General features: G+C 58.4%; 53 protein-coding genes, 3 tRNA genes and 2 pseudogenes (1 of these 58 only partly in view). 38 read left to right on the top strand and 20 right to left on the bottom strand.

The window, feature by feature from the left end:
* The 6 genes and pseudogenes from nifV to ACVW0C_RS04380 all read left to right on the top strand — a co-directional run.
* Nucleotides 1-674 carry the 3' portion of a homocitrate synthase gene (gene nifV, locus ACVW0C_RS04405; protein WP_457384457.1) on the top strand. It extends 514 nt beyond the left edge of the window, so only the last 674 of its 1188 coding nucleotides appear in the window; its start codon lies beyond the left edge, outside the window; its stop codon occupies nt 672-674.
* Nucleotides 664-813 (top strand): hypothetical protein, encoded by a 150-nt coding sequence (locus ACVW0C_RS04400; protein ID WP_011432085.1) that lies wholly within the window; start codon nt 664-666, stop codon nt 811-813. Before nifV ends, ACVW0C_RS04400 begins: the two co-directional genes overlap by 11 nt.
* Nucleotides 810-1073 carry a nitrogen fixation protein NifZ gene (locus tag ACVW0C_RS04395; RefSeq protein ID WP_011430646.1) on the top strand — a complete coding sequence of 88 codons (264 nt, stop codon included), beginning with the start codon at nt 810-812 and terminating at the stop codon, nt 1071-1073. The genes ACVW0C_RS04400 and ACVW0C_RS04395 overlap by 4 nt, the downstream gene beginning before the upstream one ends.
* On the top strand, nt 1070-1270 hold the full coding sequence (gene nifT / locus ACVW0C_RS04390) for a putative nitrogen fixation protein NifT (RefSeq protein WP_011430645.1): 201 nt from the start codon (nt 1070-1072) through the stop codon (nt 1268-1270). The genes ACVW0C_RS04395 and nifT overlap by 4 nt, the downstream gene beginning before the upstream one ends.
* Before the next feature lie 341 nt (nt 1271-1611).
* Nucleotides 1612-1887 (top strand): annotated as a pseudogene (locus tag ACVW0C_RS04385) (L-lactate MFS transporter); the annotation flags it as partial.
* Between the two features lie 111 nt (nt 1888-1998).
* Nucleotides 1999-2082, top strand: a tRNA-Leu gene (locus ACVW0C_RS04380).
* On the opposite strand, the gene ACVW0C_RS04375 is transcribed toward ACVW0C_RS04380, so the two are convergent.
* Entirely contained in the window at nt 2083-4266 is a 2184-nt protein-coding gene (locus tag ACVW0C_RS04375; protein ID WP_457384456.1) for a glycosyltransferase 61 family protein, read from the bottom strand. It abuts the tRNA gene before it with no gap.
* Nucleotides 4267-4459: 193 nt separating this feature from the next.
* On the opposite strand from ACVW0C_RS04375, the gene ACVW0C_RS04370 reads away from it, so the two are divergent.
* Nucleotides 4460-7153 carry a phycobilisome rod-core linker polypeptide gene (locus ACVW0C_RS04370; protein ID WP_457384455.1) on the top strand — a complete coding sequence of 898 codons (2694 nt, stop codon included), beginning with the start codon at nt 4460-4462 and terminating at the stop codon, nt 7151-7153.
* A gap of 52 nt (nt 7154-7205) precedes the next feature.
* On the opposite strand, the gene ruvB is transcribed toward ACVW0C_RS04370, so the two are convergent.
* Together ruvB and psbA are read right to left on the bottom strand one after the other, a co-directional pair.
* Nucleotides 7206-8342: a Holliday junction branch migration DNA helicase RuvB gene (gene ruvB / locus ACVW0C_RS04365; protein WP_011430641.1), complete on the bottom strand. Its 1137-nt coding sequence runs from the start codon at nt 8340-8342 to the stop codon at nt 7206-7208.
* 140 nt (nt 8343-8482) lie between these two features.
* A complete protein-coding gene (gene psbA / locus ACVW0C_RS04360; protein WP_457384454.1) occupies nt 8483-9547 on the bottom strand; it encodes a photosystem II q(b) protein in 1065 nt (354 codons plus the stop codon).
* Between the two features lie 98 nt (nt 9548-9645).
* Between psbA and tsaB the strand changes: the two genes are divergently transcribed.
* The 7 genes from tsaB (at nt 9646) to ACVW0C_RS04325 (ending at nt 14133) form a co-directional block, all read left to right on the top strand.
* Nucleotides 9646-10353, top strand: a complete 708-nt coding sequence (tsaB, locus tag ACVW0C_RS04355) for a tRNA (adenosine(37)-N6)-threonylcarbamoyltransferase complex dimerization subunit type 1 TsaB (protein WP_414383701.1) — start codon at nt 9646-9648, stop codon at nt 10351-10353.
* 36 nt (nt 10354-10389) lie between these two features.
* Nucleotides 10390-10947 (top strand): elongation factor P, encoded by a 558-nt coding sequence (efp, locus tag ACVW0C_RS04350; protein ID WP_457384453.1) that lies wholly within the window; start codon nt 10390-10392, stop codon nt 10945-10947.
* Between the two features lie 70 nt (nt 10948-11017).
* Nucleotides 11018-11491, top strand: a complete 474-nt coding sequence (gene accB, locus ACVW0C_RS04345) for an acetyl-CoA carboxylase biotin carboxyl carrier protein (RefSeq protein ID WP_457384487.1) — start codon at nt 11018-11020, stop codon at nt 11489-11491.
* Between the two features lie 385 nt (nt 11492-11876).
* Complete coding sequence (locus tag ACVW0C_RS04340) at nt 11877-12806, top strand: metallophosphoesterase family protein (RefSeq protein WP_011432093.1); 930 nt, start codon at nt 11877-11879, stop codon at nt 12804-12806.
* Between the two features lie 74 nt (nt 12807-12880).
* The gene (locus ACVW0C_RS04335) at nt 12881-13627 is read left to right on the top strand and encodes a phosphoadenylyl-sulfate reductase (protein WP_011432094.1); all 747 of its coding nucleotides are present in this window, start codon (nt 12881-12883) and stop codon (nt 13625-13627) included.
* A 3-nt stretch (nt 13628-13630) separates the two neighbouring features.
* Complete coding sequence (locus ACVW0C_RS04330) at nt 13631-13945, top strand: antibiotic biosynthesis monooxygenase family protein (protein ID WP_414344235.1); 315 nt, start codon at nt 13631-13633, stop codon at nt 13943-13945.
* Between the two features lie 116 nt (nt 13946-14061).
* Nucleotides 14062-14133, top strand: a tRNA-Val gene (locus ACVW0C_RS04325).
* Between the two features lie 110 nt (nt 14134-14243).
* Here the strand turns inward: ACVW0C_RS04325 and ACVW0C_RS04320 are convergent.
* On the bottom strand, nt 14244-15185 hold the full coding sequence (locus ACVW0C_RS04320; RefSeq protein WP_457384452.1) for a phosphoribulokinase: 942 nt from the start codon (nt 15183-15185) through the stop codon (nt 14244-14246).
* A 285-nt stretch (nt 15186-15470) separates the two neighbouring features.
* Here ACVW0C_RS04320 and ACVW0C_RS04315 point away from each other — a divergent pair, with 285 nt between their 5' ends.
* Both ACVW0C_RS04315 and ACVW0C_RS04310 read left to right on the top strand, forming a co-directional pair.
* On the top strand, nt 15471-16238 hold the full coding sequence (locus tag ACVW0C_RS04315) for a PspA/IM30 family protein (protein WP_011432097.1): 768 nt from the start codon (nt 15471-15473) through the stop codon (nt 16236-16238).
* A 249-nt stretch (nt 16239-16487) separates the two neighbouring features.
* Nucleotides 16488-16952 (top strand): pentapeptide repeat-containing protein, encoded by a 465-nt coding sequence (locus ACVW0C_RS04310; RefSeq protein ID WP_011432098.1) that lies wholly within the window; start codon nt 16488-16490, stop codon nt 16950-16952.
* Between the two features lie 12 nt (nt 16953-16964).
* On the opposite strand, the gene cysQ is transcribed toward ACVW0C_RS04310, so the two are convergent.
* The 5 genes from cysQ to rpsP form a co-directional block, all read right to left on the bottom strand.
* Entirely contained in the window at nt 16965-17768 is an 804-nt protein-coding gene (cysQ, locus tag ACVW0C_RS04305; protein WP_457384451.1) for a 3'(2'),5'-bisphosphate nucleotidase CysQ, read from the bottom strand.
* A 16-nt stretch (nt 17769-17784) separates the two neighbouring features.
* Nucleotides 17785-18546, bottom strand: coding sequence for an imidazole glycerol phosphate synthase subunit HisF (gene hisF, locus ACVW0C_RS04300; RefSeq protein WP_457384450.1), 762 nt, complete (start codon nt 18544-18546; stop codon nt 17785-17787).
* A 61-nt stretch (nt 18547-18607) separates the two neighbouring features.
* Complete coding sequence (locus ACVW0C_RS04295) at nt 18608-19711, bottom strand: Get3/ArsA fold putative tail anchor-mediating ATPase NosAFP (RefSeq protein WP_414383712.1); 1104 nt, start codon at nt 19709-19711, stop codon at nt 18608-18610.
* Entirely contained in the window at nt 19708-19983 is a 276-nt protein-coding gene (locus tag ACVW0C_RS04290) for a KH domain-containing protein (protein WP_011432102.1), read from the bottom strand. Before ACVW0C_RS04290 ends, ACVW0C_RS04295 begins: the two co-directional genes overlap by 4 nt.
* A 52-nt stretch (nt 19984-20035) precedes the next feature.
* Nucleotides 20036-20515 (bottom strand): 30S ribosomal protein S16, encoded by a 480-nt coding sequence (gene rpsP, locus ACVW0C_RS04285; RefSeq protein WP_457384449.1) that lies wholly within the window; start codon nt 20513-20515, stop codon nt 20036-20038.
* Between the two features lie 262 nt (nt 20516-20777).
* Here rpsP and ACVW0C_RS04280 point away from each other — a divergent pair, with 262 nt between their 5' ends.
* Nucleotides 20778-21224 (top strand): TerB family tellurite resistance protein, encoded by a 447-nt coding sequence (locus ACVW0C_RS04280; RefSeq protein ID WP_457384448.1) that lies wholly within the window; start codon nt 20778-20780, stop codon nt 21222-21224.
* Between the two features lie 122 nt (nt 21225-21346).
* Here the strand turns inward: ACVW0C_RS04280 and ACVW0C_RS04275 are convergent, their stop codons facing one another.
* Complete coding sequence (locus ACVW0C_RS04275; RefSeq protein ID WP_011432105.1) at nt 21347-21742, bottom strand: metal-sensing transcriptional repressor; 396 nt, start codon at nt 21740-21742, stop codon at nt 21347-21349.
* Between the two features lie 114 nt (nt 21743-21856).
* Here ACVW0C_RS04275 and sds point away from each other — a divergent pair, with 114 nt between their 5' ends.
* Nucleotides 21857-22828 (top strand): solanesyl diphosphate synthase, encoded by a 972-nt coding sequence (sds, locus tag ACVW0C_RS04270; protein WP_041436149.1) that lies wholly within the window; start codon nt 21857-21859, stop codon nt 22826-22828.
* A gap of 28 nt (nt 22829-22856) precedes the next feature.
* Here the strand turns inward: sds and lepB are convergent, their stop codons facing one another.
* Complete coding sequence (gene lepB, locus ACVW0C_RS04265; RefSeq protein WP_457384447.1) at nt 22857-23543, bottom strand: signal peptidase I; 687 nt, start codon at nt 23541-23543, stop codon at nt 22857-22859.
* Nucleotides 23544-23704: 161 nt separating this feature from the next.
* Here lepB and ACVW0C_RS04260 point away from each other — a divergent pair, with 161 nt between their 5' ends.
* Nucleotides 23705-24082, top strand: a complete 378-nt coding sequence (locus ACVW0C_RS04260) for a hypothetical protein (protein WP_414375322.1) — start codon at nt 23705-23707, stop codon at nt 24080-24082.
* Between the two features lie 31 nt (nt 24083-24113).
* On the opposite strand, the gene ACVW0C_RS04255 is transcribed toward ACVW0C_RS04260, so the two are convergent.
* Nucleotides 24114-25181, bottom strand: coding sequence for an ATPase, T2SS/T4P/T4SS family (locus ACVW0C_RS04255; protein WP_457384446.1), 1068 nt, complete (start codon nt 25179-25181; stop codon nt 24114-24116).
* Between the two features lie 168 nt (nt 25182-25349).
* Between ACVW0C_RS04255 and ACVW0C_RS04250 the strand changes: the two genes are divergently transcribed.
* The 5 genes from ACVW0C_RS04250 to ACVW0C_RS04230 all read left to right on the top strand — a co-directional run bounded on the left by ACVW0C_RS04250 (nt 25350) and on the right by ACVW0C_RS04230 (nt 28673).
* Complete coding sequence (locus ACVW0C_RS04250) at nt 25350-26069, top strand: pyridoxine 5'-phosphate synthase (protein WP_414341700.1); 720 nt, start codon at nt 25350-25352, stop codon at nt 26067-26069.
* A 14-nt stretch (nt 26070-26083) separates the two neighbouring features.
* Nucleotides 26084-26716, top strand: coding sequence for a DUF3318 domain-containing protein (locus ACVW0C_RS04245; protein WP_011432111.1), 633 nt, complete (start codon nt 26084-26086; stop codon nt 26714-26716).
* A gap of 12 nt (nt 26717-26728) precedes the next feature.
* A complete protein-coding gene (locus ACVW0C_RS04240) occupies nt 26729-27562 on the top strand; it encodes a biotin--[acetyl-CoA-carboxylase] ligase (RefSeq protein WP_457384445.1) in 834 nt (277 codons plus the stop codon).
* Nucleotides 27563-27579: 17 nt separating this feature from the next.
* Nucleotides 27580-28509, top strand: a complete 930-nt coding sequence (locus ACVW0C_RS04235; protein ID WP_457384444.1) for a M23 family metallopeptidase — start codon at nt 27580-27582, stop codon at nt 28507-28509.
* A gap of 83 nt (nt 28510-28592) precedes the next feature.
* Nucleotides 28593-28673: transfer RNA gene (locus tag ACVW0C_RS04230), tRNA-Leu, on the top strand.
* Nucleotides 28674-28906: 233 nt separating this feature from the next.
* Here ACVW0C_RS04230 and ACVW0C_RS04225 read toward each other — a convergent pair.
* Nucleotides 28907-29920, bottom strand: a complete 1014-nt coding sequence (locus ACVW0C_RS04225) for a glycosyltransferase family 9 protein (RefSeq protein ID WP_457384443.1) — start codon at nt 29918-29920, stop codon at nt 28907-28909.
* Between the two features lie 194 nt (nt 29921-30114).
* Between ACVW0C_RS04225 and ACVW0C_RS04220 the strand changes: the two genes are divergently transcribed.
* Complete coding sequence (locus tag ACVW0C_RS04220; RefSeq protein ID WP_457384486.1) at nt 30115-31272, top strand: DegT/DnrJ/EryC1/StrS family aminotransferase; 1158 nt, start codon at nt 30115-30117, stop codon at nt 31270-31272.
* A gap of 278 nt (nt 31273-31550) precedes the next feature.
* Here ACVW0C_RS04220 and glgB read toward each other — a convergent pair whose 3' ends face one another.
* Together glgB and ACVW0C_RS04210 are read right to left on the bottom strand one after the other, a co-directional pair.
* A complete protein-coding gene (gene glgB, locus ACVW0C_RS04215) occupies nt 31551-33842 on the bottom strand; it encodes a 1,4-alpha-glucan branching protein GlgB (protein WP_457384442.1) in 2292 nt (763 codons plus the stop codon).
* Nucleotides 33843-33902: 60 nt separating this feature from the next.
* Nucleotides 33903-35378, bottom strand: coding sequence for a dihydrolipoyl dehydrogenase family protein (locus ACVW0C_RS04210; protein WP_457384441.1), 1476 nt, complete (start codon nt 35376-35378; stop codon nt 33903-33905).
* A 223-nt stretch (nt 35379-35601) separates the two neighbouring features.
* On the opposite strand from ACVW0C_RS04210, the gene tatA reads away from it, so the two are divergent.
* Both tatA and ACVW0C_RS04200 read left to right on the top strand, forming a co-directional pair.
* On the top strand, nt 35602-35847 hold the full coding sequence (gene tatA, locus ACVW0C_RS04205; protein WP_011433563.1) for a twin-arginine translocase TatA/TatE family subunit: 246 nt from the start codon (nt 35602-35604) through the stop codon (nt 35845-35847).
* Nucleotides 35848-36073: 226 nt separating this feature from the next.
* Nucleotides 36074-36910 carry an anti-sigma factor domain-containing protein gene (locus ACVW0C_RS04200; RefSeq protein ID WP_457384440.1) on the top strand — a complete coding sequence of 279 codons (837 nt, stop codon included), beginning with the start codon at nt 36074-36076 and terminating at the stop codon, nt 36908-36910.
* Here ACVW0C_RS04200 and ACVW0C_RS04195 read toward each other — a convergent pair whose 3' ends face one another.
* Nucleotides 36911-37402 carry a helix-turn-helix domain-containing protein gene (locus ACVW0C_RS04195; RefSeq protein WP_457384439.1) on the bottom strand — a complete coding sequence of 164 codons (492 nt, stop codon included), beginning with the start codon at nt 37400-37402 and terminating at the stop codon, nt 36911-36913.
* A gap of 110 nt (nt 37403-37512) precedes the next feature.
* Here ACVW0C_RS04195 and ACVW0C_RS04190 point away from each other — a divergent pair.
* From ACVW0C_RS04190 to ACVW0C_RS04160, 7 genes and pseudogenes are all read left to right on the top strand, one after another.
* Nucleotides 37513-37686 (top strand): annotated as a pseudogene (locus ACVW0C_RS04190) (hypothetical protein); the annotation flags it as partial.
* A 176-nt stretch (nt 37687-37862) separates the two neighbouring features.
* Nucleotides 37863-39131 carry a metallophosphoesterase family protein gene (locus ACVW0C_RS04185; RefSeq protein WP_457384438.1) on the top strand — a complete coding sequence of 423 codons (1269 nt, stop codon included), beginning with the start codon at nt 37863-37865 and terminating at the stop codon, nt 39129-39131.
* Between the two features lie 2 nt (nt 39132-39133).
* Entirely contained in the window at nt 39134-42724 is a 3591-nt protein-coding gene (locus ACVW0C_RS04180) for an AAA family ATPase (RefSeq protein ID WP_457384437.1), read from the top strand.
* On the top strand, nt 42714-43907 hold the full coding sequence (locus tag ACVW0C_RS04175) for a DNA double-strand break repair nuclease NurA (RefSeq protein WP_457384436.1): 1194 nt from the start codon (nt 42714-42716) through the stop codon (nt 43905-43907). Before ACVW0C_RS04180 ends, ACVW0C_RS04175 begins: the two co-directional genes overlap by 11 nt.
* Entirely contained in the window at nt 43904-44497 is a 594-nt protein-coding gene (locus ACVW0C_RS04170; RefSeq protein ID WP_414341843.1) for a hypothetical protein, read from the top strand. Before ACVW0C_RS04175 ends, ACVW0C_RS04170 begins: the two co-directional genes overlap by 4 nt.
* On the top strand, nt 44497-46203 hold the full coding sequence (locus tag ACVW0C_RS04165) for an ATP-binding protein (protein ID WP_457384435.1): 1707 nt from the start codon (nt 44497-44499) through the stop codon (nt 46201-46203). The genes ACVW0C_RS04170 and ACVW0C_RS04165 overlap by 1 nt, the downstream gene beginning before the upstream one ends.
* A 124-nt stretch (nt 46204-46327) precedes the next feature.
* Nucleotides 46328-46897: a hypothetical protein gene (locus ACVW0C_RS04160; RefSeq protein WP_457384434.1), complete on the top strand. Its 570-nt coding sequence runs from the start codon at nt 46328-46330 to the stop codon at nt 46895-46897.
* Between the two features lie 13 nt (nt 46898-46910).
* Here ACVW0C_RS04160 and ACVW0C_RS04155 read toward each other — a convergent pair whose 3' ends face one another.
* Both ACVW0C_RS04155 and hisA read right to left on the bottom strand, forming a co-directional pair.
* Complete coding sequence (locus tag ACVW0C_RS04155) at nt 46911-48101, bottom strand: M20 metallopeptidase family protein (RefSeq protein ID WP_457384433.1); 1191 nt, start codon at nt 48099-48101, stop codon at nt 46911-46913.
* Between the two features lie 137 nt (nt 48102-48238).
* Nucleotides 48239-49024, bottom strand: coding sequence for a 1-(5-phosphoribosyl)-5-[(5-phosphoribosylamino)methylideneamino]imidazole-4-carboxamide isomerase (gene hisA / locus ACVW0C_RS04150; protein WP_457384432.1), 786 nt, complete (start codon nt 49022-49024; stop codon nt 48239-48241).
* A 70-nt stretch (nt 49025-49094) separates the two neighbouring features.
* Between hisA and ACVW0C_RS04145 the strand changes: the two genes are divergently transcribed.
* The gene (locus ACVW0C_RS04145; protein WP_457384431.1) at nt 49095-50468 is read left to right on the top strand and encodes a 16S rRNA (cytosine(967)-C(5))-methyltransferase; all 1374 of its coding nucleotides are present in this window, start codon (nt 49095-49097) and stop codon (nt 50466-50468) included.
* An 80-nt stretch (nt 50469-50548) separates the two neighbouring features.
* Nucleotides 50549-51361, top strand: coding sequence for a TrmH family RNA methyltransferase (locus tag ACVW0C_RS04140; RefSeq protein ID WP_414331991.1), 813 nt, complete (start codon nt 50549-50551; stop codon nt 51359-51361).
* Between the two features lie 16 nt (nt 51362-51377).
* Here ACVW0C_RS04140 and recA read toward each other — a convergent pair whose 3' ends face one another.
* Nucleotides 51378-52502 carry a recombinase RecA gene (gene recA / locus ACVW0C_RS04135; protein WP_414351429.1) on the bottom strand — a complete coding sequence of 375 codons (1125 nt, stop codon included), beginning with the start codon at nt 52500-52502 and terminating at the stop codon, nt 51378-51380.
* Nucleotides 52503-52737: 235 nt separating this feature from the next.
* Between recA and lgt the strand changes: the two genes are divergently transcribed.
* Together lgt and tsaE are read left to right on the top strand one after the other, a co-directional pair.
* Complete coding sequence (lgt, locus tag ACVW0C_RS04130; RefSeq protein ID WP_011433548.1) at nt 52738-53562, top strand: prolipoprotein diacylglyceryl transferase; 825 nt, start codon at nt 52738-52740, stop codon at nt 53560-53562.
* 3 nt (nt 53563-53565) lie between these two features.
* On the top strand, nt 53566-54201 hold the full coding sequence (tsaE, locus tag ACVW0C_RS04125; protein WP_414522892.1) for a tRNA (adenosine(37)-N6)-threonylcarbamoyltransferase complex ATPase subunit type 1 TsaE: 636 nt from the start codon (nt 53566-53568) through the stop codon (nt 54199-54201).
* 200 nt (nt 54202-54401) lie between these two features.
* Here tsaE and ACVW0C_RS04120 read toward each other — a convergent pair whose 3' ends face one another.
* Nucleotides 54402-55100: a pirin family protein gene (locus ACVW0C_RS04120; protein WP_414341852.1), complete on the bottom strand. Its 699-nt coding sequence runs from the start codon at nt 55098-55100 to the stop codon at nt 54402-54404.
* Nucleotides 55101-55311 lie beyond the last annotated feature (211 nt).

Here is a 55311-nt window from a genome sequence, read left to right as displayed (position 1 = left end):
ATCCTTTTAGCACCTACAAGCAGATTCGCCGTCTGGTGCAGGCCATCGATATCCCTGTGGAGATGCACACCCACGACGACCTGGGCATGGCCACTGCCAATGCCTTGGCCGGAATCCGCGCTGGCGCTCAGTCGGTGAACACCACCGTCAACGGCTTGGGGGAACGGGCCGGCAATGCCCCCTTGGAAGAGGTGGTGATGGCTTTGCGCTACACCTTGGGGATCGATGTTGGGGTGGATACCCGCCGTTTGCGGGAGCTGTCTCAACAGGTGGCACGGGCCAGCGGTGCTCCCCTACCTCCCTGGAAGGCCATCGTCGGTGACAACGCCTTTGCCCACGAGTCGGGCATTCATGCGGCGGGAGTGCTGCGGGATCCCCAGACCTATGAGCCTTTCCCACCAGAAGCCGTGGGCGGCCAGCGGCGGCTGGTGTTGGGCAAACACTCCGGCAGGCATTTGCTGCTGCAAATCCTCAAGGAACAGGGGATCCCTGTCGAGCAGATCCCACCTGGCCAACTGGAAAAGCTCCTGGAACAGGTGCGGCAGCACGTCACCCACTGCAAGCATCCGATCCCGCCCGCGGAGCTGGCCCGTTATTGCCGCGCAACGCTGACGCAATGGGCGCAACACACTCCAGAACCCATCCCAGAGGAGAGCCATCCCGATGTTGTCTAACCGCTTGTCCGGAAAGGAAACTTCCAAATCTCAGGCCATTTTGGCAGCCGTGTCTCGACGGGCGCGCCAAGTAGGCCGCAGCCTAACCCGCCAAGAGCTTTGTCAGGTGTTGGCAGAAATCACAGGAGGTACCCCATGAGCGACGAACTGGAGCTGGATCGCCCTCCCCAATTTGAGCTGGGCGACAAAGTCCGCATCCGTAAGGTCATCCGCAACGATGGCACCTTCTTCGGCCAGCCGGTGGGGAAAATCTTGGCCGTTCCGGGCGACGAAGGTTACGTGATTTCCATTGGCACCTTTCTACAACGGTTTTACGTCTATGCCGTCCACTGCTTGGCCAAAGGCTTGGTGGTGGGGTGCCGCGCCCAAGAGCTGGAACTTGTGGAGAAAGGGCTATGAAAGTCATCCTGCACGAAAGTGCCTACGGGCATTTGATGGTCTACGTTCCCAAAAAAGATCTGGAAGAATCGGTTGTGGCCACCCGTTCAGAGGCCGGGGAAACCATTTTCACCTTGAGCAACGGTTGGGAATTGTCCATCCCGGAGCTGCCGGAGCCTTTGTCTCTGCCCAAGACGGTAGAGGCCAAACGCCTCTAGCCAACGGTTGGCTGAACAATTCAAGCAATTCTATTCCTATCGGCTCATCCTCGAAAGGGCTGAGAGAATGGGTTGAACTCAGCTGTGACATACTCCCATCGCTGACCCTACAGGTACAGCGTGGGCTTCGCGCTTCATCGGGGAGCCTTCGCAAGAACCCTCCACGCGCAGACACGGAATGCCCTACCGCGTAGTTGTACCAGATTCCGGCAACGCCGTTTTGTACAACTACTCCCATCATACACCATGTGGGGGTATCTGTATCCCGACACTGATGCTACGGTTACAGTGCGGGGCTTAGCTACCCCACGCCCCCACAAGCTAACAAGCTCCAAATACCCATGAAAAGGGTTGGATCCCCCATTACTTTGTATAGACAACCAGCCTATGGAGGGAGATGGCTTTTTATCCTCCTGGGGCTCCTGGTTCTTCTTTGCCTGGGAACCGTCTATTCCTGGAGCATTTTCCGCAAGCCTCTGGAAACAGAGCTGGGGATCGGGGCCAGTGAGAGCCTGCTGCCCTACACGGTTGCCCTCGTGTTCTACGCTACCCTCATGCCCATCACAGGGTTTGTCATCCCCCGCTGGGGATCCCGCCGAGTACTGGCTCTGGGGGGCAGCAATCCCCTACTTCATACCCTCCACTGCAGGGCTGGGTGAACCAACTTAAAGACTTGCCCCCCCAAGGCAAGCAGTTTGGTAGAGTAGTACGGCTATTGCCGACAGATTGGGATCGTGGCGGAATGGTAGACGCTACGGACTTAAAATCCGTTGTTCCTCAAGAACGTGAGGGTTCGAGTCCCTCCGATCCCATCATCCCTTGATCCCTGTCTGTTCCAGCACATTCAGCAAGTCCGGGATCCGAACCCAGGCATCTTCTCGATCCAAATCGGGGCTGGAAAGAAGAGCCACCAAAGCCGGATCGCAAACAGGCGCCACCAAGGGGAAATACCTTAACCCTGCCACCTGAGCAATACTCCAAAAATAGGGAAGCACTGCATTGCTGGGCAAGATCTCGATGACGGTGGTGCCGGGTTGACAAAAGGCGAGGTTGGTTAGGCCCGCCCCGTGGATCCCGATCACCGCCTCTGCCCCTTGCATTAGGGCTATTTGCTCTTGAAGAGAAAGGGTTTCCATTTGCACCGGTGCAAATCCCCAAGGGTGCAAACAGGCTAGCACCTCCGCTTCGTTGATCACCCGCCGCCAGCGGGCAGACCGACGGCTGATGTAAATTCGCCGCGGCTGCAGGGGGTCGATGGAGAAACTCGGCTGGGCCAGTTGCCGCAGCACCTCCAATCCCCTAGGCGTCAAGCACCCCACCGGAGCGCCTGCTGAGGGCACGATCAGGTTCTGGGCTTGCAGATGGGATCCCCCCAACTGCTCAAAGCTGAGGATGCGCTCGGCTGGGATCCCCAAAGCAGCCAAGCTCTGCACCTGAAAGGGCTTTCTTTGATACCCGTGGATCAAGATGGGGATGTCCTTTTCCAGGGCGCCCGACCGCTGCAGGATATCGAGGGCCGGCAGAATATCCACCATCCAGTGAAAGTAATTAACTGCCCCCAAGGGCAAAAGGGCAACGGGGCCATCCAGTGGGATCGGTGGGGGGAGATGGGGCAAGCCCAGCAGGGGGTGGTGTCGCAGGTGATCTGGCCTGTAGTCCCAGTCGAGGAACTCCGGCGGCGGCAAGCTCAGGGATAGATCGGCGAGCAATTCTCCCCGGCGGGTGAGCACCCCGCTGGCAAAGCTGGCGTAGAGGTGGCGGGGATAGTGGCCCACGTGGACGGATCCTCGGGGGATCTGGGCGACAAAGGTCTCTGCCAAGGGGATGCGCTGCGGGCGCAACTTTTGCAAAATGTCGGGATCAGCGGCAGGGGGCGCTTTTAGACAGAGAACCCCCCCTGGATCTAGCAGTTGGTAGTCCCCTTCGCCCGTGGCCTGATGCCACTGTCGGGTGGTGAGGTAGCCTTGGGTTGGCACCGGCCAGAAGTCAGTTGTAGGGGGAGTGCTCTGGGAAAAGGAGTCTGCTGGAGGGGCAACGCCTTCTGGAGCCCAACGCTGCCGCCAAGCCGAGTACAGCAGGCAATCGGGGCCCTCCCCTCTGCATGCCTGCTCCAGTCCAGACCGCAGAGGGCTTTCTCTGCCACTGCCCTCACACCACGCCTGCACCCAATTCCGTTCCGCTGCCACCGCTCGGCAAACCTTCTCCCAAGCCGCCTCAGGGTGAGCCAACCGCACTTCCGCTTCCGCCCAGTAGCTGTAGAGCTGCGCTGTCCCGGTGCCCCGCGCCTCAGCCGCCTGGAAACACCCCACAGCCTGAACTGGATCCTGCAGATCCAGCCACGCCAGGCCCATCTGTACCCAGGGATCCCCCCACTCAGGGCGCAGCCGCGCAGCCTCCTGCAGAGGGGAAATCGCCTCTCGCAAACGGCCCAGCTTCATCAGGGCCAAGCCCCAGCGCCAAAAACTCTCTGCCGCCGTCGGATCCTGCTGGCAAGCCCGCTCAAACCACTCCGCTGCCGCAGCCCACAGCCGGCTCCGCTCTTGGGTCAGGCCAATGCGGTGAGCAGCCAAAGCCTGGCCAGAAGACAGCTCCAGCTGTCCATCCCCCAACTCCAGAAGCTGCCGATACAGAGCTGCTGCCTGCGGCCAATAGCCCTTCTCCCACAGGCTTTCCGCCAAAGCCTGCAAGCTCCTCAGCAGGTGGTAGACGGCCTCGGATTCGGCCACCCCCCCCGCTTGCAGCATCGCCAAGCCCTCTTGCCACACCAGCTGCGCCTCCAGTTCCCGACCCAGCAGGAGATAGGCGGCTCCCAGCTCCCAATACAGCTCTGGAGAGGGGGATCCCTGCTCGAGCTGTTGCTGTAAAACCTGGGTAACGCGTTCGTAATGTCCCTGCTCCCAATCCTCAAGGAGAAAAGCGGAAGACAACAGATGGGAGGGTAGAGCTGGGTTGAGAGCCATGTCTTTGTGGATGAGAAACAGTGTTACAAACTGCAACAACCTCCCCACTCTGGGCCCGTGCCCCTAGTATTCTAGGCTTGGCTTCCCCCTCATGGATCGGGCATCGATCCTTCTCAGCTCAGAGAGGGATGCTCCTCCAGTCGTGGGTCAGCCTCTTCACCCCCTTCGATGGCACTGTCCTCGGCCTTTGTCGGCAGTTTTTTCGATCAAAACGGAGTTTAAAAGATCGATGGGTATCAACGTATCCGCTGGCGCAGTCGTTTCCAACCCCCGTCTCTACCAAACCGTGCCTGTATCGACCATCTCCCAGGCGGAACAGCAGGATCGCTATCTGGGACGCACCGAGCTGGATCGCCTCGAGGACTTTTTCTCCAGCGGCCTGAAACGGCTAGAGATTGCCGAGGTCATTGCGGCCAATTCGGAAATCATCGTCAGCCGGGCAGCCAACCGCATCTTCACAGGGGGCTCGCCCATGGCCTATCTGGAGCGGCCAGAAGCGACCCAAGACGAGAAAGAAGCCTTCAAGCTGGGTACTGCCTTCTACGTGGAATCCACCGGCGGATTCATCGAGGCCATCCGCAACATCTTCAGCGCCAGCGGCGTGGAGATTCCCCCCAATTTCCGCCCCATCAACATCTCCCGCTACGGAGCTGCCAACATGCGCAAATCGCTGCGGGATCTGAGCTGGTTTTTGCGCTACGTTACCTACGCCCTGGTGGCCGGGGATCCCAGTATCATCGCCGTCAACACGCGCGGCCTGCGGGAGATCATCGAAAATGCCTGCTCCGCCGAGGCCACCATTGTCGCCATTCAAGAGATGAAACGGGCGGCGGCTGGCTACTTCCGCAAAGATGCCGAAGCAGTTGCCATCATCAACCAATATTTCGATGTCTTGCTGAGCGAGTTCATCGCCCCCGCCCCTTCCGACAAGCTGCGGCAGCGCAATGCCAGCACCGCCGACGGGATCCCTCTGCAAGGGCTGCAGCTACCCCAGATCTACAACTTGGCTGCCGAAAAAGTTCCCGTTTTTGCCATGAAGCCGGGGCTGTCCAACGCCGAGAAAGAAGAAGTCATCAAGGCCGCCTATCGACAGGTGTTTGAGCGGGATATCCGCCGCGCCTACGGCCTCAAGCTTTCCGACCTGGAGTCGAAGGTGAAAAACGGCGAGATCTCCATGAAGGAGTTCATTCGCCGCCTGGGCAAATCGGAGCTGTATCGCAAGCAGTTCTACGAGCCTTACATCAACAGCCGCGTCGTGGAGCTGGCCTTCCGCCACTTCCTGGGGCGGGCTCCCGAAACCCGCGAGGAAGTGCAGACCTACTTCTCCATCGTCTCCAGCAAGGGTCTGGCTGGCCTGGTGGACGCGCTGGTGGACAGCCGCGAGTACGGAGACTACTTCGGCGAAGAGACGGTACCCTACCTGCGCAAGCTGGGGGTAGAAGCGCAAACCAGCGCCAACTGGGGGGCCAAATTCGACCTCTACAACTACGCTGCCCCCCGCCGCAAGGTGCCCCAGTTCATTACCCTCTTTGCCCGCTACAACCGGCCCCTGCCGGATCAGCATGCCTATGGCTCCGGCAATGACCCGCTGGAGATCCAATTTGGGGCCATCTTCCCCAAGGAAACCCGTTCCCTCAGCGCCCGCCCTGCTCCCTTCAACAAAGATGTCAAGCGCATCCTCATCCGGCGCGGCTTTGCCCTGACCAACGAGCGCACCAATCCCAGAGCAGCAGGGGATCCCGGTAGCCTTGGCCCGAAGGTTTTCAAGCTCACCCAGACTCCGGGAGATCGCAGCCGACGGCTGGGGGTGCGGGCCGGCATTGTCGGCAGCGAGGGATCCACCCAGGCGGTGATCCGCGCCTGCTACCAACAGGTATACGGCTATGTGCCCTACGAAGGCCAACGGCTAACCCGTTGGGAGATCAAGCTGGAGTCGGGGGAAATTCCCGTCAAAGAGTTTGTGCGCCAACTGGCCAAGTCCGATCTCTTCCGCAACAAGTACTGGTCCAGCTTGTATGTCTGCAAAGCCATCGAGTTCATCCACCGCAAGCTGCTGGGCCGACCCACCTACGGACGCCAGGAGATGAACCGCCTATTTGACATCGCCTCCAAGCAGGGGTTCTACGCGGTGGTGGATGCCATCTTGGACGGCGAGGAGTACCAGCGGGTCTTCGGGGAAGATATCGTGCCCTACGAGCGCTACCTCACCCCCGGCGGCCTGGCGCTGCGGCGGATGCGCCCCGGCTCCACCGACATGGCAGTGACCAAGCCCATTCGCACCGACGACGACATCCCTCTCTTTGTCAAGTTGGGTCAGCCTCGGGATATGCCTTCCGGCGAGCTGGAAATCCAGCGGCGGGCCCAGCAGGGGGTGCCCAAGGTACGCCAAGAGATCCCTGTCTTCAAGCTCACCAGCCTGGCCAACAAAGCGGAAGTCAACAACCTCATCCGCGCCGCCTACCGGCAGGTCTTCGAGCGGGATATGGACATCTACAACATCAGCGCCGAGCTCAGCTCTGCCGAGTCCAAGCTGCGCAACGGCGAGATCACCGTCAAGGAGTTCATCGAGGCCCTGGGGTGTTCCGAGCTGTACCGCTCCGAGTTCTATGCCCCCTATCCCAACACCAAGGTGATCGAGCTGGGCACCAAGCACTTCCTGGGCCGTGCGCCTCTCAACCAGCAGGAGATCCGCAAGTACAACCAGATCTTGGCCACCCAGGGGGTGAAAGCCTTTGTGCGCGCCCTGCTGAACACCCAGGAATATCGGGATCTCTTCGGCGAGGACACGGTGCCCTATCGCCGCTTCCCCACCTTGCCGGCGGCCAACTTCCCCAACACGCAGGAGCTGTACGGTCGCCTTACCAAGCAAAACCGCGAGCTGGTGGTGCCCAGCTTCAGCCCTGTGGGCAATGACCGCAGCTAGATATGGAGCTCTCAACCCCTTCTCTCCTTTTGTGGGAGAGGGAAAAGACAAATTAGCTCCACAAAGGCAGAGGAGACTGGGCTTCATAGCCCAGATGCCGTAGCGCAGCAGGGGTAACCACTCGACCCCGGGGCGTGCGCTGCAGGTAGCCGATCTGCAGCAGATAAGGCTCATACACTTCTTCAATGGTTTGGGGATCCTCACCCGTCACCGCGGCCATCGTCTCCAAGCCCACTGGCCCTCCACCGAACTGCTCCACCAGCACCGTCAGCAGCTTGCGATCGATCCAATCCAAACCCATGGGATCCACCTGGAACAGCTCCAGAGCGGCTGCTGCCACTTCTTGGCTAATGTGGCCATCCCCTCGCACCTGGGCGTAATCTCGCACCCGCTTGAACAGGCGGTTGGCAATGCGGGGCGTGCCCCGAGAACGGCGGGCGATCTCTGCAGCCCCTTCTGGATCGGTGGAGACATTCAAGAGGCGAGCCGTGCGCAGCACGATCTGCACCAGCTCGTGAGGCTCGTAAAAGCGCAGCCGTTGCACGTGGCCAAAGCGATCCCGCAGCGGAGAAGTGAGGGCGCCAATGCGGGTTGTGGCCCCGATGAGGGTAAAGCGTTCCAAGGGCAGAGAGGTGATGCGAGCAGAGCGGCCTTTGCCGATGGTGATATCAAGACGAAAATCCTCCATCGCCGGATAGAGCAATTCTTCTGTAACCTTGGGCAGGCGGTGGATCTCGTCAATAAACAACACATCCCCCCGCTTCAAGCGCACCAAATACCCGGCAATGTCGCGGGGGCTCTCCAAAGCCGGCGCGGTGGTCATGTAGAACTGGGATCCCATTTCTGCCGCCAGCACTGCTGCCACCGTGGTTTTGCCTAGACCAGGCGGGCCGTAGAACAGCAGGTGATCCAGAGGCTCTTGGCGAGCGCGGGCCGCCGCAATGGCAATGGAGAGCACTTCTTTAAGTTCCGTCTGGCCAATATATTCCGCTAGGGTGCGCGGGCGCAGGGATTCTTCCTGGGCTTCGCCAGGGTGGGCTTGCGGCTGCAACAGGGCAGAGGGATCCGCTCCCCTTTCCCCAGCAAAGCTCAACTCTCTGCCTTCTTTTCTCCAGGCTGAAGACTTTTGCTGCCGCCGCTTGGGGCCCTCAGCGTTCTGGCCTGTATCCCGAGAAGAAATGATTGCCATATCCCTAAGTCACAGAGGCAATGGCCCCAATTTAACTCTAGAAAAGCTCTGGGAAAGATCACCCCAGCGAAGAGAACAAAAAAATCCCCCAGACCAAGCCGGGGGATCCACCAATGCTGTTGAAGCGTCAGGTCAGGCCATCAGCCACGCACCGCAGGCGCTACCTCCACCGCCGCCAAATCCAGCGGGAAGTTGTGCGCATTCCGCTCGTGCATCACTTCCATCCCCAGGTTCGCCCGGTTCAGCACATCAGCCCACGTCCCAACCACTCGACCGTTGCTGTCCACAATCGACTGGTTGAAGTTGAACCCGTTCAGGTTGAACGCCATGATGCTGATCCCCAGCGCCGTAAACCAAATCCCAATCACCGGCCAAGCCGCCAGGAAAAAGTGCAGGCTCCGGCTGTTGTTGAACGACGCATACCGGAAAATCAACCGGCCAAAATACCCGTGCGCCGCCACAATGTTGTAGGTCTCTTCCTCTTGCCCAAACTTGTACCCCAGGTTCTGAGACTCCTCTTCCGAGGTCTCCCGAATCAGGCTCGAGGTCACCAACGACCCGTGCATGGCACTAAACAGCGCACCCCCAAACACGCCAGCCACGCCCAGCTGGTGGAACGGGTGCATCAGGATGTTGTGCTCTGCCTGGAACACCAGCATGAAGTTGAAGGTCCCCGAAATCCCCAGGGGCATCCCATCCGAGAACGACCCCTGCCCAATCGGGTAAATCAAAAACACTGCTGTGGCCGCTGCCACCGGCGCAGAGTAAGCCACCGCAATCCAGGGCCGCATCCCCAAACGGTAGCTCAGCTCCCATTCGCGTCCCATGTAGCAGAACACCCCAATCAAAAAGTGCAGCACAATCAGCTGGTACGGACCGCCGTTGTACAGCCACTCGTCCAGTGAGGCGGCTTCCCAAATCGGGTAAAAGTGCAGGCCAATGGCTGCCGAAGAGGGCACTACAGCCCCAGAAATAATGTTGTTCCCGTACAGCAAGGAACCAGAAACAGGCTCGCGGATGCCGTCAATGTCCACCGGCGGAGCCCCAATGAAGGCGATGATAAAGCAGGTGGTGGCAGTCAGGAGGGTGGGAATCATCAGCACCCCAAACCAGCCAATGTAAAGGCGGTTATCGGTGGAGGTGACCCACTCGCAGAACTGCTCCCACACGTTGCTGGTTGAGCGACGTTGGATAACAGTAGTCATGAGGTCAAACTTCCCTAAGGAAGCGCGAAGATTGACAACCTAAACTTAAAACATCCGTTAAGTTTCGTCAACCACCTTTTTTGATCCTGAGAGAGGCCATGTCGCTTGTCCGCTGGATTTTAGGGATCCACACCACCACGCCCGTTTTGGGCCTGGCCCTGCTGCCGTTGGAGCCAGGGTTGGGAGAAACCCGCAGTCAGAGCTGGTGGCTGGATCGGGAGATGGCAGCGCAGTTGCACCCCTGCTTGAAAGTCTTCTTGGCCGGTCAGGCTTGGTCGCAGATAGCTGGGATCGCTGTAGCTTTGGGGCCGGGCAGCTTTACGGGCAGCCGTTTGGGGGTGAGCGTGGCCCGTCTGCTGGGCCAGCAACTGGGCATTCCCGTGTTTGGCTACTCGGCTTTGGCCGTCCTCGCCCGCCAGGTGTGGCAGGAGCAGGGATCCCCGCCCCAGCCCTTGACGGTGGCGGTGCAGATGGACGCCAAACGAGAAGAGTGGTATGGCGGCGTATATCGGGTGACAGAAGAGGGTGTCGCTGCAGAAGTGGCCGATCGGCTCTGGGAGGAAGAGGCTTGGCAGGCAACTCTCCGACAGTGGCCGCAAGCTCTATCCGTGAATGCCGCCGATTTTGTGGATCCTGCACCTGTGGTGGCGTTGGCAGAATTGGCCCGCGCCGATTTTCGGGCCGGATTGCGCCCTCAGTGGCAGGAGGTGTTGCCCCTTTACGGTCGCCAGCCCCCGATTGATCTCAGAGGGCTGAATCGGACTCCGCCTCCCCAGCGCGAACGGAGTGCCCCATCGTCACGGTAAGATTGGGAAGTCTAAGCAACGGATCCCTCTGCTGACATGATCTCAAGCAACGATTTGCGCCCTGGCGTCTCTGTAGAAATTGACGGAGCTCCCTACAAGGTGATCGAGTTCCAGCATGTGAAACCCGGCAAGGGGGCAGCCTTTGTGCGCACTAAGCTCAAAAACATGCAGACTGGCAACGTTGTGGAGAAAACCTTCCGCGCCGGTGAAACCCTGCCCGCAGCCACCATCGAAAAAGTCGAGATGCAGTATCTCTACGCGGAAGGGAACAACTTGGTGTTTATGGACATGGAGACCTATGAGCAGGCTCCAATTACCGCCGCCCAAATTGGCTCCGCCGTGAAATATCTGAAAGAAAACATGCAAGTGTCAATCTTGCGCTGGAAAGGGCAGGTGATCGATGTGGAGCTGCCCAACACCGTTGTTCTGGAAGTGGTGGAAACAGATCCAGGGGTGAAAGGAGATACCGCCACTGGGGGAACCAAGCCGGCCAAGCTGGAGACCGGTGCCGAGATCCAGGTGCCTTTGTTCATCAAGGTGGGGGAACGGATTCGGGTCGATACCCGCACCGACACCTATCTGGGCCGGGAGTAAGTTCTCCTTCTCCTTATCCGGTTATGGATTTCCGTTGTGGACAGGTGATGCATCAGGAGTGAACTTTCCCTTGGATGTCGTCAATTGGCAGGAAATTCGGCTTCTTCTGGCCGCTCTGCAAGAGAGCGATGTTACCGAGCTAACTCTGGAGTTCAAAGATTTTCGCCTCACCTTGCGCAAAGGGATCCCGACTGAGCTCTCCTCCACCCCCGCCAGTCCGGTTATTGTCTCCTCTGCGCCTCCTCCTGCTCCTGCAGAAGCGCCCCCTCCTCCCACTGCTCCCAAATCCACCCCCAGCCATTGGATAGACGTGACGTCACCAATGGTGGGCACTTTCTACAGCGCCCCAGCTCCAGGTGAACCTGACTTTGTGCGGGTTGGCCAACGGGTGAACAAGGGCCAAACCCTGTGCATCATCGAAGCCATGAAGCTGATGAACGAAATCGAGGCTGAAACGGCAGGTGTGGTGACCGAGATTTTGGTGAGCAATGGGCAATCGGTGGAGTTTGGGCAGGTGTTGATGCGGTTGGATCCCACGGCTTGATGGGCAAGGGGGTAAACCGGATTTTGGCGACCCAATCTCCCTTGCCTGTGTATACACCAGAGTTGAATCGGATTGAGGGGATGTGATCGGTGTTGAAGCACTGTATCCGGCAGTTTTCCAGAGCCGGGAAGTATGGGATGGAGCAAAGGATACAGACCGCTTTGCTACTCATCAATCCATTCAATCCATCCTGCTGGGAGAAAAGTTGGGGGTGACAGCCTGGGAAACCCTCTCAGACCAATTTGACCAGTCTGCGCGCCCCTTTCACAGCCCTACCTGTGCCCCAGTTGCCGATGGCTCCCAGCTGAGGTTAAGAGAAGCCCATAGCCCCCCGGCCCCTCATTGACTATGATGCGGGCGTGAGGTGTGAATAAGTACCTAAACAATGGCAACCCAACGCATTTGCTTTGCTCAAGTCTCAGATGTCCACCTGATGCCCGAGACGGGGTGCCGCTGTTGGTGGATGTCCGATTCCCCCCGCCGCCAGTTGGAAGCCGCCGTTGCCCATCTCAACCAGGTGCCCGATCTGCACTTCGTGGTGTTTACCGGGGATTTGGTGGATCAAGCGGATCCGGAGAGCTTTCAATCTTTCCAGGAGATTGTTGCCCAACTGCGGGTGCCCTATTACCTCAGCCTGGGCAACCACGATATCGACACCCTGAGGAGAAAGGGACGCTTTAACCGAGATCAGTTTATCCGTTGGTGCCAAAGCCAATTTCCCCTGTCCCTGGCTCCCACTGGTTACGTCGATTACAGCCTTTCCCCTCTGCCCGGGATCCGCTTGATTGCCCTCGACGCCAGCCTGGGACGCTTCCCTTTGCCTCAGGGCGTGCTCCGCCCCTCCCAACTGCACTGGCTGGGCGAACATCTGCAAACGGTGCCGGAAGAATGGCTGATCCTGCTGATCCATCAGCCGCCCTTCATTGCTCCCACTCAAATGGACGCGGTTTTGTTTCGCAAGTACCGGCTCCTCAGCGAACCAGCCTCGGCGCTACACGCTCTCTTGGCCCGTCACGGACGGGTGGTGGCGGTGCTGAGTGGCCACCTGCATGTGCCGAAGGTGTATGTCCGCGATGGGATCCCCTACCTGACGGCACCTCCTCTGGTGGGGCCGGTTTCGGCTCTGCGGGTGTTTGAGCTGGAGGTGAACCCACGGCGAGGGGTGTTGCGCTACCACTGGGTTAAGTTGCCGGCATTGGATCCCAGCCCCCTCTGGCACGGCTTGGTGATGGGGATCCGACGGGATCGCTGGGGACAAATCCCTCTCCGGGCCAAGGGATCCCGCTCTCTCCCTCTGCCCGCTGCCGCCTGGTAATCAAAACCCCTAAAGCTTGACCGAATTAGTGTAGATTAAAAAGAGCAAAAATCGTCGAGTTCGGTCTTCCCCCTATGACAGCAAGCCTTTCTCCTTCTAGCCGCTGGGAGCTGGCGGCTCAAGCGCTGCGGGAGCAGTATCAACCTCAAGTGGCGTCCCTGAGCGAACGGTTTGAGCCTTTGTCGGCAAGCGACCTGCTCACCTGGGCGGTTGAAGAATTTGGAGATGGGCTGGTGCTGGCCTGTAGCTTTGGCCCGGAAGACCTAGTGCTGATCGATCTGCTCACGGCGATTAACCCCCGTGTTCGCGCTTTTTTTCTGGACACCGATTTTCACTTCCCGGAAACCCTACAACTGCGGGAGCAGGTGTTGGCGCGCTACCCCCACTTGCAACTGCAGATCTTCAAGCCCTTGCTTACCCCGGAAGAGCAGGCAGCTCAATACGGGCCAGAACTGTATCGCTCTAACCCCGACCTCTGCTGCAACATCCGCAAGGTGGAGCCCTTGAATCGTGCTCTGGCCGGTTGCACCACTTGGATTACAGGGATGCGTCGGGAACAATCCCCCACCCGCGCCGATATCGGCAAGGTGCAGTGGGACGGCAAGCGCAACCGCCTCAAACTCAACCCGCTGGCTGACTGGACAAATGGCCAAGTTTGGAAATACATCCTTGACCACGGGATCCCTTACAACCCCCTGCACGATCGCCACTACCCCAGTATCGGCTGCCTCCACTGCACTGCGCCTGTTGAGCCAGGGGCGGATCCCCGCTCTGGACGCTGGAAGGGCACAAGCAAAACCGAATGCGGCCTGCATACCTAACCCATGACTGCTTCCTCCATCCTTGAGGTGGCTCAGTTTGAAATTACCCCCGGCTCTGAAGCCGCCTTTGAAGCCGCCATCGCTCAAGCTTTCATCTATTTGCAGCAGACCGACGGCTACCAAGGGCACCAACTGCAGCGCTGTCTGGAGCACCCTCAGCAATACCTACTGCTCGTTCAGTGGGGATCCCTAGAGGCCCATCTGGTCAACTTTCGCCAATCGGAAAACTTTGTCCGCTGGCGTGCCCTCATCGGGCCCTACTTTGCTCGCCCACCCCAGGTGTTGCACTACCAGTTGCTGACCGGATCCCCTTTTTGATTTGAAATAGGGCACCCGTCCACTCTCCACCCAGGCTAATCCCAATGGGACGGGTTCAAAATGTGATATTATCGATTTCCGACCTTCAGGCAGATGCACAGCGGCATCGCTCATAGGGGCTGTTAACTCAGTGGTAGAGTACCACCTTGACACGGTGGGAGCCGCTGGTTCAATTCCAGCACAGCCCATGTCTTTGGCAAAAGCTGACAAAGGTTTGCTCCAGGATCAGGTTACAGTGCTGAGCCTAGCCCTCCCCTGCAGATCCTGTGAAACTGGGGATTCCTCGCCGCCACGGACTCTATTGGTAGATGTTGGCCGCTTTTAACATGTGGTAGGTGATCAGCAACTGAGTCAAAGCCAGGGGATAGCTCTGGAGCAGCTCGCCGGTGGTGCCGATCAACTGGCCGATGTTGGGGTTTCCCTCTAAGCTACAGAACTTGCCCAGGTAAGGGATTTCGTTGCAGAGCATCCCCTCCAATTCGATCACTTGGCTGGCCGTAGCATGGGCATCAATCTGCAAAACATCGACGGGCTTGCCCATATCCCGATCCAAATCCAAACGAATGGCAGAGCTAAGGTGATTGTCGCGGGCATTGAGGATTTGCCAAAAATCTGGGTGAGGAATGGTGGGGCGCAGCACCAAGCGTGCATTCAGCAATACCTCGTCTTGGTTGGATCCCTCTTGGGGCGGGTAAAAGGTGACCACTACATTGGCCCATTGGCGCTGTGGACGAATAAAAGCCTCTGAGTCGGGTTCGCGCTTTCTGAGCTCTTCTCGCACTTGCTCTTCGGTATATCCGCGCTTGCGGGTGTCCCGCTTAATCTTCCAAAGGGCTCGTAAATGTTCTGGGGGAGCCAAATAAACCTTGACATCGTAGCTATCCCGCATACCACGGGTAAAGTAGCCCAGCAGCCCTTCGACAATCACGTATTTGTTGGGCTTGACATACTCTGGCGGGTCAAAGGTGCCGGTGCTGTGGTTGTAGACGGGCTTTAGGATCGGCTGGCCGGTGCGCAAGAGCGTCAGGTGCTGCTGAACGATATCCAGGTAGTTGCAGTCGGGATGGAGGGCTGTAATCCCCAGGTCAGCGCGTTGTTTGCGGTCGTAGCGGTGGTAGTCGTCGGTGCAGATGACAGTGACGTTTTCTTCCCCCAAGACTTGGGCAATGCCACGGGTGAGGGTGGTTTTTCCAGCAGCACTATCGCCAACAATACCCAGAATAATCGGGCGCTGAGCCACGGATCCCTCTCCTGAATCGTGAACCTGGGGCAGAGAACTCCCAACAACACCGGCCAAACTCAACTTCGTTTCGACCTGCGGATGGCCCCGATCAGAGAACAGGGATTGTCGGTCAGCAAACGAAGTTAAGCAAGCATTATCGGCTCTGGAGGGTATTGGGGCAAGAGAACGTTACAGCTTTTTTCAGCGGAGCCCTATGGATCCCTATACTGGAGTAGGAGCACTGGAAGGCATCAGAGCAGCAAGGGTAGCATTAGGTCAGACCGCTAGAGGGGGAAGCAACCGATGGGATTGTTCGATCGGGTCAGCCGAATCATTAGATCCAATATCAATGCGCTGGTCAGCAGCGCCGAGGATCCGGAGAAAATCCTGAACCAGACCATTCAGGACATGTCTGAGGATCACTACCAGATGCGGCAAGCGGTTGCCCAGGCCATTGCTGCCCAGAAGCGAATAGAGCGACAGTACGAGCAAGCGCAGCAGAGTGTTGACGAATGGCAAAGACGCGCCGAGTTGGCCCTGCGCAACAACAACGAAGCTTTGGCTCGGGAAGCGCTGGTGCGCAAGAAAACCTTTGCCGAGACTGCCCAAAGCCTGAAGCGGCAGTTGGATGAGCAGACTAAGCAGGTGGAGATCCTGAAGTCCAACATGACCAAGCTGGAGAGCAAGATCGCTGAGGCCAAGACCAAAAAAGACATGCTCATCGCCCGGGCCCGCGCTGCCAAGGCTTCCCAGCAAATCAATCAGGTTATCGGGCGGGTGGACGCCACAAGCGCCTTTGCTGCTTTTGAGCGTATGGAGGAGAAGGTGAACTCCCTGGAGGCCCAGTCGGCGGCAGTAGCCGAGCTGGCGGTAGACAATTTGGAAAACCAGTTTGCCGCTTTGGAGGCGGGTGGCTCGGATGTAGATCACGAGCTGCTGATGCTCAAGGCGTCGATCCAGGGTCAGTTGCCCTCTGGAGGGTCAAAGTCCTCAGGCCAACCTTCCACCGCAAGTGAGAGCGAGGTCGATCTGGAGTTGGAAAATTTGCGCAAGGAGATTGACCAGCTCTAACAGGCGGAATGTCGCTCTCCTCCGACTCTCAAGGCTTGCCGGGCTGAGTTTGGGCCGGGGGGTGGTAAGCTAACCAACAAGAACTCTGACAGCCCTTCTGCCGACCAGCAGGGCAAAGTCTGTCAGTAAGGCGTTCCACCTCGAGTGGCAGGGATCCCCAGAGGGTAATCAACCTGCGAAAGGGTCACAGCCTGCTTCCGGCAGGGCTGAGGTTAGTTTGCCTACGGTTTTGTGAGAGAACAAACAGCGATGACAACAGCAAGTATCAAGCCTCTCTTGGATGCCAAGCAACTGTTGCAGGCTTATGCGTCTGGCCAACGGGATTTTTCCGGCTCCAACCTGAGTGGAGCGCAGTTGAGTGGCGCGAATTTGAAGGGCATTATCCTACGGGATGCCGACTTGAGTGGGGCCGATTTGCGCGAGGCGGATTTGTCGGGAGCGGATCTCTCGGGAGCCGACCTGCGCGGAGCCAAGCTGCGACGGGTGAACCTGATTGGGGCTAAGTTGGTGAAGGCAGATTTGCGGGGGGCCAACCTCTACCGGGCCAAATTGCTCAGGGCCGACCTCAGCGAAGCCGAGCTGAACCGAGCCGATCTGCGAATTGGGGCCGATCTGCGCGGAGCCATCATCACCAACACCCATTTCCGCGGTGCCCTCTACGACGAGTACACCAAGTTCCCGGATGGCTTTAACCCTACGGAGATGGGCATGTAGCCGGAGCTTCCCTCAGGGGATCAGGTTCTGCCACAGTTGGGCCATGCCTTCGGCAGCCGCTACAAAGGGCGGGTTGTGCAGGTCGGGCTTGTTGTAGCGCAAGGGATCCCCTGCCAGATCGGTAACCCTTCCCCCCGCCTGCTCCACAATGCACTGGGCAGCGGCAGTATCCCACTCCATGGTGGGGCCGAAGCGAGGGTAGAGATGGGCAGATCCTTCGGCCACAAGGCAAAGCTTTAGGGCACTGCCCACAGACTTCACTTCCAGAGAGCCACAGCGCTGCCGCAGCCGCTCGAGGAACTGCTCCGTCTCCGGGTTGCTGTGGGAACGGCTGGCCACCACCTGCCAAGGGGCCTGGGCGGGCGGGCGGGCCCAGATGCGCTCATCGCCTTTGTAGGCCCCCAGCTTTTGGGCAGCTTTGTAGGTGAGGCCGAGAGCTGGGGCGTGGACGACCCCCAGGATGGGGATCCCCGCCTCGACAAGGGCAATGTTGACGGTGAACTGGCCGCTGCCTTCGATAAACTCGCGCGTGCCATCCAAGGGATCCACCAGCCAAAACCGCTCCCACTGTTGCCGCTCTGGGTAAGGGATCCCGCCCGATTCTTCCGAGAGCACCGGGATCCCTGGGGTCAGGTCTTGCAAGCCTTGCAGGATCAGGTGGTGGGAGGCCAGATCCGCCTCTGTAAGGGGAGAGGCATCCGCCTTGGCCCTTACCTGAAGCTGCTCCTGTCTGTAGATGGGCAAAATAGCCTGTCCTGCCGCCTCCGCCAGCCGACTTACCTTGGGCAAGAGAGCGGCCAGATCCTGAGCTTGCATAGGATCCCTCCCCAAGCTAGAAACGCACCGGAATGGCATGGGCGGCCAAGTCGGCTTTGATCTGCGCAATCGTCAGCCGGCCATAGTGGAGCAGCGAGGCCAATAGAGCCGCTTCCGCCCCTCCCTCCTGCAGAGCTTGGCGGATATGAGCACACTCCCCTGCTCCTCCTGAGGCGATCACCGGCACCGACACCGCATCCACCACCCGCCGGGTTAGCTCCAGGTCATAGCCGGCCTGGGTGCCGTCGGCGTCCATGCTGGTGAGCAAGATCTCCCCTGCCCCCCGCTCGGCCATGGTTTTGGCCCACTCCACCGCGTCTAGCCCAGTCGGCTGCCTCCCCCCGCGCACGTACACTTCCCATCCCCCTCCCTGCGGCTTGGCGCGAGCGTCGATGGCCACCACAATGCACTGGGATCCAAACCAGCGGCTGGCTTGAGTCACCAAATCCGGATCCCGAACCGCTGCCGAGTTGAGGCTGACCTTGTCTGCCCCGGCCCGCAGCAGTTGCCGGATCCCCTCCAGATCGCGGATCCCTCCTCCCACCGTGAGGGGAATGAACACCTGCTCTGCGGTGCGCCGCACCACTTCCAACAAAATCTCCCGCTCTTCGTGGGTGGCGGTGATGTCCAAAAAGACCAGCTCATCGGCTCCTGCCTGATCGTAAGCCTGGGCCAGCTCTACCGGATCCCCGGCATCCCGCAAGTGCACAAACTGGATCCCTTTCACCACCCGTCCTGCCGCCACATCCAGACAGGGAATGATCCGTTTGGCCAACATCGCTCTCTCCCAAGGACTCCATACCGCTAACGCGAACAGAGGGGAACACCTGGGGATCGTTTTAGCCGAAGCTGATGACCAGGAAGGGTTCTTGAAACTTGGCCCCAGTCACCTGCCGACCTGCCAAGCTGGGGGGCAAGAACAAATTGCGCCGCTGATCCCCGGCGGTGATGGTCAGCTCCGGGCCCGACTGGCTCAGCTCGATTTGGGCCTTGCTGAAGCCGGGAATAAACAGCTTGACTGTACGGGCTCCCTCGTCGATGGCCACGGGCGGCGGCACATCCGGCACGGCGAACATCCCTCCTACTGCCGCTTCCAAAGCCGACCAATCGGATCCCTGACGCAGGGGGAGTGTTCGTAGTGTCAGCGGGAAAAAATCGGCGGCCGAGACCTCTCCCGGAGCCAGAGGGGTAACCCAGAGGCCACCCACCGTCAGCCCCACCATCTGAGCACTCCCCCAAAGGTAACGGGCGGTTTGCACGGCCATCGGGTCAGGGGTGGTCACCAGGTGGGCCAACACGCGGCGCGGATTGGCAATAGCCTGTCGTCCCTGCTCCAAAAGGTTGGTCATGCCCCCCAACCGCTCTGGCAGATCCTCCAGGGAGGAAAATTCCACGGTGCTTACCGAACGCAACAAGGGCTCGGCAAAGGGTCGCAGGGTTTTGGCCAAGTCGGATCCCAAAAAAGCTTGGGAGGCTCGCCGCCAGTACCAACTGGCCACCTCCGGGATCCCAAAGGCCCGCAAGGTGGTCAGATCCCCCGGCCCATCGTAGAGAATGCAGTCGTATTGGCCGCTGGCATCGTAACGGCGCAGAGCTTCCAGGGCCAGGGCCTGATCCATGCCCGGCAACACCCCCAGTTCCTGGCCGTAGATCTCCCGGAAAAAGGGGGTGCGCACGTATCGGGCTTCCAGCTCTTTGGCCGCCGTCCAGAACTGCTCCAGCAGCTGGGTTGTCCGCAACTGCACCACGCTCAAGTTGGCAGCAATGGTCACCGGCTCGCCGGAAAGCGGGATCCCGCCCAAAAGCATTTCCAGCCCCGGCCCCGCCTGATGGCCCACCAACAGCACCCGCCGCCCCTGCTGGGCTGCGGCCCGAGCTGCCGCCACGGCCAAGGTGCTCCGACCTGTGCCCCCCTTGCCCAGAAAGGTGAGAATTTGGCTCATTCCCGCTCCTCCCGATTCCGCTCTCCCGCCTCTCCGTAGATATCGATGTACAGAGATTGACCTGCCAACTGAGCTGCGGCCATCATCACCTGTCGAATCGCTTGCAGGGTGCGCCCGCCCCGCCCGAATACCCGCCCCCGATCCTTCGGGTCAAAGGCCAGCCGCAGCCATACCTTTCGCCCGCCACAGGTGGTTTCCACATCCATTTGAAGAGAGGCGCTGCTGAGCAGCGGTTCGATCAAAAGATGGGCGAGAGCCTTGTAGTCTGGCATAGAGAGCTAGACGACAGGAGGGAACAACTGGCCAAGCCAAGCTTAGCCGACCCTAGGCCTCAACCGCTTCCTCAACCTGAGGCTTTTCAACTTCAGCTTCTGGAGGACTTAATTCTGCCCCTGCTGTCTCAGTGGCAGCTTCGCTCAATTCAGACTCGGGAACATCGGCGACCTCAGCCTCGGCCACGGATTCTGTTGCAGGGGCCTCTTCTGCCGCCTCAGGGATCCCAGCTTCAGGCTTGGCGATGGCCGGGATGCGAATCGAGGCAACCACTCCGCCTTCCCCTGCTTTCAACATCTCGTAGATGCCGGCCTTTTTGAGGAGACTGTCCACCGTCTCTGTGGGCTGAGCGCCACAACGCAACCACTTCAGCAAGCCTGCCGTTTGCAAAACCGTCTCCTTGGTGCGCGGGTTATAGTAACCCAGTTCCTCTAGCGGACGGGCTTCACGGCGGCTTTTACTTTCAATGGCGATGATGCGATAGCTGGGTTGCCGCTTTTTTCCGTAGCGCTTGAGCCGCAATTTGACCATGGGGTATCCACTCCTTGGGGGACGCTCCGCAAGCTGTAAAGATCCAAAAAATCCAAAAAAGAGTTCGCCTAGACCCGCCAAGCCTGCTGAAGCTCCAGAGCCTCGCTCCGAGCCTTTGGCGTTTGGCCGGTAGACACAGGCCTTTTATTTTAAGCGATTTTCTGCTTGACTGGAACTTGACTGGAAAATGTCCGACCCCGGTTTGGAAGGCAACCTTCATGGCAGAGTTGAAGAGAAAACCCTACACTCAGCAGCAACTCCCATGATCAACTACGCCGATTTGACAGACGAGCAGCGCCAGCTCTACCTCAAGGCCCTGATCGCGGTGGCCCGAGTAGATGGCCAGTTGGACGAAGAAGAAACCTCTTTCTTCATGCAAATCGCAGAAGGGGTAGGCATCGAAGCGCCACTGGCCCAAACCTATCTGGCGGATGAAACAGGTGCACCTTTGGATATCAGCGGGATCCCGCCCATGCGCAATGCGGCAGGGGCCTTGATCCTGCGGGATCTGGCGGCGATGGCGGTGGTGAACAGCCAGTTGGTGGAAAAGGAAGAGGAGCTTATTTTCCAGATCGGCAAAGCCATGCAGTTCAGCGCTGAGGAGATCAACGAGTTTATCGACTGGGCCTTCATGGGACTGCAGTGGCAACTCAAAAGCGCATCTCTGCTGGAGCGCTATACCCAGCCCTCCCCCCAACCTTCTGAATGACCTGGGGTACTAGGCAGCATCACAACGGCCAGCCCCCGCTGCAGATATTGACAGCCCAGTTTGGCGTTCCCCTGAGCCAAGCAAGGGGAGACTTTCATCAAGTTAAATCTGGCCATCGAGACTTAGCTGATAAAGCGATCCAGAGCCCGCTGCAACTCCTCTAGCTCCACTTCGATATTGCCGGTCTCGATGGCATGGCGGATGCAGTGGCGAATGTGATCGTCCAAAATCAGCCGCGCCACCCGATCCAGCGCTCCCTTGACGGCGGCAATTTGCAGCAGCACATCTGGACAGGGCTGATCCTGCTCGATCATGGAGCGGATCCCACGCACATGCCCTTCGATGCGAGCCAAGCGGTTGGTCAACTTGCGCCGAGACTGGGGATCATGATGGTGAGGCTGGGCCCGCCCAGACAGCGGCGGCTTTTCCAGCGCCAGCTCCCACTCCTCCTCCCAATCGGGTTCTGAAGGGAGCGGTGGAACGGAATGAGATCGAAGTGGGGGGACGGGATCCGACATAAAAAGGGCAAAGGACTGCCTGCATGATACCGCTTGGTTTTCCCCGAGAACGATGGGGTACTCTACAATAGAAAAAGATGTGAAATTTTGTAAAACCTCTCATACTTTGGCTCCATGACCTCTGTGCTCTCCCCCTTTGGCCCTGTAGAAGCGGATCTGGAGCGTTTACGCCAGAACCTGACGCGGTTGGTGAGTGCCAAGCACCCCATTCTGGCCATGGCTGCCGAACATCTGTTTTCGGCGGGGGGGAAAGGGATCCGGCCAGCCATCGTGCTCCTCATTGCCCGTGCCACCACCCCAGATGGAGAGATTACCCCACGGCATTGGCGCTTGGCAGAGATTACTGAGATGATCCACACGGCCAGCTTGGTTCACGACGATGTCATCGACGCTGCCGACGTGCGACGGGGCATCGATACGGTGAATACCCTCTTCGACAATCGGATAGCCGTGCTGGCGGGGGATTACCTCTTCGGCCAAGCTGCTTGGTACTTGGCCAATCTGGACAACCTGGAGGTAGTGAAGCTCCTTTCCAAAGTAATCATGGATTTGCCGGAGGGAGAGGTGCGCCAGAGCCTCACCCGCTTCGACCCGGATGTGTCGATGGAAGACTACCTGGCCAAGAGCTTCTACAAAACGGCCTCCCTCATGTCCGGCAGTTCCAAGGCTGCTGGCCTGCTGAGCGGGGTTAGCGAGGAAGTGGCGGATCGCCTGTTCGATTTTGGGCGGGATCTGGGCATTGCTTTTCAGATTGTCGACGATCTGCTGGATTTCACCGCTTCGGCAGAGACGCTTGGCAAGCCTGTGGGATCCGACCTCATCCAGGGCAACCTCACTGCACCCGTTCTGTTTGCCCTAGAGGAATTTCCCCAGATGCGAGAGCTCATTCTCAGGGAGCTGTCCAACCCGCAAGACCTGAAGCAGGCCCTGGAGTGGGTGTATCAAAGCGAAGGGATCCCACGCTCTCGTCAGTTGGCCCGCGACTACGCCCAGCGGGCTGCCGAAGCGCTGTATAGCCTGCCGGACTCTGCGGCGCGTCGTGCTTTGTTTCAGATGGTGGACTATGTGCTGGAGCGGCTGCACTGAGCAGTCCCGACAGGGTCAAGCTGGCTTTCTACCGGGCTGTGTTGCCCAACACTTGGGCCTCTGGAAGAAGCTCAGGATATTCTGGCGGGGCGAAAAAGTGTAGGCGATTTGGGGGCCAAAAGCGAAAAATGGTGTTGCCGATGATGTTTTCTTCCGGCAAGAAACCCCACACATGGGAGTCTTGGCTGTCGTTGCGGTTATCCCCCATCACAAAATAGGAGCGGGGAGGAACCACGAATTCGGATCCCTGATTGGGAACTCCAGGACAGCGCTCGCCAGGGCAAGAATAGTCGGGGGGGGCATAGATGTAGTCTTCCCGCAGCGGGATCCCGTTGATGATGACCTCACCGTTGGCGATGCGAATGCGATCTCCCGGCAGGCCGATCACCCGCTTGATGTAGGCCCCGTCGAAGTTCAGTTTGGCGGGAGGGTTGAAAACAATAATATCGCCTCGTCTGGGCGAACCAAAGCGGTAGCTGACCTTTTCCACCACCAGCCGATCCCCTTCTTCCAGAGTGGGCAGCATCGAATCGGAGGGGATCCAACGCGCCTCTGCCACAAAGGTGCGAATGCCGAAGGCCAGCAACAGAGCCAGCACCACCGTCAGAAGGTTTTCCCGTTGCGCCTGCCACCAGCTGCGGGATCCCGAGCTGGCAGGGGTTTTCCCTGATGGCGACTGGGGCTTGGGCAGAGGAGTTGGATCTTTTGACGGCATGGAAGCTAACGAACAAGACTTCACGATCTCAAGATTACCGCACCCAATCCAGGGCAGCAGAATGGGATGCCCTCCCATTAAACCCCTGCCAGAGAGACGAATAGCCGGCAATAGCATAGGATGGGTATTCTGGTGTACCGTACTCGCGACTGTTAGCCCCTATGACGATTTCAACAGAAGAGCGCCTAGAGCGAGTCGAGCGCCTGGTCGAGGCCAATAGCCAAGCAATAGCTCGTCTCACCCAACAACAAGAGGAAGTTTTGAGGCGGATCGATCGGCTCTCAGGGGATAGCGAAAAACTCTCGGAGCGGGTTGAAAAGCTCTCGGGCGATGTTGAAAAGCTCTCGGGCGATGTCGAAAAGCTCTCAGGTGATGTCGAAAAGCTCTCAGGTGATGTCGAAAAGCTCACTTTTAAGTTCGACACCTCACAAACCATCGGGGAACGGCTGGAACGTCTAGCCACCAGCCTGATTGCCGGTGCCACCATCAGCATCATTGCCGGAGTGATTTTGGTGCTGCTGCGGGAGGGATCCCGTTGAAGGGATGTTACTCGGGGCTGGTTTTGGGGGGTCAACTGCCGGAATTGAGTTTTTCCCAGTCCTGCTGGTGGATGGCGATCATCTGGGCTTGGGCTTGAATAGCTGCCAACACCTCCGTCATCAGGGGCCAGTCGCTCCGCGGCGGACTGGGGTACTGCTTAAGCTTGTCAACTGTGTTGCTGAGAGCACTTTGCAATTGTTGCAGCAGTTGATAGGTCTGTTGGGCCAAAGCTAGGGTCTCAGAGACGCGGAGGTTATTCTGGCCTTGTTGATATTTCTGGAGAGCTTCCCCTCGCAGGATGCTCAAGATGGCCCCTTCTCTAGAGGCGGCAGTCTGGCCACTTTTGGAGCGCTGCGGTATGATGCGCAACTGCAACACCAGTGGCTCCCCCCGGTACATCCGCTCCACCTCTGCCTGCTGCGGCTCCCCGATCAACTCCGGATCCAGCGCCATCATCCGCTTCATGGCGGTGATCAACTTCGCTCGTATGGACTCGGAGAGATCTTTGAACAGATCCCGCAAAATCCCCTGCTGGCGGTAGCGCACTCGACAAGAAGGCCCCTCTTGAGGCTCCACGAAAATTTGCTCGGCTTTCTCATCCAAAGCCCGCCGCAGCATCGAGTTGAGCAACTGCTGCACTGTCTCTTCCGATTCGTCGGCGGGTACGGGCGGAGCGGTTGGTCGGGCGGACGGAGGCTGGGTTGGCCTCAACTGCGTGGGTGGCCCCGACACGGGAGCAGGAACCTCCCGAGTCACCCGGTTGGCTTGGGCCTGGAGGCGCAGCCGCTCCACCTCTGCCGGGTCAGGGGGATGGCTGAAGTAGTAGGCAATTAAATCCTGCTGCTGCTGAGCGGTGAGAGGGATTGGCTGGACGGAAATCTGGGAATAGGCCAGCATTTTGCTCACATAGTCCAACGCCGCCAAATCCTGGGGATCCACCATGCCCAAGATGAGGCTGTCGGTATCCAGGGCCAAGGGGACGACTTGGTAGTAAATGCAGATCTCCACCGGCAAGTACTGGGCAATTAAGGCCGGCACTCGCGCCCGGTCAACAAGGGAGTGTTGTCCCACCGCCAGAGAGGCATCTGGATCAGTCATGGCAAGCCCGGAGTGGATCCCGCACAGGCGAGACGTCGCTACCTGATCATAGAGTAAAGCCTACACCCTCGCGGCCTGAGGCCCATGGCATCCTGGCTCATCTGACCGGCGTAAATTGAATAATGTAATACTAGGGGTATTCTCCTCTACACCCAAAGCAGTAAAGCCTTGTTAAGTCTTGGAGTTAACATCGACCACATTGCCACCCTTCGACAGGCACGCCGCACGGTGGAGCCAGATCCGGTAGCGGCAGCGGTGATTGCCGAGCTGGCGGGGGCAGATGGCATTACGGTGCACTTGCGCGAGGATCGCCGTCACATTCAAGATCGGGATGTGCGGCTGTTGCGGCAAACTGTGCGCACCCACCTCAACTTAGAGATGGCAGCCACCGAGGAGATGGTGGCGATTGCCCTGGAGATTAAGCCTGACTACGTCACTTTGGTTCCTGAGCGGCGGGAGGAAATCACCACCGAAGGTGGGTTGGATGTGGCGGGGCAGGTGTCGCGCCTCAGGGATGTGGTCGGCCAACTGCAGGGATCCGGCATTCCCGTCAGCTTGTTTATCGACCCAGATCCGACCCAAATTGCCGCTGCTGCCCAAGTGGGAGCCCGCTGGGTGGAGCTCCACACGGGGCGCTATGCAGAAGCCTCATCCGAAGCTCAGCGGCAGGTGGAACTTGACCACCTGGAAAAGGCCAGCCAACAGGCCCTTCAACTGGGCTTGCGGGTGAATGCGGGACATGGTCTTACCTACTGGAATGTCGGCCCAGTGGCGCGGATCCCTGGCATGGAGGAGCTGAACATCGGCCACAGCATTATCAGTCGAGCGGTGCTGGTGGGGCTGGATCGGGCGGTGCGAGAGATGCGTCAGGCGATGGGACTAAGCTGAGGAGCAGGCCCGGCATGAACTCGGAATACTACGGCTACGAAAACTACGTTCTGGATCAGGCGGAGATTGAGCGCCTGTTGGATCTGCTGCCAGCCAGTATGCGGGAGAGTGTGAAGATCTTGCCCGCCTCAGAACGGCAAACGGTGGTGATCAAAGGCCGCCGGCAGATGCCCTGGGAACGGCAGATGCGGCTGTTCATCAAGCCCTATGAGTGGCGGCAATTTACCCCCCTGCAGCGGGCGGGGCTGTTCCTGCACAAGGTGGGCTACTACAGTCGGGCGGTGTCGCGGCAGATCGACTTTTACCTGGCCATAGCAGCTCTGGGGGGGTTGAGCTTGATCTTCGAGGCCGTACAACAGGATCCCGTGGGAGCAACCGTTTCGGGTGGTTTGAGTGGCTTGGCCCTCTGGCAGTTGCGCCGCGACCAAACCAATGACCGCCGTCTGTTGGCTGCTGACGCCTATGCGGTGGATCGCCTGGTGTTGCGCGGGATCCCGCGGCTGCAGGCGGTGGAGGCCCTGGGGCAGGCGCTGCATGTGGAGGCCCGTCTGGAGGGGCGCTCGGGCAATGATCTGCTGGACATGTTGCGCTACCAAAACCTCAAGCGGCTGGCCCAGCGTCCGGCGGAAGACATTGTGTTGAGCTAATCCCGGGTAGAGATGCTTTCTCCCTCGCGGCTGGGATCCCAGGCGGGCCGGTGGGGCCGCCATCTGCTGCAAGTGGCGGCGACCGATTCCACCAATCGGCTGCTCTTGGACTGGGGCCGTCGGTTCCCACAGCCGCTGCCGGTGGGCACAGTTTTGGTCAGCACCCGCCAACGGGCTGGGCAAGGTCAACATGGGCGGGTGTGGCACTCGGAGCCGGGGGGACTATACCTGTCCGTTTGGCTGGGATCCCCGCCTTTGCATTACTCGCTGCTGGAACTGACCCTGGCCTTGGGCTGGGGCATTGCGGGCCGTTTACGGCAAAACCTTGGGATCCCGCTGCGGCTGAAATGGCCCAACGATTTGGTGGTGGTGGACGAGCAGCGCCCGGATTCTCTGCTCAAGCTGGGGGGGATCCTGGTGCAAAGCCGCTTTGGGGGGAGCGGGCAACTGCTGGGGTTGGTGGCCGGTGTGGGGGTGAATGTCAACAACCCCGTTCCCATTGGGGCAATCACCTTAGCCCAAATTTTGGGATCCCCTCTGCACCGCTCACTCGACCGCACCGAGATTGCCGGCTGGGTTCTGCAGGGGATGGAGCGGGGATTCCACGTCTGGTTGCAAGGGGGATTTGCCCCCGTTCGCTCAGAGTACGAAGCCTGGATGGTCAAGCCGCAAGTCCAATGGCTCGAAAGGGGGACTAGCCTCACGATCTTGGGCCTTGCCGAGGATGGAAGGGTGCGAGTACAAACACAAGGGGAGCGACATCTGCAACAGCAGCCATCCATCCGGACGCTTACACCCGACCAAGTTCGCTTGAGCTATCACATGCCGGCGGGCGATAGCCTGTAATTTCTCTTGTGTTTTTTATGTGGCCTGTGTTGAACTCGGTGATGAAGCTTTTGGTTATGGCAGCGCGCCTTTTCTCCCCCCGAGCTCGGCGGCTGCGCTTTTGGCTGAAGCTGGGGCTGGCTCTGCTCTGGTTTTATCCCACTGCTCTGCTGGCCCAAACCCAACCAACCCCTTTGCCCCCGCCGCCCATGGTGGAACCGGCCCTGGACACGCCTGGGGCGGCAGCCCTGCTGCTGGATGGAGCCATTCCTTTACGAGAGGGCAGCCCTGCGACCCTTGAGGCAGAAACCCGCCCAGAGACGGTAGTGGGCCGCGAGATCGTGATTGAGCCCCAGAAGAACCATGACCTGGTTCCCCATGCTCAGCCTGAAGGTGGGGTGCCGGTGGTGCTGATGGAACGCAGCTCCGGTCGCCGCATCATTCTCGCCCCCGGCCAAGAGATTCGCATCGAGGATCCCAGCCAGCCCCAAGCTCCTGAACCGCAAACGCCAAGGTTGCCTGAACTGGCGGCAGGTGACGAACGACTGCTCTACCCCCTACCTCACCCGGTGCCGATTACTTCTGGATTTGGCATGCGAATTCACCCCATCCGCGGAGAGCCGGAGTTTCATGCTGGAGTGGATTTGGGGGCCAGCATGGGCACGCCGATCTTGGCCTCTTTAAGCGGCAAGGTGGTCACTTCGGGATCCCTGGGGGGTCTGGGGATCACCGTTGTGCTGGAGCATGCCGGCGGTCGGCGCACTCGCTATGGCCACATGTCCGAAGTTGCTGTAACACCGGGGGAAGTGGTAGAGCGGGGATCCGTCATCGGCTATGTGGGGGCGACCGGAGCGGTAACTGGGCCGCACCTCCACTTTGAGCTGTGGAAGCGGGCGGTGGGGCAAGGTTGGGTGGTTCTGGACGCCACAGATGATCTGAAGGTTGCTGTTGCCCAGCTGCCGGGTTAGCCAGAGCCGGCTTGGGTTAGCATAGGTGGGCGGGCTCCAACTGGAATGCTGGCGCAGGTAACCAGTTGGGTCATGCAGGTTTTGCGGACGTGGCGGAACGGCAGACGCGCTAGACTTAGGATCTAGTGCCGCAAGGCGTAAGGGTTCAAGTCCCTTCGTCCGCATGAGAATCCCCTACTTCCCCAGCCCCTTTCCCCCAAGAGGGCAGAAGTTCCCCCGGTCAACAGCAATGCTGACTGCCTTACGGTCGCTCGCCAGCAAGCCTAGGAGAGCCAAGGTGACAAAGCAAGCTCTCCCGCCGGCTAAAAGCAGACAGGGACACATCTCCCAGGCTAGAAGGCTTCTCGGTCCGCCTGCAGAGAAACTGGACTGGGTTGCTGCCACGAAAACCTTGGCTCTAGGCCGGAAAGATCACCTGCAGAATTTGCTCGGGGGCAATCGACTCCACCTTCCCATCGGCCCCCTTGACCGCCCGAAACGGCCCCTCTGAAGGCAGCAGCCGCAGCGGGTCGGTGGGCCCAAACAACGCCACCAGCGGCGTCTGCACCGCCACCGCCAAATGCATGGGAGCGCTATCGGCGCACAACAGCAGCGTTGCCCCACCAATCAAGGCCGCCAGCTGCCCCAGCCGGACAGGACGGCTCACCGGCAGCTCCGGCAGTTGCGCCAGAAAGCCCTCCGCCAGCTGCTCATCCTCTGGCCCCACCACCAGCACTAACGGCAGCTCCGGCCGCTGCTCCCGAAAACCCTTGATGACCTTGACCCAGTTGGCAGAGGGATAGATCTTCTGAATTCCCTTCTCCTGCGACAGCTGGCTGGCCCCCGGATGCAACAGCACATAATCTTGAGCGGCATCCCCCAAAAGGCGCTTGCGTTCCTGCTCTGCCCACTCCAGGTCTGCTTTTTTCAGACGAATCTGGGGCAACCCCGCCGGCGCAGCAATGCCAAACCCCTGCACCAGGTCGTGGTACATCTGGGCCGCATACTGGGCTGGCTTCAGGGGCACCGGGTCGGTCAGCCAAGGTCGCCCCGGCCCCGGCGGCGCATAGCCCACCCGCTTGGGAATGCCGGTCAGCCACAACAACAGCTTGACCCCCAGCCCCCTGCCCAGGCTCAGCACTGCGTCGTACTGCCGCTCGCGAATCCGCCCCAGCAGGTCGCTGAGATCCCCCAACGACAGCCGCTCCTTGAAAGGAAAAGTCAGCACCCGGTTCACCGAAGGACAAACCTCGTAGGCAGCCGCCGCCCGCGGCTCCACAACCACCTCCAGCTCCGCCTCCGGGAAGCGCTGCCGCAAACTGGCCAAGGTGGGAAAAAACAAAATCTGATCCCCAATCCCCCCCGGCACCAGAGCCAAAAGGCGGGGGGCCAAAGGCGCTGTGCCGCCAACTGCTCGAGAAGCCACCTGCATAAAGCATCCTGTAGAAAGCGGTATCCAGGGATCCCTGGCTCAGGACATCCCGCGCTTACTCTATCTCAGATTGCAGACCTTCAGGACAGGCTGGGCAGACCGGTTCCAGCCCCCTGCTGGCCCAGAGCGTTGTCTACCCAGGCTCTCATCCGCGATGATGGGCTGTGGCCGCCACCTTCTCCAAAGGCAGCACCATGACGGAGGAGCCGATTCCGCTGCTGGATTTGACGGGGCAGTACCGCGCTTTGGCCGGGCTGTTGCAGCCGCAGCTGGAAGCGCTGCTGGCCTCTGGCCAGTACATCGGCGGGGCGGCGGTGCAGCGCTTTGAGGAGCAGTTTGCCCAGTTTTTGGGGGGTGGCCCCCTGGAGGCCGTCGGCTGCAATTCCGGCACCGATGCCCTGGTGCTGGCTTTGCAGGCTTTGGGCATCCAGGCGGGGGATGAGGTGCTCACCAGTGCCTTCAGTTTTTTTGCCTCGGCTGCCGCCATCAGCCGGGTGGGGGCGCGTCCGGTGTTTGTGGATGTGGATCCGTGCACCTTTAACCTGGATCCGCAGCTGCTGGAAAGGAGCATCTCCTGCCGCACCAAGGCGGTGGTGGTGGTGCATTTGTTTGGGCAGGCGGCCAACATGACCCAGATTCTGGCTATTGCCCGGCGGCACGGCTTGGCGGTGGTGGAAGATTGTGCCCAGGCGGTGGGGGCCTGCTGGGGGGGCAGGCCGGTGGGCACTTGGGGGGAGGTGGGCTGCTTCAGCTTTTTTCCCAGCAAGAATCTGGGTGCGGCTGGGGATGGGGGGGCGGTGGTGACGCGGGATCCCCAACTGGCCAGGCGGGTGCGGGCTCTCAGGGAGCATGGGCAGACCCGTCCGTACCACCACGAGTATCTGGGTCTCAACAGTCGTTTGGATGCGCTGCAGGCGGTGATTCTCTCGGTGAAGTTGCCTTATCTGCGGGAGTGGAACTGGCGGCGGCAGGGGATTGCGGAGTGTTACCACCGCTTGCTGCAAGGGATCCCGGGTTTGATTCTGCCTCAGGTGGGGGTGGGGGGCAGCTCGGTGTGGCATCAGTACACGGTGCGGGTGGTGGGTTCTGAGGCGACGGATGGGCGGCGGCGGGACGATTTGCAGCAGGGTCTGAAGGAGCGGGGCATTGGCAGTCGGGTTTACTATCCTCTGCCGTTGCCGCTGCAGCCGGTGTACCGAGGGCTGGGCTACAGGCGGGGGGATCTGCCCAATGCCGAGCTATGTGCGGCTCAGGTGTTGTCTTTGCCGTGTTTTCCTGAGTTGACCACCTGTCAACAAGAGCGGGTGGCTGCGGCCATTGCTGAAATCCTCTCAGAAAAAACCTGCCCGTAGCACTCAGTTATGTCTGCCTTATGGTCATTTCGATTCAAACTAGAACACTGCACCCACGCCCACAGTCATTTTAAATAAGAATGAAACGAAATGAAACATTTCCATCCCATTGCTTCCCAACTCCCCTCTCCCTCTGGGAAGAGGACTGGGGGTGATCTCGGAAGCGGTATGGAGCGCTTGGGGATTGTCTCAATCCAGCTTGAAAGGACTACAAATGGCCAAAAAACGAAGTCTCCAGACCCGTCCTCCCAGTGCGGCGGAAGGAAGCCAGCAGGGTGTCAATTCTGGGACTCGACCGGCTGCGGCGGCTGCCATTTCAGCACCAAGGTAGAAAGTTGCGGCAGGCAGAGCTCGAGGGAGTAGGGCAAGTTGTGGTAGGCCCAGTCGTCTGTCCACTTGCCCCCCAAATTGCCTACCCCGCTGCCCCAAAACTCCACAGCATCGCTGTTGAGCAGCTCTCGATAAAAACCTCGTTCCGGTACCCCAATGCGGTAATGGGGCCAGACCACCGGCGTGAAGTTACAAACCACCACCACCCACTCACTGGGATCCTCCCCATAGCGGATGAAGGAAACGATGCCGCGATGATCGCTGCAGTCGATCCAGCGGAACCCTTCTGGCTTGGTGTCTTGGGTATACAGGGCAGGCTCAGAGCGCAACAGGTGATTCAGGCTGGCCACATAGTGGCGCAACTTGGCGTGGGGTTCATACTGCAGCAGCTCCCAGTCCAGATCTGCCCAAACATTCCACTCATTCCACTGGCCAAACTCCATGCTCATGAACAAGGTTTTCTTGCCAGGGTGGGTGAACATGTAGCCATACAAAGCCCGCAGACTGGCGAACTTATGCCAATGATCCCCCGGCATTTTGCCCAACATGTGGCTCTTGCCATGCACCACCTCATCATGAGAAAAGGCCAGCATGTAATTTTCGCTGAAGGCATACATGAGGCTGAAGGTGACCAAATGGGGATGGAACTGGCGGAACCAGGGATCCATGTGGAAATAATCCAACATGTCGTGCATCCAACCCATGTTCCACTTCAAGTTGAAGCCCAGCCCACCCACATGGGTTGGCCAAGTTACCATCGGCCAAGCAGTAGATTCTTCGGCAATGGAAAGCGCACCGGGGTTGTATTTGAAAATGAGGGTATTGAGCTGCCGGAAAAAGTCGATGGCTTCGAGGTGTTCCCGCCCGCCGTAGGGATTGGGGATCCAGTCTTTGCGGTCATAATCCAGATAAAGCATCGAGGCCACCGCGTCCACCCGGATCCCGTCGATGTGGTATTTCTCGAACCAAAAAAGGGCATTGGCCACCAGATAATTGCGCACCTCGTTGCGGCCATAATTAAAGACCAAAGTGCCCCAACCTTTGTGCTCGCCTTTGCGAGGGTCGGCGTACTCGTACAGGTGAGTACCGTCGAAAAAAGCCAGCCCATGCCCATCTTTGGGGAAATGCCCAGGCACCCAATCGACAATCACGCCGATCCCGGCTTGGTGAGCCCGATCGACAAAATACATAAAGTCTTGCGGGGATCCATAGCGGGATGTTACGGCATAGTAGCCGATCACCTGATAGCCCCAAGAGCCATCGAAGGGGTGTTCTGCCACCGGCAACAGCTCGATGTGGGTAAAGCCCAGCTCCTTCACATAGGGGATTAGCTTGTCCGCCAGCTCGCGGTAGGTGAGGAAGCGAGTATTGGGCTTTTGATCCACCAGCACACTTTGCCCTTCGGCAGGTGGATCTTCAGCCGAGGCGTGCATCCAGGATCCCAGATGCACCTCATAAACCGAAATCGGCGAGCGCAGGGGATCGGTGGCGGCGCGTTTTTCCAGCCAGGCTTGGTCGTGCCAGGTGTAGGTGTTGAGGTCGGCTACGATGGAGCCGGTTTTGGGGCGCACCTCCTGTTGAAAGCCATAGGGATCCGATTTTTCGTAGATATCCCCCCAGGAAGTTTTCACCTCGTACTTGTAGATGGCGCCTGGCCCTATGCCGGGGATGAACACCGCCCAGATGCCGCTTTCGCCCAGCCGCTTCATCTGGTGTTGACGCCCGTCCCAGTGGTTAAAATCGCCGATAACGCTGACGTTGCGGGCGTTGGGAGCCCAGACGGCGAAATGCACCCCCTTCACCCCATCCACCGTGATGGGATGAGCGCCCAGCTTGTCGTAAATGCGGTGGTGATTCCCCTCGTTGAACAGATAGCGATCCAGCTCGCCAATGTGGTTGACCTTCTCCAAGGGAAAGCGGTAGGGATCCTCCCATTCTTCCAAGTGTTCCCCTTGGGGATCCCAGACCCGTTGGGCCCGCAAAAAATAGTCCGGCAGAGGGGTTCCCGGCTCAAAGCGCAGCTCGAATAGCGTTTCCGGGTGCAGCGGCTGCATCGGGTAAGCCTGTCCAGTGGCGCGTTCCACCAGCCAAACCTGCCGAGCATTGGGCACAAGGGCGCGCACCAACCCAAAGGATTTCCCGGCCTCTTCTATCTGCTGGGGGCCCAAAACGGCATAGGGATCCTGCCATTGGTTGGAAACAAACTGACCCACTTGTTCGGCAGACAGGAGAAAGCCCATCGGGAACCCTCAGTAAATGACCATTCTAGTCTAGCGGTGGCTGACCCCCAGTTTGCGCTGTCAGCTCCAGGCCCGCCTCCAGGCAAAGAATCCCTGCAAGGCGTTCTGCAGGCGGGGGTTGGCGGCCAATTGTTGCTTGCGGTGCTGCAGGGCCGCCTTGGCATTCACCTCCGAGCGGGTGGGGTAGATGTGGATCCCGGTCAGGGCAGAGACGGGCAGCCGCCGGCTCATGGCCAAAACCACCTCGTGAATCAGCTCTCCCGCCTGGGATCCCACCAGGTGCGCCCCCAAAATCTGGCCGTTGCGCCGACAGATCAATTTGGCAAAGCCCAGGGGGGCGGCTTCTGCCTGGGCCCGATCCACATCGGCAAACTCCTGTTTGAGCACCACCACATCCTTGCCGTATTGCTGCCGGGCTTCGCTTTCGGTGAGGCCCACACGGGCCAGCTCCGGCTCGGTGAAGATGGCCCAAGGAATGACACGATAACGCGCTTGGCTGAGGGGGAAAAACAGGGCGTTGACCAGGGCCACTGCCCCTTCGTAGGCCGCCACATGGGTAAATTGCGGCCCGCCGATGACATCCCCACAGGCGTAGATGCGGGGATTGCGGGTTTGCAGCTTGGCATTCACCTGGATCCCTTGGGGGGTGTACTGCACGCCGGCGGCTTCTAGACCCAGCCCTTCCACGTTCGGGATCCGACCGGCGGCCACCAAAATCTCTTCTGCACGGATCACCGGGTCACCTGTAGCGGCGGTGCCTGCCCCGGAATTGGCCTTTAGGGAAAGCAGCTTTGCCCCTTGCTCTTGGCCGACTGCTGTGGCGCGTACCCGGGTGAGGATGCGGATCCCATCTTGGGTCAACTGTTGCTGCACCACCTGGGCGGCTTCGGGATCCTCCTTGGGCAAGATGCGCTCGCGGCTGGCAATGAGGGTCACCTCGGATCCCAGACGGGCCAGAGCTTGGCTCAACTCGCAGCCTACCGGCCCCGCCCCTATCACCGCCACCGATTTGGGCAAGCGGGTCAAGTCAAAGATCGATTCGTTGGTCAGATAGCCCGCCTCGGCCAAGCCTGGCAAGGGGGGAACCCAAGGACGGGATCCGGTGGCGATGACAAAAGCCCGCGCCTGTACCTGCCTTCCTGCCACCTCAAAGGTGCGCCCATCCACAAAGTGGCCCTTGGCAAACACCAGTTCCACCCCCAGTTGGCGGAAGCGATCTGGCGAATCGGCGTGGTTGGCGATGTAGCTCTGGGCAGAGCGAATGTGTTCGTACACCTTGAGGTAATCCACCGAGATCCCTGCTGGGCCGGGGAGAGTTACCCAACCGGCAGCCATGGCCTGGCGCATCCGATGGACGGTATGGGCCACGTGAAGAAGGGCTTTGCTGGGCACACAGCCATACCAGAGGCAATCTCCGCCCAGGCGGTCGCTTCCTTCCACCAGCAGCACCTTGGCCTTCAGTTGGGCAGCAGCGCTGGCCACCACCAAACCCGCTGCACCGGCGCCGATGACCACAATATCGTAGGGGACAGGCATGGCTTTTTTTAAACTTTTAAACAGGAGAATCGGGCAAGGGATCCCAGGAATCGGCAAAAGATAGCACCATCCTATGTCTTGAGTGGGCCGGGGGCAGGATGGGAGAAGGGGATCCCTTTCCACACCCTTTCTGCATGGGAGAAGAACTTGTTAGAGTGGGACGGATGGATCCCTTGCAAGCTGGGTTGATCCGTCTGTTCTACTTTTCAGGTTTTGGGGACTTATGACTATTCTGCTGCCGAGCGAACCTATCCTGGCCGTGAGCATCTTCGGCATGGGCCTGCCAGAGCTGGCCGTGATTGGGGTGATCGCGGTGGTCGTGTTTGGCCCCAAGAAGCTACCGGAGTTAGGCAGCGCCTTTGGCAAAGCGTTGCGGAGTTTCAAACAAGAGATGAACAACCCCAGCAGCGATGACGAGCCTGCCGGCACGGAAAAGGTGGAGAAGGTGGTGGAGAAGGATGCCGCCTGAGGGTCGCGGAGAGGGGTGGGATCCCAACTCCTGCCAGGGACGTGCTGCCGCAACTGGGGATCTTGTCGAGAGGGGGGATCCAAGCCGGCTTCGATCAGAAGTAAAGTCAGCTCGCAAGGGAGCCAGATCCAGGGCTAGTGTATAGTTCTGGAAAGTTTCCCGGCCCGGCGCTACCGGCTGAGCCAGGATCAGCCTGGATGGGCCCATCGGATGCCCCAGAGGTGGTATGGCTGAGCTGACCGATTTCGAGTTGATGCGCCAGATCCAACTGCGGGATCGCCGCAGCCACTTCTTGCTCAAGGATCGCTATCGGAAGCGCCTGCTGGATATTGCCTTGGCCATTCTCAAGCAACCTCACCAGGCGGAAGAGGTGGTGCGGCAGGTGTTCGAGTTTTGCTGGAAACACGCCGATGCCTTTGACCTGCAGCGGGATCGCTCGGTGGCTCTGTGGCTCTACGAGTTGACAGCCTTTCAGGCTAGGGAACGGCTGCGGCGTTGGGCTTGGCTACCTGCCCCCCTCTCCATTCAAACTTCGGCTCCCCTGTGGCCGCAACGTCTTCTCTGGGGCAGCCTGGCGGTATTGGGGATCTACGCGCTGGCCATAACAGCGGCCTACTGGCGGCTGCGCTGGCAGTGGGGATCCCCCATCGAGGGAGAGTCGGTGGCAGTTCAACGGCTCTACCAAGAGTGGCAACGACAACCGCAGGTGCAGCGAACCCTGCTGCGGGATCCCAGCTTCAGCACTCCCCTGTTGGTGCAAGCCCTCTGGTCACCCCATGCCAAGCAGGTGCTGCTCTTGGCCTCGGAGATGGCTCCCGCCCCCCCAGGGAGCACCTATCAACTGTGGCTGGAGTCGGATGTCCAGGGAGGGGGACGACTGCTGGAAAACGCCGGCACTTTTGCCGTCAACGCGGAAGGATCCCTGCAATGGCTCAGTCAACCCATCCATTCTGAGCAGCCGACCCGCCTCCTCATCACCCTCGAACCGGCAGGAGGAAGCGAATCCCCCACAGGCCCGCCTCTGCTGCAGAGCAGTTTTTGGATCCCTGCTGCCCAGCCCTGATCAGGAGAGATTGGGGGATAACTGGGGGGCTTGTCTCCCGCTTTTGCGCCGCTTAGCATGGGATCCCCGCAAGCGCACCTTAAGACGGTAGCGAACAGTTTCATGCACAACTTTGTAGGAAGCATCCACACCGTGGGTTTCCCGCAGCCATTCGCGAATGTCGCTGTAGGTACGGAATCGGCCAGGCTGATGCAGCTCCTGCTTGAGGATTTCCAAAACCGGCTTGGGGATGAGGGGTTTGCGCCCTTGGTTGCGGGGCACCGTCAACATGCCCTCTAGCCCCTTGGCCTTGTAGCGTTGAAACCATCGAAAAATCGTTGAGATGTCCCGCCCCAGAATTTCAGCCAAGCCTGTCATCGTCTTGACTTTCCCAATCTTGAGCAGGTAGAGAGCTTGAACCCGCTCCTTGCCGGTCGGTGTGGACTGCTTGCCAAGTAGAGATTTGAGCTCTTCAGCCGATTCCTGAATGTCGAGCTTGAGGACTCCAGCCATGTTGGGGCGTCGCAGAACAGCGTTGAATTCGTTGCCTGGCGGAGAGTCTACCACAGTAACTTGGGGTTTTGGAAGTTGTTCGTGAAGTTTGCCTGGGCATCTCTTAAGGTTTGGGTTGGATGACCGGCCCCATTGTGGGATGGCTGAGCTTTATGTTGTTTGGCGTTGAAGAGATCGGCATCGAAATTGAAAATCCCTTTGGCCGGGATCCCAATGATCTGCCCCTCGATAACATTTGCAACAAGATGAAGCACAATATCCTGGATTTAATCGATTCCACCTGAGAGAACTCTTGGGCAGCCGTCCATTCCAGGGTTTCCTCAGATCCTCAGTCGGCACCTACCCCTAGTGGAGATAGCCGGGGCGAACCCGATAATCGAGAGGAAGGGATCCCTATATCTTGGGTAGGGAACAAGATGGGTTTGCTAAACTGTGGACAATTTGCCGAGGTGCTCTGGGGATGGCCTGCTCAACCTGCACATTTTTACACCTGGCCGATGTGCATCTGGGCTATGACCGCTACGACAGCCCGGAGCGGAGCAAGGACTTCTTTTTGGCTTTTCGGGATGTTGTCCGGCGCTATGCCATTCAGGATCCGGTGGACTTTGTGCTCATCGCAGGAGATCTGTTCGAGCATCGGCAGATTCAGCCCGGCGTTCTCAACCAAGCCCAGATCGTCTTGCGGGAGCTGCAGCAGGCCGGGATTCCGGTGTTGGCCATCGAGGGCAACCACGACAATCGCCCCTATGGCGTGAAAACCAGTTGGCTGAGGTACTTAGCCGATCACGGGGAGTTGATATTGCTGGAGCCGGAAGCAGGGGAAGAGGGCCTGGAGTTGCGTCCCTGGTCGGGCCGGCGGGGAGGGTATCTGGATTTGCCCTGTGGGGTGCGGGTGATCGGATCCCAGTGGTACGGATCGGCAGCCCCTCGGTCGATTGAGCAGTTGGCGGCGGCCATTCGACGGTTGCCCCCCGGCCCAGAACGGGTGGTGTTGATGTTCCACCACGGTCTAGAGGGCCAAATTGCCCGTTACCAAGGCGCTCTGCGCTACAAAGATCTGCTGCCCCTGCGGGAGGCGGGGGTGGGCTACCTGGCCTTGGGACACATTCACAAAAGCTATTCCGAGGGCGGGTGGATCTTCAATCCGGGATCCCTGGAGGCCAACAGCACTGCCGAATGGGACTTCCAACGGGGGGCCTATCGCGTCCGCTGGGGAGATGGCCCACCCCAAGCGGAGTTGGTGCAGGATTACCATCAGCGGCCCCGCCGCCGGCTCTATCTGGAGGCCAAGGGCAGAGAAACCCCCGAACAGATTGCCGCAGCAGCCATTGCCTTGGCTAAGGGATCCCGTTTTCAGGAAAGTGAGATGGAGCCGATGGTGGAGTTGCGGCTGGTGGGGCAGGTGGGGTTCGCCAAGCATGAGCTGGATAGCCGCGCCCTACAGTGTCAAATTCAGCAGCTTACCGGCGCCTTGCTGGTTCTGTTTCGTTTTGAGGCCAATACTTTAGAGCTCGGGTCGGCTGCCCTTTCCTTGGAAGAAGAGGGGCAGAGGCTACAAATCGAAGAGAAAATCTACAGGGATCTGCTGAGCAGCCATGCCCACTACCGCAAACGCAGTGAAGAGCTAGCGCGGCTGCTTCTGGATCTTAAAGAAAAGGTTTTGGATGGGCAAGGAGAATCTGAAGTGTATGCTCACCTAAGGGGAGCTTTTTGGGGAGCAGAAGACTGATTATGCGGATCCTCTCTCTCGCTTTACAAAACTTCAAATCTCATGAGGATGCCGTCTTCACGTTTGAGCCAGGTATTAACGCCATTTGCGGAGAAAACGGAGCGGGCAAGACCAGCATTTTGGAAGCCATTGCCTGGGTTTTGTTCGACTACTGCCCCTACAGCCAAGAAGAAATCATTCGCTCCGGGGCCAACGACGCAGTGGTGACTGTGCAATTTATCTCCCAATGGGATCAGCGCACCTACGATGTTCGCCGCAGCGTCACGCAGGGATATCGTCTCTTTGATCCCCAGCTGAAGCAGCGCCTAGAGTATGAGCGCAAGTCCGATGTGCTGCCGTGGCTGAGGCAACATTTGGGCGTACCTGCCGGTACCGACCTGGCGCGGCTCTTTGCCACAACGATTGGGGTGCCCCAAGGGACTTTCACGGCAGACTTTCTCAAAACCGGTCGAGATCGCAAAGAAGTTTTCGATCGCATCTTAAAGGTGGAAGAGTACCAGCAGGTAGCCAAAGACCTGTTGGCGGTCGAAAAATACAGCGAGGCGCAGATTCAGGCCATTAATCATCAAATTGAATTGCTCCGCCAACAGCTACAGGAGTGGGATCCGCTGCAAGCGGAGCGGCAGAAAATCCAACAAGAACTGAGTTATTGGCAAGAGCGCTTGAGTCAATCGATCCACACTCTGGATCAGGTTAAGCTTGAGATCGAGCGACTGGAGAAATGGCTTGAGCAAATCCAAACTTTAGATCACCAGATTGCCCAACTGGAGCAAAAGGGATCCCTGCTTCAGGTATCTCTCGAGCAGGCAGAAAAGTTATGGGCAGAGGCCAGGCAAGCTCAAGCGCAGCAACAGCAATACTGGGAGGGATCTCAGCATTTTTTGGCCACAGAAGCTCGCTTGCGGGAGCTGGAAAAACAGCAACAGCAACGCTTGGAGTGGCTGAAACAGCGGGATGCTTTGCTCTCGCAAAAGCAGCATATCGAAAACCAATTGGCAAGACTTCAAGAAAAGTTAAGCCAACAGCAGCGCTGGAAGCAGGAGCTAGAGGAGCTAACCCCGCAAATTCAGGCCCAAGAGGAGCTAGAGCGTCAGCAGACCTATTGGACTCAACAGCTCAACACGTTGCTACACCTGCACCGCGAATGGGAACAGATCCAGGCAGAATGGACAGCCCACGCCGAACGCTGTCAACTGCTACAAAGCCGAGTGCAAGAAGCTGAACAGGCCCAGGCCATATGTCGGCAGCATCAATTGACCTACAACCGTTATTTGCAGTTGGAAACCCTCATTGCAGAGCAGGAAGCGCTGCGGCGAACCCGACAAACTTTACTGGCTCAACGGGAAACTTTGCAACATCAACTGCATCGATTGGAGCTACAGGGATCCGAATATCAGCAACAGCTCCAGATCTTTCAAAAAATGGAGGCGGAAAAACTTGAGCTGCAACCCCTGTGTGAACAGCAGGCTTTCTTAGAGCAGCGCCACTCCCAACTGGGCCAGAAGTTAGCTTCCTTTCAGGCCCTGCGTCTTGAGCTCAAACAACGGGAAACGGAGCAGGAACAAGGCCAAGTCCAACTGCAACAACTGCAGCTCCAACTGAGACAACGGCAGGCGGATTTGGAGCGGGTAGCCGCCATTCCTGCGCTCGAAACTCAACAGGAGCGATTGCAAACTCAGCTCAGCCGCATTGCCGCAGCTCGTCAATTTCAACAGGAGCTACAAGCCCTTTTTGAGCAGGGCTCGGATCAATTGGCTCAACACCATCACAGCATCCGGCAACTTCTGGACGAATTGGAAGCGCAGCGACACAACTATCCCCAACTTCAATCTCTGTGGCAGCGGATCCCAGAGGTACTCACTCGATCTTCAGCACTCAGCCAACAGTTGCTCCAGTCCATCCATCAGATTTTGCAGGATCTGGCTCCCCAAACTTCCGAGCCCCAACTTCGTCAGCAGTTGTCCAGCATCCAAAAACAACTCAGGACTTTGCAACCCTTGCTCGGCCTAACCGCACAAATACCCGATTTACAAGTCCAAATTCAGCAACTGCTGCAGTTGCAAGCCGAACGACAAAGCAGAATTGATGACCTTCACTGGGATCTTGAGGCTGAGCCCACCTTCCTTCGGCAACAACAGGAAATTGGCCAGGCGCTGCAAGAACTGGGGGATCCCAGGGGACAGATCCAACGCCTGCAAAAAGAGCTGAATGGCAAGCCCAGAGTGGAGCAAGAATATCAGCAGCTCACAGAACAGATTCGCCAACTCCAACACCAGATCCAAAATCTAGAACGACAGCTTGAGCCCTTGCGGGATCTGGAGGACAGAATTGCCAATTTGCGGGAAGAGCAAAGAAGCCATCGCAGCAGCTATGAAACGGTTATCCGCCTGCAGGCTCTTGCCCAAAGCTTGCCACAACGAAAAGATGAACTCAAAACTGCCCAATCGACGCTGGAGCAACTCCAAAAAGCTGGGCAAGAGAAACAGGCCCAAATTGGCGAATGGGAAAAGGCTCAAGGCTCAAGGGATCATCTGCAAGCCCAAATTGAAAAAGCCGCCGAAACGTTGAAGGCTCTGGGGGATCCCAGAAGTCAAGCCGAACGGCTCAAAGCAGAGTTAAAACAGGAAAAGCAATATTTACAAATGCAGGCCGACTGCCTGCAGCAGCTTCGGGATTTGGAAGCAGCACTCAGCCCTATTGACGAGGCCCTATCCCAAACGGAGCATCTGGATCGAGAGCTGGGATCCCTGCAAGAAGAACGCGAACGATACCGTTTAGATCACGAGCGCTATCTGCAGGCAGAACCCATTGCCCAATTGCTTCCCCAACGGGAACAAGAGCTGGCCGAGCTGAACGCCCAACGGCAGCAACTGCAAGCTCAACTCTCCCAACTTCGCGCAGCACGGGATCCCTTGGCTGCTCTGTATCGACCGCAGGAGCATGAGCGCCTTCGATCCCTTTTGCAGGCCACCGAAATTCAAAAAGCCGAAGCCCAAGCCCGCCTGGAGAGCCTAGCTCCTCAACTGAGCAAAATTGAGGAAAAGTTGCGGCAATTGGAACAGGCCAAGGCCAGCTTAAAGCAAGTCGAGGCCGAAAAAACTGAGAGAGAACGCCTGCACCGCTTTATCAAGTTTAGCCGAGAGACCTATAGAAAAGCCGGCCCTCAAATTACCCAATACTACCTGCAGCAGATCAACCATACCGCCGATCACCTCTTCCGAGAAATTCTCAACCGTCCCAACGTCACCCTGACCTGGGAAGCCGATTATGAGATCCGCGTTCAAGAAGCCGGCAGCCTCAAACGACGGTTTGCCAGCCTTTCCGGGGGAGAGCAAATGTCGGCGGCCTTGGCAGTGCGCTTGGCTTTACTCAAGGTGTTGGGACAACTAAATATTGCCTTTTTCGATGAGCCCACCACCAATATGGATACCCAACGGCGACAGCGGCTGGCAGAGGCTATTACCAACCTGCGATCTTTTGAGCAGCTGTTTGTCATCAGCCACGACGATACCTTTGAGCAAATGACAGAAAATGTTATTCGGGTGGAAAGGCACTCCAGTTGGGTGAGGAGGGATCCCGCCTATGGTGTTTAGAGCCGACCGGATCCTGGCGGTGCTGCAGCAGAAGCGGGAGGCCTTTGCCACTTTTGATCAAAGGCTGTCGGAGCGCAGAGAATACTATAAGCAGGCCATGGAAAGCTTGTGCCAGTGGTCAAGCCTAGAGATTGCCGAAAAAATAGCTCCATTCCCTTTCCCAGGCGCTTTACCTACTGCAGAGTGGGATCGCTACTCCAATTGGAAGATCCCTTTTGAGCAGGAATGGGCCAATTACGAAGAAAGCCGCGATTGGGCGAAGTCGGTCATTGAAAATATTCCCACCTTTGCCGTGGATGGATCCCAGATTTATCCCAGCAAAGATCTGTCAATACCGGTGGCGCTGGTGCAAATTGGCTGGTATGAAAACCATCATTGTGCAACAGGCTTGTACGAAAAAGACATTCAAGTGGATGTATTGACTCCAAGGGACCTGGGATCCGACAGCAGCGGCGAACCGAAAGAGCGAATGGTTAACATGCGCCGCTTTCAAATGGAAATCGAGAGACTTGTAGAATACATTCAAAAATCTCAACCGGGATCCCGAAAATTGGCCTTTTTGGACGGGGCGCTGGTGGCTACTTTTGCCGAAGTCTTTGAGCCAGAAAGCCAAGACTTTTATGTGCAGTGTTTGCTCCAGCTTTTGCGGGCCAGCGAGCAAAGCCGGATCCCTATCGTGGCTTACATAGACACCACCTACACTTCCGATCTGGTGACGTTGCTCAAGCATTGTTTTGACCTACCCGAAGCTCCACAGCTTCACGATGCGCAACTGCTTAGTCCCTGGTTGGAGTGGGGGGATCGCACACCTTTTTTCATCTGTGCCCGCGGCGGCAGCCTCAACCCCCAAGATGGGATCCTCAACTCCTACCAAGAAATGCGGGAGCGAGTGGGGTTTGTTTACCTGCGCACCAATGACAACTTTCCGGCCCGCTTGGAAATACCCGTTTGGGTTTATGAGGCAGGACTGTTGGACTGGTTGGTGGATCTGGTTCGCTGTGAGGTGGTGATTGGGCGAGGTTATCCTTATGTGCTGGAGACAGCCGATCAAATAGCCGTTATCCGCAATGAGGATCGCAACCTTTTCTTGCGTCTCATGCAAGATTGGGCCGCTCGCGAAAAGCTGAACCTAAGGCTATCCCGGAAAACAGTAAGTAAATTACAGCGGAGACGAGTTCGATGAGATTGGGAAAGGTAGTTCGCTCCAACAATCACTGTGATTATGTGGTGCAGGTGGACGATGCTTTAGAAGTCAAAAATCCGCCGACTCCTGATGACTATGGCTTCGGCAGCTTTGTCAAGCTAGAAAGCGACCGGCGACACTGGGCTGTAGGTCTGGTTTACAATACCCAACTCCTGAATCCGATGTTCCTCAATTCTGGGCCGCGCCTTTCCAGCCAGCCGGATCCCTATTTTTCCCCCGATCTGCAGAATGAGGTGCGCACGCTACTCTCGGTGGTCTTAATCGGGGCCTTGGATGAAGAGCGCCGCTGTGGCCGGCAAGGGATCCCACGCGTGGTGGTGCCTGTAAACACGCCGGTTTTTCGCATGAGCCGGGAAGAGATCCTGCGCTTTCACCAGGATCCCCAAGGTCAAACCCAATTTTCCTACTATGGTTTGCTGCTGAGTAGCGGCGGCAACTTTGCCAATCATTTGATCTACCAAGTCTTGAACGACATTACGCCGATGTTTGCCGATCCAGCTCAACGGCGAGCTCTGCAAATCTTAAGCAAAGAATTGGCCTGGAAAATGACTGTAGGAGCGATGCGCTAATGCCCCAAAAAATCACCGATAATGGCCACTACCCAGAAGCCAACCTCTCTCCAACTGAGGACTCTCCAGAGGTAATTGGCACCGTCAAAGGGCCTGGAGAAACCTCTAACCAATATGTTTTCATCACTTCCAATACCCAAGCGGTAAAGGTGGGCGATTTCGTCTACTACGAAGTCCAGGATCCCCAATCGCAAACGCTGCAAATCTTGGGTAAAATTAGCCAAGTTCAGCTCCTGGATCACATCCCCGATCGCATCTTTGCCGATACCGAAATCGATCCCAGCACCATTGTGGCTCTGGTGGGCTTCACCCATCCCAATCCGGAAATCTATGCGGTTACCGTCGAGGTCATCGGCTATTTCAATCAGAAGATGGGCTTTATTAACCCCCGCCGCGCTCCGGATCCCGGTGCCAAGGTTTTTCTGGCCTCTAATCGTCTGCTGAAATCGATTTTGAACAAGCGAGATGAAACAGCCATTGGGGGCGCTCACCTGGGCAGCCTGTTGTTGCGCGATGAGGGAGCAGTGCCCGTAGTACTGGACGTCAAGGAAATGGTCAGCACCCATCTGGCCATTTTGGCGGGGACAGGATCCGGCAAATCTTATACAGCAGGGGTTTTGATTGAAGAGCTGCTTTTGCCCAAAAACCGAGCTGCCGTCCTCATTTTCGATCCCCACGGGGAATACCACACGCTGGCAGAAATGCAGTCCCACCCCAAGTTTTTTGGGGAAGACGGCTACCGTCCTAAAGTCAAGGTTCTTTCACCGCAGGAAATTAAGATTCGTGTATCTTCTCTTAACTTCTTTGATATTCTGACCCTGCTGCCAGAGACCACTGACCGACAGAAATCTTTTCTGGAGAAAGCCTTTCGCAAAACAACTCAATTTAACCCGATCCGCTGGACGATTCAGGACTTAATCGATGCCGTAAATGAAGCCGATTCTGCAGAAGATGGATCCCAGGGATCCTCAGCCGCCGCCTTGGAGTGGAAATTAGAACAGATCGACCGCTCTCCTTATTTCAGCAATGTAGAACATCTGGCCCCCAAAGACTTGTTTGAGCCGGGGCAGGTGACCATTCTACAAATGCACGAGATCAGCCAGGAAGAACAGCAGGTGATCGCCGCTGCCATCTTGCGCCAGGCCAACTATGCTCGCATCAATACCCACAAAGGCAAGATCCAGGCAGGGGACGAAAATTACTTGCCCTATCCCGTCTTTATTCTGCTGGAAGAGGCCCATCGGTTTGCCCCTGCCCACGAGCCTTCCCGTTGCAAACAGGTGCTGCGCACCATTCTCAGCGAAGGACGCAAGTTTGGACTGGGGGTAGGGCTGATCACGCAACGCCCTGGCAAGTTGGACTCGGATATTCTGTCTCAATGCATGAGCCAATTTTTGATGCGAATTGTCAACCCTGCCGATCAGGAAAATTTGCGCCACAGTGTCGAGGCTGCCGGACGGGATCTGTTGCAGGAATTGCCCGCCTTGAGCAAAGGTCAGGTGATCGTCTCCGGTGTGTGCGTCAATACCCCCGTGTTATGTAAAGTGCGGCAGCGCTACACGCAGCATGGCGGCGAAACGTTGGATATTCTTGGCCTCTGGCAAAGGCATTCTCAAGAACACCACCAGCGGGATCGCTTGGCCCAGTCGGCCCCTCTCAAACCGCGTCCTCAACCTCAGGTGGTGGATGGACTCAGCATTGATTAGCAATGGCCCAAAACTCCAACTGTGGCCTGATCTCAATCGCTGAATCTGCCAAATCTACAATCCGAAACCACTGCTTGATTGCAATACAATTCATTTCACAGAAACAAGTTTTGGGGCGAGCAGGATGAGGAAACAAGCCCTTTTGCCAGGTTTGCTGGGCATTGCCGTTGCAGTTCTACTGGGATCCGGGCCTGCCTATGCTCAGTTGCGGCTGATCCCCGAAGCGGCGCGGCGGGTGTACGAGGCATTGCCGGATCTGCCGCTGGAAAACGTCTACACCCCCATTAACCCCAATGACGGCGGCCCCGCACCCGAAGAGGATACTTTGGTGCGGCGAATGATGATCTATCACCTGCAGGTGGCTGGTCGCTCCCCCACCGACCGCTTTGACTGGCAACTGACGCTGGCGGACTATTTTGATGCCAATGAGCCAATCATCGCCCAACGGTATCCCGGTGCCGACCGCCTCACGGTCAACCCCTACGCCCAAGACAAAGCCGTTGTACAATCCCTGAACCGGCAACAGCGACAGGCCCTGCTGGAAGCCCTTGTGCTGGCCTTCGGTGGGGATCCCAACCCAACGCCCCTCTACATTCCCACCGACGGGGATCCTGCCCCTACCCGTCCCACCCCAGAACCTATGAAGCCCTTGCTGCTTCCCGGCAGCGGATCCGCTGACTTGCTCAGGCCCTAGCCGAGGTTTCCCGCTAACTCAAGGCTTGCCCGGTGTAGTTCTCAATGCAGCGCAGGAACAGCTCTACCCCAATGCCAAGGGCAGCCTCATCGAAGTCGAAGCGGGGGTGGTGGTGAGGGTAGTTCAGGCCCCTTTCGGGGTTGGCGGATCCCAGGAAAAAGTAGCAGCCAGGCACCTCATTCAGGAAAAACGAGACATCCTCTCCGCCCATGGTCATCTCTGGGATGATCCTCGCCTCTGGGCCAAACACCTCGCGGGCAGACTGTTCCACCAGAGCTGCCATAGCAGGATCGTTTTGAACCGCCGGATAGCCCCGCTCGAATCGAAACTCATAGGTGGCTCCGTAGGCTTGGCAAATGCCGGCAACGATTTCTTCCATGCGCTTTGGGATCAAATCGGCCACTTCAGGGTGAAAACTGCGCACAGTACCCCAAATTTCTGCGCTTGGGGCGATAACGTTGAAGGCATCGCCGGCCCGGAAACGGCCCACCGTCACCACCGCCGGCAGCATCGGATCCACATTGCGGGAGACAATGGTCTGCAAAGCATTGACAATGTGGGATCCCACCACAATGGCATCCACTGTTTGTTGGGGAAGGGCAGCATGTCCGCCTCGCCCGATCACCTGAATCTGAAAGCGGTCGGCAAAGGCCATCGAGGGGCCACTTTTCACGCCAATAGTGCCCAGAGGGCGATTATTCCACAGGTGTAGGCCGAGGATGGCTTCCACATCCGGGTTTTTCAGAACCCCCGCCTCCAGCATGGGCTTGGCTCCGCCGGGGCCTTCTTCGGCAGGTTGAAAAATGACCTTGACCGTGCCCTTGAGGTGTTGACGGTGCTGTTGCAGCAGCTTGGCGGTGCCCATAGCAATGGCCGTGTGGCCGTCGTGGCCACAGGCGTGCATGACGTTGGGGATGGCGGAGCGGTACTCGACTTCATTGGCCTCATGAATGGGCAGGGCATCCATATCGGCCCGCAGCGCCAAAACCGGCCCCGGCTGCTCTCCCTCAATGGTGGCCACGATGCCGGTGTGGGCAATGCCGGTCTGGTGCGGGATCCCCCAACTTTTCAGGCGCTGGCTGATGTAGGCGGCGGTTTGCTTCTCCTGGAAGCCCAGCTCGGGATACTTGTGGATGTGGCGGCGCCAGGTCACCAACTCGGGTTGTAAAGCTCGAACAGCAGGGCGAAGTGCGGGAAAGGACATGACCTGAAAAACAAAAAAACAAAAATGTCTTGGAAAACCTTCACCGATGGCCAGTGTTGGTTGCATGCAGTTGCCTGTCGATTTTGCCCAGTATGGCATTGCTGAGGCTGCTTTCCGCTCGGCGTCGAGGTGGACATCTAGGCCCACAGGGATCCGGTTTCCGGCGGTAGATCTTGCCAGCGGCCCGGCCCCACAGCTCGCAAAGCCTCTTGCAAGGAGATCGCCCCTGAGTAGAGGGCTTTACCCAAAATGGCCCCCGTCAAACCGGGCAAGCTCAACAAAGCCAGCAAATCCGTTAGCGATCCGATTCCCCCCGAAGCAATCACAGGCAGGCGGGAGATGGCGAGGATCTCCTGCAACTGTTGTAGGTTGGGGCCGGCCAGGGTGCCATCCCGGCCAATGTCGGTGTAGATGATGCCGGCGACGCCCTGTTCCCCCACCCGTTGCACCAATTCGGTGGCCCGCAGGGGAGTGGTGCTCAGCCAGCCGCGGGTGGCCACCTGCCCTTGCCGAGCGTCGATCCCCACCCAAACCCGACCGGGGAAGGCTTGGGTCATCGCCTCCAGGGTGTCGGGATCCTCTACGGCTAGGGTGCCAACGATCACCCGATCCACCCCCAGCTCCAGCAACTGCCGCGCCCGTTCCAGGGATCGGATCCCACCCCCCACCTGCACCGGGATGGCCAGGCTGCGGACAATGCGCTCAATGATGGGCAGGTTGACTGGATCCCCGCTTTTGGCTCCGTCCAGATCGACCACATGCAGGCGAGGGGCACCCTGTGCCGCCCAAGCTTCGGCCTGCTGGATGGGGTCATCGGCCACCTGTTCCGCCTGAGCATAATCCCCCTGGTAGAGGCGCACGGCGTGGCCCTGGAGAAGGTCGATGGCGGGGATCACCTCTAAGAAGGCGCTGGTGTAAGGCATGATTGGGATCCCTTAGGGGCTTCTCCAGTATCGCCCAGGGGGGAGAATGGGAAAACCTTTTGGGGCGACCATGAACGCACGTCAACTGGCCCTCTTGGCCTTGCAGAAGATCGAGCGGCAAAACGCCTATGCTGACGTGGTGCTAGAGCACCTGTTGGCCCACAGCCACCTGATCCCTGCCGACTGCCGCCTGGTCAGCGAGCTGGTGTACGGCGTTACCCGCCGTCGTCGCACCCTCGACGCCCTAATCGACTGCTTTGCCCAACGTCCTGCCCACAAGCAACCGCCCGATTTGCGGCTCATTCTGCACCTTGGCCTCTACCAGCTGGCTTTTTTGGATCACATCCCCCCCAGCGCTGCCATCCACACCAGCGTGGAATTGGCCCGCCAGATGGGGCTGGGATCCCTGACAGGGGTGGTGAACGGCATCTTGCGCGCCTACCAGCGGCAAGTGTTGGATCAGCCAGAGAAGGATCCCCTCAAGCCCCTCGAGGACACTCTGCCAGCCGACCCAATTCAGGCTTTGGGGATCCGGCACAGCTTTCCCGACTGGTTGGTGAGCCTATGGTGGGAGCGCCTGGGGCCGGTGGAAACGGAGCAGTTGTGTGCTTGGTTTAATCAGCCACCCCACCTGGATTTGCGGGTCAACCCACTGCGGGCAGATGTGAATAAAGTCATTCAAGCCTTGGCAGCAGCCGGGATCCCTGCCCTCCCCATCTCCGAGGTGCCGGGTGCCTTGCGACTTCAGGATCATGCTGGCGACATCACGGCCCTGCCCGGCTTTGCCCAGGGTTGGTGGAGCGTTCAAGATGCCAGTGCCCAGCAGGTGGTGCATTGCCTGGATCCCCAGCCAGGGGAGCGGGTGATCGACTGCTGCGCTGCTCCGGGCGGCAAGACCACCCAAATAGCCCAACACATGCAGGATCGGGGGGAAATCTGGGCTTTGGATCGCCACCCCCACCGTCTGCGGCGCCTGGAGGAAAATAGGCAGCGCCTGGGCTTGAGCTCGATTCGTTCCCTGGCCATCGACCTGTTATCCCTGAGCGCTGCTGCCGATCGCGTCAGCGGGACGGAGTCCTTACCCCCTGCCCCCTTGCCCCCCTGGCAGAGTGCTGACCGCGTACTGCTGGATGCCCCCTGCTCCGGCCTAGGCACCTTGCACCGCCATGCTGACGCTCGCTGGCGGCAGACTCCAGAGCGGATCCCTGAATTGGCCCACCTGCAAGCTCAGCTTCTGCAGGTGGCAGCCCGTTGGCTTAAGCCGGGCGGGGTGTTGGTGTACGCTACCTGCACGCTGCACCCTGCCGAAAACGAGGAGATCATTCAAGCCTTTCTCGACAGCCACCCCAATTGGGCTGCTGAAGGGGATCCCCTGCTCATCTGGCCCCACCGGCAGGATCGGGATGGATTTTTTATCCAACGGCTGCGCCGCTCCGGTTACTAACTCCCCTCTCCCTCTGGGAGAGGGGCTGGGGGTGAGGGCAGCAACGCCGAAGACTTGGGGAGTACCTTAACCATTGCCACATGGCTTCTGAGCTGCTGACCAGTCCGAAAAACCCCTGGATCCGCAAGTTGCGGCAGTTGCACCGCAGCAAAGGCCGGCGGGAACAGGGCGCCTTTTTGGTGGAGGGATCCCACCTCATCGAAGAAGCCCTGCGAGTTGGCTGGCCCCTGCAGGCTCTCTGCTACACGCTTGAGTGGGCTGAGCGTTACCCACAATTGCTGGCCAATCTGCCCAAGAGTCTACGGCGGCAGGCCGTCAGCTCAGAAGTCATGGCAGCGCTCTGTACCACCGAGTCTCCCGAAGGAGCTGTGGCCGTGGCCGTCAGTTGGCAGATTTCCTCTCCCCCCCTGTCCAAGTTACGTTTGGGCCTTGTGGTGGAAACGCTGCAAGATCCGGGCAATTTGGGATCCCTAATCCGAGTCGTGGCCGCCGCAGGAGCCGACGGCCTTTGGCTCAGCGCAGACAGCGTGGATCCGGAAAACCCCAAAGTCTTGCGGGCCTCTGCCGGCCAGTGGTTTCGCCGTCCGCCCCAAGTCGTGCCCGACCTAGCCGCCTGGATCCAGAGCTGCCGTTGCCACGGGATCCAAGTCTTGGCTGCTACCCTCTCCCCCACAGCAAACTGCTACTGGGATCAAGATCTCACCCGCCCTACCCTTTTTCTCCTGGGCAACGAAGGGGCTGGCCTGAGGGAAGCGACTATCCAACAGGCCGATGCCCAGGTGCGGATCCCGATGGCCGAGGGTGTCGAATCTCTGAACGTCGCTATGACGGGGGGGTTGTTGCTCTACGAGGCCCTGCGCCAGCGGCGATCTCGCTCAGGAAGCGCTCCCTGAACAGCTAGCTGCTCCCTCAAAACTCTTCCTCTACAAAGACCGCATCCTCATTCTCTTCCTGCTCTCCCTCCTCCATCGCTGCCGGCCGGCTGGCGGAAACCGTCACCCCCGCAGAAAGTTTCTCCCGCACAGCCGCTTCCACCTCCGCTAGGAGCTCTGGGTTTTCCTTCAAGTAGACAACCAGATTGTCCCTTCCTTGGGCAACATTTTCCTCCTTGTAGCTGTACCAAGAGCCGCGCCGCTTGAGAATGCCCATCTCATCTGCCAGATCGATGATGCAGCCGATGTTGGAGATCCCTTGGCCGAAAATGATGTCAAATTCTGCCCGCCGGAAAGGGGGGGCAACTTTGTTTTTCACCACCTTGACCCGCGCTCGGATCCCGTATTCTTCCGCACCTTTTTTCAGGGTTTGAACGCGGCGAATATCTAGCCGCACCGACGCATAAAACTTAAGGGCATTGCCGCCGGTGGTGGTCTCCTGGGGGCCATAGCCTATGCCGCCAATTTTGGAGCGCAATTGGTTTAAGAAAAGAACGATGGATCCGGTTTTGCTGACATTTCCGGCAATCTTGCGCAGCGCTTGGCTCATCAGGCGCGCCTGCAATCCCACATGGGCATCTCCCATATCCCCTTCGATCTCAGCCCGGGGCACCAACGCTGCTACCGAGTCCACCACCACGATATCCACAGCTGCCGAGCGCACCAACTGATCGACAATCTCCAGGGCGGCCTCCCCCGTGTCCGGCTGGGAGATCAACAGGTTTTGAATATCAACCCCCAAAGCTGCTGCGTAAGTGGGATCCAGCGCATGTTCCGCATCCACAAAAGCTGCCGTTCCCCCTTGTTTTTGCACTTCGGCGATGGCATGTAGGGCAATTGAAGTTTTCCCAGAAGATTCCGGCCCAAAGACTTCGATAATCCGCCCTTTTGGGTAACCTCCGCCCAAGGCCAAGTCGAGGGTGATGGCCCCACTGGGTATGGTCTCCACCCGCATCTGGGTGGCATCTCCCAGGCGCATGATTGCCCCTTTGCCGAAATTCCGCTCGATCTGGCTTAACACCTGCTCCAGGGCTTTGCGTTTTTCTGACTTCAATTTGTCCGAGTCATCAGCAGTGTTCACAGCAGCGGCTTTCCGGGCCATAACCCGCATCCCCCCCAGGAGTCGTGGTGGAAAATCGAGCCTGCATTCTAACATTGTCGCCTTGCTCTGAGCGGATCCCTCTCCCTCCAACTGCAGTCAGCTCGTACCTTGCCTCGGTTCCTAACTCCCCTCTCCCTCTGGGAGAGGGGCTGGGGGTGAGGGCAGGTCTTCTGCATAGCCTTGCAGAGCGGGTAGAGTGGGCTAAAGGGATCTGCTCAGGAATGTCCCCACGGTCATGACTTTGGTCTTACAATCCCCCGGCCCGGTTGTGTTTAGTTGGGGGCCGCTCAGCCTGCGCTGGTATGGCTTATTGATCGGCCTGGCAATGGTGTTGGGCTTGCTCCTGGCTCGCCATCTGGCAGCTCGGCGTGGCCTTCCCCCCAGTTCCATGCCTGATCTGCTGGTGTGGTTGGTGGTTGGATCCCTGCCCCTTGCTCGCCTGTACTATGTGGCCTTTGAGTGGGAACGCTATCGAGATGGCCCTTGGTGGCAGGTCTTGGCCCTCTGGCAGGGGGGCATTGCCATTCACGGTGCCTTGATCGGCGGCAGTGCGGCGCTTTACCTGTTCGCCCGGCGGCACCGACTGAGTTTTTGGTTGCTAGCCGATTGCCTTGTTCCCTCCCTCAGCCTTGGTCAGGGGATCGGACGTTGGGGCAACTTCTTCAACAACGAAGCCTACGGAAAGGTGTTGCCTCCGGATAGCCCTCTGTGGGTACAACTGCAGCTGCCTGATGGATCGCGCGTCCATCCCACTTTTTTGTACGAATCCCTCTGGAACTTTGGTCTCTTCGGGCTCCTGCTCTTTTTAAGCTACCGGCGCCAGCTTCCCCCCGGCACCCTCTTGGGCCTCTACCTGGTGGGGTACAGCCTGGGGCGCTTCTGGATCGAAGGCCTGCGCACCGATAGCCTCATGCTGGGATCCCTGCGGGTGGCGCAGGGGGTGAGCCTGTTGCTCATTGGAGCAGGCCTGGCCGCAATCTTGACAGCTCCCAAACGCGTTTCTGTTCACCCAAACGAGGCAACTTCCTCGCCTGGGATCCCCGCCCCAAAGGAGTTGTAAGCCATGGCCAGCGAACAGAATGAAGAGCCCTGGCAGCAAGCCTCCCCTCTGCTGCTGCCATCCGCCGCTGCTACCCAATCACTAGGGGCCCTCGTAGCTCAAGCCGCCCTTGGCTTCCTCGCCCCTTTAGGTCAACAAAAATCTCCCCCTCCCAGCCGCAGCCTCGGCTCCACTTCCGGCTTGGTCATTCTTCTCGAAGGTAATCTGGGCAGCGGCAAAACCACCTTTGTGCAGGGACTAGGGCAGGGCTTGGGGATCCCTGAACCCATCGACAGCCCCACCTTCGTGCTGGTGCAGGAATACCACACCGGACGGATCCCTCTTTTCCATTGCGATCTCTACCGCCTAGAGACCTCTTCTGCCGCTCGCGCCGGTGGGAAAGAATCCACACTCCTAGAAGACCTAGGGCTAGAAGAACTTTGGAGCCAAGGTGGGATCACCGCTATTGAGTGGCCCCAGTACCTCCGCCATCTGCCTGCGACCTACCTCTGGCTGCGCCTACAGCCCCATCCCCAGCAGGAAGGAGCCCGCCTTCTACACGTCAAGGGAAAGGGATCCCAGACTGGCCACCTTTGGCAGCAAGTTCTTTCTCAATTCACTCAGCAAAACCTCGAAGAAGGGATCCACTTCTCCTCCTGAAAGTACTTGAAAGCAGAAGAAAAAGTTGAGATCCCAAAAGACTTATGGTTATTTCGATTCCAACTAGGACACTGCACCCGCGCCTAAAACGTTGAATGTACGGAGCCAGAAGGCTCTTCTCAGCAGTTCAGTCGCTTCACCCCAGCCTAAAACGACTATAAGCTCAAGGCAAACAGCCAGAATTCAGCCAAAAGTCATCCTCAGGCCAAATCAAACAGCAGCACCTCAGCCCCTTCTTCACTGAAAAGGTTGAGCTCGCTTTCCCTAGCAATAGCCACGCCATCTCCTTCTCGCAAAAACAAGCCATCCAGGGTCACATCGCCCCGAGCTATCTGCAGCCATCCGTAGCGCTTCTCATCCAAGTGTCGGTGAATGGTGCGTCCCGGCTCAATCAACCCCGCATAGAGATTCACATCCTGATGCACAATCACGGATCCCTGGCGCCCATCTCGAGAGGCAACTAAACAAAACTCATTGGGATGCTCTGTCAAACCCGTCGCTTTTTGTTCATAGCTGGGCTCCAGGTTTTCCTGCTCCGGCAAAATCCAAATTTGCAGCAGATGAACCTCCTCGTCTGCCGAGTGGTTGTACTCGCTGTGCCAGATCCCTGTGCCTGCCGTCATCCGTTGAATTTCACCAGGACGAATCACAGATCCCGTGCCCAAGCTGTCTTTATGCTCAAGGATCCCTTCCAAAACATAGGTAACGATCTCCATGTCCCGGTGCCCATGGGTCGGAAAGCCAGCACTCGGGCTGATTCGGTCATCGTTAATCACCCGCAAAGCCCGGAAGCCCATGTAGCGAGGGTCGTAGTACTCTCCAAAAGAAAATGAGTGGTAAGTATCAAGCCAACTGAGCTTGACATGACCCCTCTCTTCCCGCTTGCGCAAAGTCAGCATCACAGTTTCTCCAAAACCTGACCCTCGCAACCATCTTATTAACTCTGCAGTCAGAATGTCAATATTCAAACAGTTTTATTTCTTCTTTTCCCTGCTATTCTCGCCAAAAACTTGCCAAAAATTTTGGGTTGGATATCTTGACGGGGTGGTGGGGGTGGGGATAGGGTAGTAAAGCGCTGATGAGGCCACCCAGCCCCGGCGCCCCAGAACC

It is taken from the genome of Thermostichus sp. OS-CIW-26 (assembly GCF_054058395.1).
The sequence above is the reverse complement of the archived record's forward strand: the minus strand, read 5'-3'. Positions and strand labels throughout refer to the sequence as shown.

What these genes read in the sequence shown, in the direction of transcription:
- ACVW0C_RS04335 (WP_011432094.1), top strand. Translation starts at nt 12,881, where the DNA reads ATGACAGCAAGCCTTTCTCCTTCTAGCCGCTGGGAGCTGGCGGCTCAA.
- ACVW0C_RS04400 (WP_011432085.1), top strand. Translation starts at nt 664, where the DNA reads ATGTTGTCTAACCGCTTGTCCGGAAAGGAAACTTCCAAATCTCAGGCC.
- ACVW0C_RS04275 (WP_011432105.1), bottom strand. Translation starts at nt 21,742, where the DNA reads ATGTCGGATCCCGTCCCCCCACTTCGATCTCATTCCGTTCCACCGCTC.
- ACVW0C_RS04280 (WP_457384448.1), top strand. Translation starts at nt 20,778, where the DNA reads ATGATCAACTACGCCGATTTGACAGACGAGCAGCGCCAGCTCTACCTC.
- ruvB (WP_011430641.1), bottom strand. Translation starts at nt 8,342, where the DNA reads ATGGCAATCATTTCTTCTCGGGATACAGGCCAGAACGCTGAGGGCCCC.
- ACVW0C_RS04195 (WP_457384439.1), bottom strand. Translation starts at nt 37,402, where the DNA reads ATGGCTGGAGTCCTCAAGCTCGACATTCAGGAATCGGCTGAAGAGCTC.
- hisA (WP_457384432.1), bottom strand. Translation starts at nt 49,024, where the DNA reads ATGCCTTACACCAGCGCCTTCTTAGAGGTGATCCCCGCCATCGACCTT.
- ACVW0C_RS04370 (WP_457384455.1), top strand. Translation starts at nt 4,460, where the DNA reads ATGGGTATCAACGTATCCGCTGGCGCAGTCGTTTCCAACCCCCGTCTC.
- cysQ (WP_457384451.1), bottom strand. Translation starts at nt 17,768, where the DNA reads ATGCAAGCTCAGGATCTGGCCGCTCTCTTGCCCAAGGTAAGTCGGCTG.
- ACVW0C_RS04235 (WP_457384444.1), top strand. Translation starts at nt 27,580, where the DNA reads ATGTGGCCTGTGTTGAACTCGGTGATGAAGCTTTTGGTTATGGCAGCG.
- ACVW0C_RS04245 (WP_011432111.1), top strand. Translation starts at nt 26,084, where the DNA reads ATGAACTCGGAATACTACGGCTACGAAAACTACGTTCTGGATCAGGCG.
- tsaE (WP_414522892.1), top strand. Translation starts at nt 53,566, where the DNA reads ATGGCCAGCGAACAGAATGAAGAGCCCTGGCAGCAAGCCTCCCCTCTG.
- lgt (WP_011433548.1), top strand. Translation starts at nt 52,738, where the DNA reads ATGACTTTGGTCTTACAATCCCCCGGCCCGGTTGTGTTTAGTTGGGGG.
- nifT (WP_011430645.1), top strand. Translation starts at nt 1,070, where the DNA reads ATGAAAGTCATCCTGCACGAAAGTGCCTACGGGCATTTGATGGTCTAC.
- ACVW0C_RS04185 (WP_457384438.1), top strand. Translation starts at nt 37,863, where the DNA reads ATGGCCTGCTCAACCTGCACATTTTTACACCTGGCCGATGTGCATCTG.
- ACVW0C_RS04155 (WP_457384433.1), bottom strand. Translation starts at nt 48,101, where the DNA reads ATGTCCTTTCCCGCACTTCGCCCTGCTGTTCGAGCTTTACAACCCGAG.
- rpsP (WP_457384449.1), bottom strand. Translation starts at nt 20,515, where the DNA reads ATGGTCAAATTGCGGCTCAAGCGCTACGGAAAAAAGCGGCAACCCAGC.
- efp (WP_457384453.1), top strand. Translation starts at nt 10,390, where the DNA reads ATGATCTCAAGCAACGATTTGCGCCCTGGCGTCTCTGTAGAAATTGAC.
- ACVW0C_RS04240 (WP_457384445.1), top strand. Translation starts at nt 26,729, where the DNA reads ATGCTTTCTCCCTCGCGGCTGGGATCCCAGGCGGGCCGGTGGGGCCGC.
- ACVW0C_RS04255 (WP_457384446.1), bottom strand. Translation starts at nt 25,181, where the DNA reads ATGACTGATCCAGATGCCTCTCTGGCGGTGGGACAACACTCCCTTGTT.
- recA (WP_414351429.1), bottom strand. Translation starts at nt 52,502, where the DNA reads ATGGCCCGGAAAGCCGCTGCTGTGAACACTGCTGATGACTCGGACAAA.
- ACVW0C_RS04290 (WP_011432102.1), bottom strand. Translation starts at nt 19,983, where the DNA reads ATGCCAGACTACAAGGCTCTCGCCCATCTTTTGATCGAACCGCTGCTC.
- tatA (WP_011433563.1), top strand. Translation starts at nt 35,602, where the DNA reads ATGACTATTCTGCTGCCGAGCGAACCTATCCTGGCCGTGAGCATCTTC.
- ACVW0C_RS04165 (WP_457384435.1), top strand. Translation starts at nt 44,497, where the DNA reads ATGCCCCAAAAAATCACCGATAATGGCCACTACCCAGAAGCCAACCTC.
- ACVW0C_RS04225 (WP_457384443.1), bottom strand. Translation starts at nt 29,920, where the DNA reads ATGCAGGTGGCTTCTCGAGCAGTTGGCGGCACAGCGCCTTTGGCCCCC.
- ACVW0C_RS04170 (WP_414341843.1), top strand. Translation starts at nt 43,904, where the DNA reads ATGAGATTGGGAAAGGTAGTTCGCTCCAACAATCACTGTGATTATGTG.
- psbA (WP_457384454.1), bottom strand. Translation starts at nt 9,547, where the DNA reads ATGACTACTGTTATCCAACGTCGCTCAACCAGCAACGTGTGGGAGCAG.
- ACVW0C_RS04160 (WP_457384434.1), top strand. Translation starts at nt 46,328, where the DNA reads ATGAGGAAACAAGCCCTTTTGCCAGGTTTGCTGGGCATTGCCGTTGCA.
- ACVW0C_RS04220 (WP_457384486.1), top strand. Translation starts at nt 30,115, where the DNA reads ATGACGGAGGAGCCGATTCCGCTGCTGGATTTGACGGGGCAGTACCGC.
- sds (WP_041436149.1), top strand. Translation starts at nt 21,857, where the DNA reads ATGACCTCTGTGCTCTCCCCCTTTGGCCCTGTAGAAGCGGATCTGGAG.
- hisF (WP_457384450.1), bottom strand. Translation starts at nt 18,546, where the DNA reads ATGTTGGCCAAACGGATCATTCCCTGTCTGGATGTGGCGGCAGGACGG.
- tsaB (WP_414383701.1), top strand. Translation starts at nt 9,646, where the DNA reads ATGTCGCTTGTCCGCTGGATTTTAGGGATCCACACCACCACGCCCGTT.
- ACVW0C_RS04295 (WP_414383712.1), bottom strand. Translation starts at nt 19,711, where the DNA reads ATGAGCCAAATTCTCACCTTTCTGGGCAAGGGGGGCACAGGTCGGAGC.
- ACVW0C_RS04260 (WP_414375322.1), top strand. Translation starts at nt 23,705, where the DNA reads ATGACGATTTCAACAGAAGAGCGCCTAGAGCGAGTCGAGCGCCTGGTC.
- ACVW0C_RS04340 (WP_011432093.1), top strand. Translation starts at nt 11,877, where the DNA reads ATGGCAACCCAACGCATTTGCTTTGCTCAAGTCTCAGATGTCCACCTG.
- ACVW0C_RS04140 (WP_414331991.1), top strand. Translation starts at nt 50,549, where the DNA reads ATGGCTTCTGAGCTGCTGACCAGTCCGAAAAACCCCTGGATCCGCAAG.
- ACVW0C_RS04330 (WP_414344235.1), top strand. Translation starts at nt 13,631, where the DNA reads ATGACTGCTTCCTCCATCCTTGAGGTGGCTCAGTTTGAAATTACCCCC.
- ACVW0C_RS04120 (WP_414341852.1), bottom strand. Translation starts at nt 55,100, where the DNA reads ATGCTGACTTTGCGCAAGCGGGAAGAGAGGGGTCATGTCAAGCTCAGT.
- ACVW0C_RS04395 (WP_011430646.1), top strand. Translation starts at nt 810, where the DNA reads ATGAGCGACGAACTGGAGCTGGATCGCCCTCCCCAATTTGAGCTGGGC.
- glgB (WP_457384442.1), bottom strand. Translation starts at nt 33,842, where the DNA reads ATGGGCTTTCTCCTGTCTGCCGAACAAGTGGGTCAGTTTGTTTCCAAC.
- ACVW0C_RS04180 (WP_457384437.1), top strand. Translation starts at nt 39,134, where the DNA reads ATGCGGATCCTCTCTCTCGCTTTACAAAACTTCAAATCTCATGAGGAT.
- ACVW0C_RS04310 (WP_011432098.1), top strand. Translation starts at nt 16,488, where the DNA reads ATGACAACAGCAAGTATCAAGCCTCTCTTGGATGCCAAGCAACTGTTG.
- ACVW0C_RS04175 (WP_457384436.1), top strand. Translation starts at nt 42,714, where the DNA reads ATGGTGTTTAGAGCCGACCGGATCCTGGCGGTGCTGCAGCAGAAGCGG.
- ACVW0C_RS04200 (WP_457384440.1), top strand. Translation starts at nt 36,074, where the DNA reads ATGGCTGAGCTGACCGATTTCGAGTTGATGCGCCAGATCCAACTGCGG.
- ACVW0C_RS04315 (WP_011432097.1), top strand. Translation starts at nt 15,471, where the DNA reads ATGGGATTGTTCGATCGGGTCAGCCGAATCATTAGATCCAATATCAAT.
- ACVW0C_RS04210 (WP_457384441.1), bottom strand. Translation starts at nt 35,378, where the DNA reads ATGCCTGTCCCCTACGATATTGTGGTCATCGGCGCCGGTGCAGCGGGT.
- lepB (WP_457384447.1), bottom strand. Translation starts at nt 23,543, where the DNA reads ATGCCGTCAAAAGATCCAACTCCTCTGCCCAAGCCCCAGTCGCCATCA.
- ACVW0C_RS04145 (WP_457384431.1), top strand. Translation starts at nt 49,095, where the DNA reads ATGAACGCACGTCAACTGGCCCTCTTGGCCTTGCAGAAGATCGAGCGG.